The organism is Serratia sp. BNK-4, from assembly GCF_048685115.1.
In the GTDB taxonomy this organism is placed as follows: Bacteria; Pseudomonadota; Gammaproteobacteria; order Enterobacterales; family Enterobacteriaceae; genus Serratia; species Serratia bockelmannii.
The window spans coordinates 2,724,392-2,780,638 of sequence record NZ_JBLQTM010000001.1 but is presented as its reverse complement, the minus strand read 5'-3'; the positions used below and the strand labels follow the sequence as shown (position 1 = coordinate 2,780,638).

General features: G+C 59.5%; 53 protein-coding genes (1 of these 53 running past the window's edge). 30 read left to right on the top strand and 23 right to left on the bottom strand.

Annotated features, from left to right (window positions below; all coding sequences use genetic code 11):
• The 4 genes from ACMGGW_RS13395 to flgL form a co-directional block, all read left to right on the top strand.
• Positions 1-1,087, top strand: the 3' portion of a protein-coding gene (locus ACMGGW_RS13395) for a flagellar basal body P-ring protein FlgI (protein WP_004934816.1). 14 nt of this gene lie to the left of the window's left edge; the window shows 1,087 of its 1,101 coding nt (coding positions 15-1,101); the start codon falls outside the window, past its left edge; it ends in the stop codon at positions 1,085-1,087.
• Positions 1,087-2,031, top strand: a complete 945-nt coding sequence (gene flgJ / locus ACMGGW_RS13390; protein ID WP_021504087.1) for a flagellar assembly peptidoglycan hydrolase FlgJ — start codon at positions 1,087-1,089, stop codon at positions 2,029-2,031. The genes ACMGGW_RS13395 and flgJ overlap by 1 nt, the downstream gene beginning before the upstream one ends.
• 285 nt (positions 2,032-2,316) lie before the next feature.
• On the top strand, positions 2,317-3,966 hold the full coding sequence (gene flgK, locus ACMGGW_RS13385) for a flagellar hook-associated protein FlgK (RefSeq protein ID WP_033643519.1): 1,650 nt from the start codon (positions 2,317-2,319) through the stop codon (positions 3,964-3,966).
• A 59-nt stretch (positions 3,967-4,025) separates the two neighbouring features.
• Positions 4,026-4,985, top strand: coding sequence for a flagellar hook-associated protein FlgL (gene flgL / locus ACMGGW_RS13380; protein WP_016927302.1), 960 nt, complete (start codon positions 4,026-4,028; stop codon positions 4,983-4,985).
• Positions 4,986-5,257: 272 nt separating this feature from the next.
• On the opposite strand, the gene sra is transcribed toward flgL, so the two are convergent.
• The 14 genes from sra to fliF form a co-directional block, all read right to left on the bottom strand.
• The gene (sra, locus tag ACMGGW_RS13375) at positions 5,258-5,392 is read right to left on the bottom strand and encodes a stationary-phase-induced ribosome-associated protein (protein WP_087763075.1); all 135 of its coding nucleotides are present in this window, start codon (positions 5,390-5,392) and stop codon (positions 5,258-5,260) included.
• 356 nt (positions 5,393-5,748) lie between these two features.
• Positions 5,749-6,531, bottom strand: a complete 783-nt coding sequence (gene fliR / locus ACMGGW_RS13370; RefSeq protein WP_043138626.1) for a flagellar biosynthetic protein FliR — start codon at positions 6,529-6,531, stop codon at positions 5,749-5,751.
• 2 nt (positions 6,532-6,533) lie between these two features.
• Positions 6,534-6,803: a flagellar biosynthesis protein FliQ gene (gene fliQ / locus ACMGGW_RS13365; RefSeq protein ID WP_004934803.1), complete on the bottom strand. Its 270-nt coding sequence runs from the start codon at positions 6,801-6,803 to the stop codon at positions 6,534-6,536.
• Positions 6,804-6,824: 21 nt separating this feature from the next.
• The gene (fliP, locus tag ACMGGW_RS13360) at positions 6,825-7,586 is read right to left on the bottom strand and encodes a flagellar type III secretion system pore protein FliP (RefSeq protein WP_025303257.1); all 762 of its coding nucleotides are present in this window, start codon (positions 7,584-7,586) and stop codon (positions 6,825-6,827) included.
• A complete protein-coding gene (fliO, locus tag ACMGGW_RS13355; RefSeq protein ID WP_025303256.1) occupies positions 7,583-7,987 on the bottom strand; it encodes a flagellar biosynthetic protein FliO in 405 nt (134 codons plus the stop codon). The genes fliP and fliO overlap by 4 nt, the downstream gene beginning before the upstream one ends.
• Positions 7,987-8,403: a flagellar motor switch protein FliN gene (gene fliN / locus ACMGGW_RS13350; protein ID WP_038876868.1), complete on the bottom strand. Its 417-nt coding sequence runs from the start codon at positions 8,401-8,403 to the stop codon at positions 7,987-7,989. Before fliN ends, fliO begins: the two co-directional genes overlap by 1 nt.
• On the bottom strand, positions 8,396-9,400 hold the full coding sequence (gene fliM / locus ACMGGW_RS13345; protein ID WP_025303254.1) for a flagellar motor switch protein FliM: 1,005 nt from the start codon (positions 9,398-9,400) through the stop codon (positions 8,396-8,398). The genes fliN and fliM overlap by 8 nt, the downstream gene beginning before the upstream one ends.
• Before the next feature lie 5 nt (positions 9,401-9,405).
• A complete protein-coding gene (gene fliL / locus ACMGGW_RS13340; protein ID WP_025303253.1) occupies positions 9,406-9,891 on the bottom strand; it encodes a flagellar basal body-associated protein FliL in 486 nt (161 codons plus the stop codon).
• Positions 9,892-10,056: 165 nt separating this feature from the next.
• Complete coding sequence (locus tag ACMGGW_RS13335; protein ID WP_043138619.1) at positions 10,057-11,286, bottom strand: flagellar hook-length control protein FliK; 1,230 nt, start codon at positions 11,284-11,286, stop codon at positions 10,057-10,059.
• A complete protein-coding gene (gene fliJ, locus ACMGGW_RS13330; RefSeq protein ID WP_043138615.1) occupies positions 11,283-11,729 on the bottom strand; it encodes a flagellar export protein FliJ in 447 nt (148 codons plus the stop codon). Before fliJ ends, ACMGGW_RS13335 begins: the two co-directional genes overlap by 4 nt.
• Before the next feature lie 21 nt (positions 11,730-11,750).
• Entirely contained in the window at positions 11,751-13,112 is a 1,362-nt protein-coding gene (gene fliI, locus ACMGGW_RS13325; protein WP_004934781.1) for a flagellar protein export ATPase FliI, read from the bottom strand.
• Positions 13,112-13,816, bottom strand: a complete 705-nt coding sequence (gene fliH / locus ACMGGW_RS13320; RefSeq protein WP_025303250.1) for a flagellar assembly protein FliH — start codon at positions 13,814-13,816, stop codon at positions 13,112-13,114. The genes fliI and fliH overlap by 1 nt, the downstream gene beginning before the upstream one ends.
• Positions 13,809-14,801, bottom strand: coding sequence for a flagellar motor switch protein FliG (gene fliG, locus ACMGGW_RS13315; protein ID WP_025303249.1), 993 nt, complete (start codon positions 14,799-14,801; stop codon positions 13,809-13,811). The genes fliH and fliG overlap by 8 nt, the downstream gene beginning before the upstream one ends.
• Positions 14,798-16,498: a flagellar basal-body MS-ring/collar protein FliF gene (gene fliF / locus ACMGGW_RS13310; RefSeq protein ID WP_025303248.1), complete on the bottom strand. Its 1,701-nt coding sequence runs from the start codon at positions 16,496-16,498 to the stop codon at positions 14,798-14,800. Before fliF ends, fliG begins: the two co-directional genes overlap by 4 nt.
• A 315-nt stretch (positions 16,499-16,813) precedes the next feature.
• Between fliF and fliE the strand changes: the two genes are divergently transcribed.
• Positions 16,814-17,128, top strand: coding sequence for a flagellar hook-basal body complex protein FliE (fliE, locus tag ACMGGW_RS13305; protein WP_025159836.1), 315 nt, complete (start codon positions 16,814-16,816; stop codon positions 17,126-17,128).
• A gap of 80 nt (positions 17,129-17,208) precedes the next feature.
• A complete protein-coding gene (locus ACMGGW_RS13300; RefSeq protein ID WP_197832283.1) occupies positions 17,209-17,409 on the top strand; it encodes a hypothetical protein in 201 nt (66 codons plus the stop codon).
• Between the two features lie 173 nt (positions 17,410-17,582).
• On the opposite strand, the gene ACMGGW_RS13295 is transcribed toward ACMGGW_RS13300, so the two are convergent.
• A complete protein-coding gene (locus ACMGGW_RS13295) occupies positions 17,583-18,182 on the bottom strand; it encodes an FMN-dependent NADH-azoreductase (RefSeq protein WP_197770702.1) in 600 nt (199 codons plus the stop codon).
• A gap of 128 nt (positions 18,183-18,310) precedes the next feature.
• On the opposite strand from ACMGGW_RS13295, the gene ACMGGW_RS13290 reads away from it, so the two are divergent.
• Positions 18,311-19,240 carry a LysR family transcriptional regulator gene (locus tag ACMGGW_RS13290; protein WP_025303245.1) on the top strand — a complete coding sequence of 310 codons (930 nt, stop codon included), beginning with the start codon at positions 18,311-18,313 and terminating at the stop codon, positions 19,238-19,240.
• Positions 19,241-19,719: 479 nt separating this feature from the next.
• Here ACMGGW_RS13290 and ACMGGW_RS13285 read toward each other — a convergent pair whose 3' ends face one another.
• From ACMGGW_RS13285 to fliD, 4 genes are all read right to left on the bottom strand, one after another.
• Complete coding sequence (locus tag ACMGGW_RS13285) at positions 19,720-20,580, bottom strand: helix-turn-helix transcriptional regulator (protein WP_025303244.1); 861 nt, start codon at positions 20,578-20,580, stop codon at positions 19,720-19,722.
• Positions 20,581-20,888: 308 nt separating this feature from the next.
• The gene (gene fliT, locus ACMGGW_RS13280; RefSeq protein ID WP_004934765.1) at positions 20,889-21,257 is read right to left on the bottom strand and encodes a flagella biosynthesis regulatory protein FliT; all 369 of its coding nucleotides are present in this window, start codon (positions 21,255-21,257) and stop codon (positions 20,889-20,891) included.
• The gene (fliS, locus tag ACMGGW_RS13275; protein ID WP_025303243.1) at positions 21,257-21,667 is read right to left on the bottom strand and encodes a flagellar export chaperone FliS; all 411 of its coding nucleotides are present in this window, start codon (positions 21,665-21,667) and stop codon (positions 21,257-21,259) included. Before fliS ends, fliT begins: the two co-directional genes overlap by 1 nt.
• Before the next feature lie 26 nt (positions 21,668-21,693).
• Positions 21,694-23,094: a flagellar filament capping protein FliD gene (gene fliD / locus ACMGGW_RS13270; RefSeq protein ID WP_142590279.1), complete on the bottom strand. Its 1,401-nt coding sequence runs from the start codon at positions 23,092-23,094 to the stop codon at positions 21,694-21,696.
• Positions 23,095-23,375: 281 nt separating this feature from the next.
• Here fliD and ACMGGW_RS13265 point away from each other — a divergent pair, with 281 nt between their 5' ends.
• The 7 genes from ACMGGW_RS13265 (at position 23,376) to tcyN (ending at position 29,334) form a co-directional block, all read left to right on the top strand.
• Positions 23,376-24,413 carry a flagellin FliC gene (locus tag ACMGGW_RS13265; protein ID WP_025303241.1) on the top strand — a complete coding sequence of 346 codons (1,038 nt, stop codon included), beginning with the start codon at positions 23,376-23,378 and terminating at the stop codon, positions 24,411-24,413.
• A 182-nt stretch (positions 24,414-24,595) separates the two neighbouring features.
• Positions 24,596-25,318: an RNA polymerase sigma factor FliA gene (locus ACMGGW_RS13260; RefSeq protein WP_197832282.1), complete on the top strand. Its 723-nt coding sequence runs from the start codon at positions 24,596-24,598 to the stop codon at positions 25,316-25,318.
• Between the two features lie 55 nt (positions 25,319-25,373).
• Complete coding sequence (fliZ, locus tag ACMGGW_RS13255) at positions 25,374-25,883, top strand: flagella biosynthesis regulatory protein FliZ (RefSeq protein ID WP_197832281.1); 510 nt, start codon at positions 25,374-25,376, stop codon at positions 25,881-25,883.
• Positions 25,884-26,007: 124 nt separating this feature from the next.
• A complete protein-coding gene (locus ACMGGW_RS13250) occupies positions 26,008-27,000 on the top strand; it encodes a D-cysteine desulfhydrase (protein WP_025303239.1) in 993 nt (330 codons plus the stop codon).
• A gap of 115 nt (positions 27,001-27,115) precedes the next feature.
• Positions 27,116-27,916: a cystine ABC transporter substrate-binding protein gene (gene tcyJ, locus ACMGGW_RS13245; RefSeq protein WP_025303238.1), complete on the top strand. Its 801-nt coding sequence runs from the start codon at positions 27,116-27,118 to the stop codon at positions 27,914-27,916.
• Positions 27,916-28,578, top strand: coding sequence for a cystine ABC transporter permease (gene tcyL / locus ACMGGW_RS13240; RefSeq protein ID WP_025303237.1), 663 nt, complete (start codon positions 27,916-27,918; stop codon positions 28,576-28,578). The genes tcyJ and tcyL overlap by 1 nt, the downstream gene beginning before the upstream one ends.
• Positions 28,579-28,581: 3 nt before the next feature.
• Positions 28,582-29,334 (top strand): L-cystine ABC transporter ATP-binding protein TcyN, encoded by a 753-nt coding sequence (gene tcyN / locus ACMGGW_RS13235; RefSeq protein WP_025303236.1) that lies wholly within the window; start codon positions 28,582-28,584, stop codon positions 29,332-29,334.
• A gap of 325 nt (positions 29,335-29,659) precedes the next feature.
• On the opposite strand, the gene putA is transcribed toward tcyN, so the two are convergent.
• On the bottom strand, positions 29,660-33,631 hold the full coding sequence (gene putA, locus ACMGGW_RS13230) for a trifunctional transcriptional regulator/proline dehydrogenase/L-glutamate gamma-semialdehyde dehydrogenase (RefSeq protein WP_197812481.1): 3,972 nt from the start codon (positions 33,629-33,631) through the stop codon (positions 29,660-29,662).
• 571 nt (positions 33,632-34,202) lie between these two features.
• Between putA and putP the strand changes: the two genes are divergently transcribed.
• The 6 genes from putP (at position 34,203) to lpxO (ending at position 41,887) form a co-directional block, all read left to right on the top strand.
• Positions 34,203-35,687, top strand: a complete 1,485-nt coding sequence (gene putP / locus ACMGGW_RS13225) for a sodium/proline symporter PutP (RefSeq protein WP_025303234.1) — start codon at positions 34,203-34,205, stop codon at positions 35,685-35,687.
• A gap of 245 nt (positions 35,688-35,932) precedes the next feature.
• On the top strand, positions 35,933-36,778 hold the full coding sequence (gene efeU, locus ACMGGW_RS13220; protein ID WP_049204115.1) for an iron uptake transporter permease EfeU: 846 nt from the start codon (positions 35,933-35,935) through the stop codon (positions 36,776-36,778).
• Between the two features lie 20 nt (positions 36,779-36,798).
• Complete coding sequence (efeO, locus tag ACMGGW_RS13215; RefSeq protein WP_043138585.1) at positions 36,799-37,935, top strand: iron uptake system protein EfeO; 1,137 nt, start codon at positions 36,799-36,801, stop codon at positions 37,933-37,935.
• Between the two features lie 11 nt (positions 37,936-37,946).
• The gene (gene efeB / locus ACMGGW_RS13210) at positions 37,947-39,245 is read left to right on the top strand and encodes an iron uptake transporter deferrochelatase/peroxidase subunit (protein ID WP_089181026.1); all 1,299 of its coding nucleotides are present in this window, start codon (positions 37,947-37,949) and stop codon (positions 39,243-39,245) included.
• Between the two features lie 716 nt (positions 39,246-39,961).
• Positions 39,962-40,750: a phosphate starvation-inducible protein PhoH gene (gene phoH / locus ACMGGW_RS13205; RefSeq protein WP_015378226.1), complete on the top strand. Its 789-nt coding sequence runs from the start codon at positions 39,962-39,964 to the stop codon at positions 40,748-40,750.
• A gap of 234 nt (positions 40,751-40,984) precedes the next feature.
• On the top strand, positions 40,985-41,887 hold the full coding sequence (gene lpxO, locus ACMGGW_RS13200) for a lipid A hydroxylase LpxO (protein ID WP_025303230.1): 903 nt from the start codon (positions 40,985-40,987) through the stop codon (positions 41,885-41,887).
• A 36-nt stretch (positions 41,888-41,923) separates the two neighbouring features.
• On the opposite strand, the gene chaA is transcribed toward lpxO, so the two are convergent.
• Positions 41,924-43,027 carry a sodium-potassium/proton antiporter ChaA gene (chaA, locus tag ACMGGW_RS13195; protein WP_025303229.1) on the bottom strand — a complete coding sequence of 368 codons (1,104 nt, stop codon included), beginning with the start codon at positions 43,025-43,027 and terminating at the stop codon, positions 41,924-41,926.
• A gap of 294 nt (positions 43,028-43,321) precedes the next feature.
• Positions 43,322-44,140: a siderophore-interacting protein gene (locus ACMGGW_RS13190; protein ID WP_025303228.1), complete on the bottom strand. Its 819-nt coding sequence runs from the start codon at positions 44,138-44,140 to the stop codon at positions 43,322-43,324.
• 130 nt (positions 44,141-44,270) lie between these two features.
• Here ACMGGW_RS13190 and chaB point away from each other — a divergent pair, with 130 nt between their 5' ends.
• The 10 genes from chaB (at position 44,271) to ACMGGW_RS13140 (ending at position 55,414) form a co-directional block, all read left to right on the top strand.
• Positions 44,271-44,498 (top strand): putative cation transport regulator ChaB, encoded by a 228-nt coding sequence (gene chaB / locus ACMGGW_RS13185; protein ID WP_025303227.1) that lies wholly within the window; start codon positions 44,271-44,273, stop codon positions 44,496-44,498.
• 251 nt (positions 44,499-44,749) lie between these two features.
• Positions 44,750-45,445, top strand: coding sequence for a gamma-glutamylcyclotransferase (locus tag ACMGGW_RS13180; RefSeq protein WP_043138579.1), 696 nt, complete (start codon positions 44,750-44,752; stop codon positions 45,443-45,445).
• Positions 45,446-45,746: 301 nt separating this feature from the next.
• Positions 45,747-46,700, top strand: coding sequence for an HTH-type transcriptional regulator Cbl (gene cbl, locus ACMGGW_RS13175; protein WP_025303225.1), 954 nt, complete (start codon positions 45,747-45,749; stop codon positions 46,698-46,700).
• Between the two features lie 175 nt (positions 46,701-46,875).
• Complete coding sequence (locus ACMGGW_RS13170; RefSeq protein ID WP_049295813.1) at positions 46,876-48,444, top strand: ABC transporter substrate-binding protein; 1,569 nt, start codon at positions 46,876-46,878, stop codon at positions 48,442-48,444.
• The gene (locus tag ACMGGW_RS13165) at positions 48,444-49,499 is read left to right on the top strand and encodes an ABC transporter permease (RefSeq protein ID WP_049204111.1); all 1,056 of its coding nucleotides are present in this window, start codon (positions 48,444-48,446) and stop codon (positions 49,497-49,499) included. The genes ACMGGW_RS13170 and ACMGGW_RS13165 overlap by 1 nt, the downstream gene beginning before the upstream one ends.
• The gene (locus tag ACMGGW_RS13160) at positions 49,496-50,365 is read left to right on the top strand and encodes an ABC transporter permease (protein WP_016927339.1); all 870 of its coding nucleotides are present in this window, start codon (positions 49,496-49,498) and stop codon (positions 50,363-50,365) included. Before ACMGGW_RS13165 ends, ACMGGW_RS13160 begins: the two co-directional genes overlap by 4 nt.
• Positions 50,355-51,197, top strand: coding sequence for an ABC transporter ATP-binding protein (locus ACMGGW_RS13155; protein ID WP_025303222.1), 843 nt, complete (start codon positions 50,355-50,357; stop codon positions 51,195-51,197). The genes ACMGGW_RS13160 and ACMGGW_RS13155 overlap by 11 nt, the downstream gene beginning before the upstream one ends.
• The gene (locus ACMGGW_RS13150) at positions 51,194-51,865 is read left to right on the top strand and encodes an ABC transporter ATP-binding protein (protein ID WP_043138574.1); all 672 of its coding nucleotides are present in this window, start codon (positions 51,194-51,196) and stop codon (positions 51,863-51,865) included. Before ACMGGW_RS13155 ends, ACMGGW_RS13150 begins: the two co-directional genes overlap by 4 nt.
• A 132-nt stretch (positions 51,866-51,997) precedes the next feature.
• Positions 51,998-53,572: an ABC transporter substrate-binding protein gene (locus ACMGGW_RS13145; protein WP_089181023.1), complete on the top strand. Its 1,575-nt coding sequence runs from the start codon at positions 51,998-52,000 to the stop codon at positions 53,570-53,572.
• A gap of 231 nt (positions 53,573-53,803) precedes the next feature.
• Complete coding sequence (locus ACMGGW_RS13140; protein ID WP_025303219.1) at positions 53,804-55,414, top strand: hypothetical protein; 1,611 nt, start codon at positions 53,804-53,806, stop codon at positions 55,412-55,414.
• Here the strand turns inward: ACMGGW_RS13140 and ACMGGW_RS13135 are convergent.
• Entirely contained in the window at positions 55,411-56,079 is a 669-nt protein-coding gene (locus ACMGGW_RS13135) for a prepilin peptidase (protein ID WP_197832280.1), read from the bottom strand. The two genes, ACMGGW_RS13140 and ACMGGW_RS13135, sit on opposite strands and share 4 nt — an antisense overlap.
• Between the last annotated feature and the right edge of the window lie 168 nt (positions 56,080-56,247).

The following is a 56,247-nucleotide window of genomic DNA, read 5'->3' as shown; positions in this document are numbered from 1 at the left end:
GTTTATCGCGCTGTGCGTCGGGCTGGTGTGCTTGCCGGCGGCGGCGGAGCGCATCCGCGATCTGGTGACGGTGCAGGGCGTGCGAGACAACGCCCTGATCGGCTACGGCCTGGTGGTGGGGCTGGACGGTTCCGGCGACCAGACCATGCAGACGCCGTTCACCACCCAAAGCCTGAGCAACATGCTGTCGCAGCTGGGCATCACCGTGCCGCCGGGCACTAACATGCAGCTGAAAAACGTGGCGGCGGTGATGGTGACCGCCAAACTGCCGCCGTTCTCGCGCGCCGGGCAGAACATCGACGTGGTGGTTTCATCGATGGGCAACGCCAAGAGCCTGCGCGGCGGCACCTTGCTGATGACGCCGCTCAAAGGCGTGGATAACCAGGTCTATGCGCTGGCGCAGGGCAACGTGCTGGTCGGCGGCGCGGGCGCGGCGGCCGGCGGCAGCAGCGTGCAGGTCAACCAGCTGGCGGGCGGGCGCATCAGCAACGGCGCCACCATTGAGCGCGAGCTGCCGACCACCTTCGGCAGCGGCGGCGTACTCAACCTGCAGCTGAACGACGAAGACTTCACGCTGGCGCAGCAGATCAGCGACGCCATCAACCGCCAACGCGGCGGCGGCACCGCGACGCCGCTCGACGCCCGCACGATCCAGGTGCTGGTGCCGCAGGGCAACAGCTCTCAGGTGCGTTTCCTGGCGGAGATTCAAAACATCACCGTCAACGTCGGCGCGATGGACGCCAAAGTGATCATCAACTCGCGCACCGGGTCGGTGGTGATGAACCGCGATGTGATCCTCGATTCCTGCGCCGTCGCCCAGGGCAACCTGTCGGTGGTGGTCGATCGGCAGAACACCGTCAGCCAACCGACGACGCCGTTCGGCGGCGGCCAGACGGTGGTGACGCCAAACACCCAGATCTCGGTGCAACAGCAGGGCGGATCGCTGCAGAAGGTGAACGCCAGCGCCAACCTGAACAACGTCATTCGCGCGCTGAACGCGTTGGGCGCCACGCCGATCGATCTGATGTCGATCCTGCAGGCGATGCAGAGCGCCGGCTGCCTGCGCGCCAAGCTGGAAATCATCTGATGGCCGGCGATCTGATGGCAATGTCGGGTGCGGCCTATGACGCCCAGGCGCTGAACGGTCTGAAGCGCGATGCGGCGGCCGACCCGCAGGGCAACCTCAAGCAGGTGGCCCAGCAGGTAGAAGGCATGTTCGTGCAGATGATGCTGAAAAGCATGCGATCCGCCTTGCCGCAGGACGGGGTATTGAGCAGCGATCAAACGCGGCTCTATACCTCGATGTATGACCAGCAAATCGCCCAGCAGATGTCGCAAAAAGGGCTGGGGCTGGCCGACATGATGGTCAAGCAGATGAGCAACGCCAACGCGGTGCCGAGTGAAACGGCGGGCCTGTCGCCGATGGCGCTGGACAACGAGGTGCTGCAAACGCTGCCGAACCAGGCGCTGGAGCAGATGGTGCGCCGCGCGATGCCGAAAGCCCCGCCGGCCGCCGCGCCACTGTCGCTCAACAACGGCAACTTCGTCGCTCGTCTGTCGATCCCGGCGAAGGTCGCCAGCCAGCAGAGCGGCATTCCGCATCAGCTGATCGTCGCGCAGGCGGCGCTGGAGTCCGGCTGGGGGCAGCGCGAGATCCCGACCTCAGACGGCACGCCGAGCTACAACCTGTTCGGCATCAAGGCCGGCGGCAGCTGGAACGGGCCGGTGACGGAGATCACCACCACCGAGTTCGAACAGGGCGCGGCGAAGAAGGTGAAGGCGAAGTTCCGCGTCTACGGTTCGTATGTCGAAGCGATTGCCGACTACGTCAAACTGCTGACCAACAACCCGCGCTATGCCGACGTGGCCGCCGCGCGCAGCCCGGAGCAGGCGGCGCATGCGCTGCAACGCGCCGGCTACGCCACCGATCCGCAGTACGCCAGCAAACTGGTCAGCGTGATTCAGCAGATGAAGAACGCGGGGGAACAGGCGGTGAAAGCCTATACCCACGATCTGAAAGATTTGTTCTAAATCCCCGTCATTCTTGACGCCGCAGCGGCGTTGACTGCACAAGCTCGCCCCGGTCACTTGGCTTAACCAAGCGCCCGGGGACGCCCTTGCTTGTCGCCTTGCTGCGACGCCAATTATTTAGGGGATAGGCGGTAACGAAGGCTAGCTGGATGCTGACCGCGTTGCCGCTTTTTTTCCTCAAGTTCTTCTCATTTTGGCCGATAACCGAAACAGGCTGAGCGAACAGGCTCAGCAGCTCAATTAAGAACCCTGTGGGCCACCGGCGCCGCAGCATAAGGAATTCCGATGTCCAATAGCTTAATCAATACCGCGATGAGCGGGCTGAATGCGGCTCAGGTGGCGCTCAGTACCGTCAGCAACAACATCTCCAACTACAACGTGGCGGGCTACAACCGCCAGACCGCGATCCTGGCGCAGAACGGCGGCATGGCCACCATGAGCGGCTTTATCGGCAACGGCGTGACCGTCACCAGCGTTAACCGCGAGTACAACCAGTTCATCACCAACCAGCTGCGCGGCGCACAAAGCGCGTTCGGGGCGCAGAACGCCTATTACGAGAAGATTTCGCAGATCGACAATCTGTTGGCGAGCAAGACCAACCCGCTGTCGACCAACATGCAGGATTTCTTCACCAACCTGCAGAACCTGGTGAGCAACGCCGGTGATGATGCCGCGCGCCAAACGGTGCTGGGCAAGGCCAACGGCCTGGTGAACCAGTTCAACAACACCGACAAATTTCTGCGCGACATGGACAACGGCGTCAATCAGCAGATCAGCGATACGGCGCAGCAGATCAACAGCTACGGCCAGCAGATCGCCAAGCTGAACGACGAGATCACCCGTTTGCGCGGCAGCGCCGGCGGCGAGCCAAATGCGTTGCTGGATCAGCGCGATCAGCTGGTCACCGAATTGAACCAACTGGTGGGCGTACAGGTCACGCAACAGGACGGCGACGCCTATACCGTCTCCTTCGCCAACGGCTTGACGCTGGTGCAGGGCAGCAATACGTATCAGGTGGAAGCCGTGCCTTCCAGCAGCGATCCTTCCCGTCTGACTATCGGCTATAACCGCGGCAACGGCGCCAGCGAAGTGCCAGAAGGCCAGATCACCAGCGGCACGCTGAGCGGCGTGCTGAAATTCCGCAGCGAAACGCTGGACGGCGTGCGCAATCAGCTGGGCCAGTTGGCGCTGGCGATGGCGGACAGCTTTAACCAACAGCATCGCGCCGGCTTCGATCTGAACGGTGACGCAGGCGGCGACTTCTTCAGCTTCAGCGGCGGACGGGTGGTGGATAACACCCGCAACACCGGCGACGCGTCGCTGTCGGTTTCTTACACCGATACCGGCAAGGTGAAGGCTAACGATTATCGCGTTGAGTTCGACGGCAGCAACTGGCAGGTCAGCCGCCTGCCGGACAATGTGAAAGTCAACGCCACGCCGGGCACCAGCGCCGACGGCAAACCGACGCTGAACTTCGACGGGTTGGAAGTGAGCATCGACGGCAATGCGCAGGCCAAAGACAGCTTCACCGTGAAGCCGGTCAGCGACGTGGCGGGCAACCTGAAAGTGGCCATCACCGATTCGTCCAAGATCGCCGCCGCCGGTAAAGACGACAGCGGCCGCGGCGATAACGAGAACGCCAAGAAGCTGCTGGATCTGCAAACCAAAAACCTGGTGGACGGCAAAGCGACCCTGAGCGGCGCTTACGCCGGCATCGTCAGCGGCGTCGGCAACCAGACCGCTGCCGCCAAGGCCATCGCTACCTCGCAGGCCAAGATCGTCACGCAGCTGGGTGCGCAACAGCAGTCGATGTCCGGCGTCAACCTTGACGAAGAGTACGGTGAACTGCTGCGTTTCCAGCAGTACTACATGGCCAACGCGCAGGTGATTCAGACCGCCAGCTCGCTGTTCGACGCGCTGCTGAATATTCGTTGATTTCATTGTTAATCGGCGCCGATAACGGCGCCGGTCGCTCAGAGTAAGGAACCCACAGCATGCGCATGAGCACCAGCATGATGTACCAACAGAACATGAACGGCATCACGGGCAACCAGTCGCTGTTCATGAAGGCGGCCGAGCAGCTTTCCTCGGGCAAGCGGGTGATCAACCCGTCCGACGATCCGCTGGCGGCGTCGCGCGCGGTGATGTTGTCGCAGTCGCAGGCGGAAAACAGCCAGTACACGCTGGCGCGCACCTTCGCTCGTCAGAACGTGTCGATGGAAGAAACGGTATTGGCCGGCGCGACCTCCACCATCGCGGATATGAAGGCGCTGATCGTCAACGCCGGCGGCACCGAAAGCGATAACGATCGCCAGTCGCTGGCCACCCAACTGCAGGGGCTGAAAGATCAGCTGCTGAACCAGGCCAACAGCACCGACGGCAACGGCCGCTATATGTTCGGCGGATATGTGAACGACAAGGCGCCGTTCGTCGATAACGGCGGCACCGTCAGTTATCAGGGCGGGGACAAGACGGTTCAGCAGAAAGTGGACGCCAACCGCACCATGACCATCGGCCATACCGGCAACGCGGTGTTCATGTCGTTGACCAGCAATCCGAAGCCCGAGCCGGACGGCAGCGCGCCGGTCAGCAACGTATTCGAGAGCATCGATATTGCGCTGAACGCGTTGAAAACCCCGCTGCAGGGCGCCGACGAGGCCACCAAGCAGCAGGTGAACGATGCCTTGGCGAAAGCCAACCGCGGTCTGGACAACTCCTACAACAACGTGTTGAGCGTGCGCGCCGAGCTGGGCAGTCAGCTGCAGGAAATGGATCAGCTGGACAGCATCGGTAAAGAGCGTGACATGACCAACCAGATCCAGATGAGCGCGTTGACGGATGCCGATCTGGCCGAGTCTATCTCGTCTTATTTCATGCAGCAGGCAGCACTGCAGGCGTCGTATAAAACCTTCAGCGATATGCAGGGCATGTCGCTGTTCCAGATGAATCGTTAAGAGCAATACCCCGTTGCCTGACCGCGACGGGTTTCCCTTTAGTGCGCTTAGAAAATGCCTTCTCCGCCTCGCGGGGAGGGAGGCTTCTTGAAACCGGGTGCACTCGTTTGGCGCGTCGCTCGTTCTCCCACTACTGACTGAGTGACGCGCCTTTTTTTCATCAGGAAAGAAATAATACGATTGTCACCCCTGTTTAATGCGCAATGGCATTATTGAAATCAGCGGTGGAAGAATCGCGATGGATATTATTTCCCTGACGATAAATAGCGCTACTATTTCTTTTTCTTCTCCACTTTCCATTTTCCGCCGTCGGCCGTCTCGGTAAACGAAACTCTAAACTTGTTGCTTTTCCAGTGGGTCAGACCGAATAACCGGCGTGCTTTGCGGTTGCTTTTCGCTTTAATCATTTTCTCGCTCCTGTGGTTAGCAAAGGTCGATGCTGCGCCCTGCAGCCGGTAGGCGCCGGACGCATTTATTCAGGGTGTAAGTTATCTGTCGCGCATTTTACCCTGCGTGACTGCGTTATTTTTTATTTCCAATTGGGAGCCAGCGTTTTTATCGCCGCTGATGGCTAGCGTGGTACAAGCGATATTTCTGTTGCCGGGTCTATTCTAGGTCGGGGTTTTATTTATTCAAGCCGCCGGAGACATTTGAACCTTAATCCGGATAAAAGGCGTTTCTCAGGCTTTTGTCCCAAGAAAGCGTTTTTATTGCCATTTTGTCTCAGGCAGATAAGGGGGAAAGGGAGGGGCGTTGCAGGGGCTTAGAAGGTCATGCCGCCGATTACCGCCGCCAGTCGATCGAAGATTTCACCGAACAGATGTTCACAGAACGGCGCCAGCATCGGCATCATCATACCCAGCGTCATGATGCCGAAGGTCATGGTGACCGGGAAACCGATCACGAAGACCGACAGCTGCGGGGTCATGCGATTGAGCAGGCCGAGCGCCATGTTCAGCGTCAACAGCAGGCAGATCAGCGGCAGCGCCAGCATCATGCCGTTGATGAAAATCAGCGAGCCAACCTGGGTCAACACCAGGAAGCCGTTGCCGTTCAGCGGCTGCGTTTGGATAGGCAGGGTATGGAAGCTGTCCGCCAGCAGTGAAATCAGCCACAGATGGCCGTCGAAGCTGAGGAACAGCAGCATCGCCAGCAGGTTAAGCAGGCGCGCCAGCACCGGCATGTTCGGGCCGCCGCTGGGATCGAAGAAGGTGGCGAACGACAGGCCCATCTGCATGCCGATCACTTCGCCCGCCAGGCGCACCGCCGCGAAGGCGAACTGCATGGTCAATCCCAGCGCCACGCCGATCAGAATCTGTTGAACCGCCAGCCACAGGCCGGCGGCGGAGAAGATCGGGATATTGCTGGCGGGCAGCGTCGGCGCGATCAGAATGACGATCAGCCCGCCAAGGCCGATTTTGACCTTTTTGCTGATTTGTTTTTCGCTGAATATCGGCGCGGTGCTGATCAGCGCCAGAATGCGCAGCAGCGGCCAAAAGTAGTGGCTGAGCCAGACGGTGAGCTGGGCGCTGTCGAAGGTGAGCACGGTCAGCCGATCAGGGTGGGCAGGTTGCTGAACAGAGTGCGCATGTAGTCCAGCAACAGATTCAACATCCAGGGACCGGCGATGATGATGGTGGCCACCACCGCCAGAATTTTAGGGATGAACGACAGCGTCATTTCGTTGATCTGGGTGGCGGCCTGCAGCAGGCTGACGACCAGGCCGCTGATCAGCGCCGCCAGCAGCAGCGGGGCGGCCAGCGCCAGCGCGACTTTCATCGCTTCGGTGCCGAGCGCCATAACCGATTCAGGTGTCATCTCGCGTTCTCCGGTCAGGGGTTACGAATAGAAGCTCTGCGCCAGCGAGCCGAGCAGCAGCTGCCAGCCATCGACCAGCACGAACAGCATCAGCTTGAACGGCAGCGAGATGGTGGCGGGCGGCACCATCATCATCCCCAGCGCCATCAGCACGCTGGCGACCACCAGGTCGATAATCAGGAACGGAATGAACACCGTAAAGCCGATCTGGAAGGCGGTTTTCAGTTCGCTGGTGACGTAGGCGGGCAGCAGGATGCGCATCGGCACCGCCTCCGGGCCGGCCAGCGGCGGCTGATTGGCCAATCTGGCGTACAGCGCGAGATCGGTTTCGCGCGTTTGGCGCAGCATGAATTCGCGCAGCGGCTGCGCGCCTTTATCCAGCGCGACTTCCAGCCCGATTTTGTCCTGGCTGAACGGCAGGTAGGCGTCCTGATAAACCTTGTCGAACACCGGCGACATGATGAAGAAGGTCAGGAACAACGCCAGCCCCAGCATCACCTGGTTCGGCGGCGCCGAAGGCGTGCCCAGCGCGTTGCGCAGCAGGCCGAGCACGATGATGATGCGGGTGAAGCTGGTCATCATCAGCAGCATGGCCGGCAGGAAGGTCAGCGAGGTCAACAGCACCAGCGTCTGCACCGGCAGCGACCAGCTTTGGCCGCCGTTGGCCAGCGGCTGACTGATCAGCCCCGGCAGTTGTGCCAAAGCCGCCGGGCTGATGAACAGCAGGGCGGCAGGGAGCCAAACCGCCGGACGGCGGACGAGGGTATGAAGAGTCGAGGTCATGCCGATTTTTCCGGGCGTTTCAGAACTTTTTGCATCAGTTGGCGGAAGTCCGCCGGCGTCGCCACGTCGGCCGCGCCCTCGTCTTTCGGCGGGGCGGGCAGGGTGTGCAGCGGGGTGATCTGCTGGGCGGTGACGCCCAGCACCAGCAAGGTGTCATCGACTTCCACCACCACCACGCGCTCGCGCTGCCCGACCTGGCAACTGGCGCGCAGGTTGAGCAGTTTGTTGTTGCGCGCCTGCGGGGCGAAACCCAGCCGACGGAACAGCCAACCGGCCAGCAGGATCAGCAGCAGAATGCCGCCGAGCGCGCTGCTGACCTGCATCAACACCGAACCGGCCGGCAGGGCCGGCGCGGCGGGGGATTGGCTGCTTTGAACGGTTACGGGCGCCGCAACGGTCATCAGCGGCTCAGTCGACGCATGCGTTCGGACGGGGTGATAATGTCGGTGATGCGCACGCCGAACTTGTCGGCCACCACCACCACTTCACCTTGTGCGATCAGGTAACCGTTGATCAGGATGTCCAGCGGCTCGCCGGCCAGGCCGTCCAGCGCCACCACCGAGCCTTGCGACAGGCGCAGCAGCTCTTTGATGGTCATCTTGGTGCGCCCCAGTTCCACGGTCAGCTTGACCGGAATATCCAGGATCAGGTCGATATCCTGCAGGCTGCCGAGCGCATCCTGAGCTTCCAGCGACTTGAACACCCCTTCGGTGCTCGCGCCGGATTTCTCTGTCGACTGCTGCTCGTTAAACGCATCAGCCCACAGATCGTCTACGGATTCCTTTCCTTCGCCAGACGGTTGCTTAGGATCACTCATTGGGCTGTTCCTCACTCAGAGCATTCAAAATAGGGTTAATCAAATGTTCAACACGCAGGGCATATTGCCCGTTTAACGTGCCGTATTGGCTGGTCAGAACCGGTACGCCGTCCACATGGGCGATCAGGCGTTCCGGCTTGTCTATCGGTAATACATCGCCCGGTTGCAGCTTCAGGACTTTCGACAGCCGCATCGGGATATCGACGAAGTTGGCGATCAGCTCCAGTTCGGAGTGCTGCACCTGCTTCACCAGCGTTTCGCGCCAGTGGCTGTCTTCCTGCCGCGAATTTTCCAGCGGCGGGTTGGTCAACAGCTCGCGCAGCGGTTCGATCATCGCGAACGGAATGCAGATGTTGAACTCGCCGGTCAGCGCGCCGATCTCCACCTGGAACGGCGTGGTGACCACGATGTCGTTCGGCGAGGTGGTGATGTTGGTGAACTTCACCTGCATTTCGGCGCGCACGTATTCCACGTCGATCTTGTAAATGGCGCTCCAGGCGTCGCCATAGGCGTCCAGCGCCAGGCGCAGCATGCGTTTGATCACCCGCTGTTCGGTCGGGGTGAATTCGCGGCCTTCGACTTTGGTCGGGAAGCGGCCGTCGCCGCCGAACAGGTTGTCGACGGCGATGAACACCAGACTCGGCGCGAACACGAACAGGGCAGTGCCGCGCAGCGGATTCAGATGCACCAGGTTCAGGTTGGTCGGCACCGGCAGGTTGCGGGCGAACTCGTGATACGGCTGGATTTTGATCGGGCCGACGGTAATGTCCGGGCTGCGGCGCAGCAGGTTGAACAACCCCATGCGGAACTGCCGGGCAAAACGTTCGTTGATGATTTCCAGCGCGTGCAGACGCTCGCGCACCACGCGGCGCTGGGTGTTCGGATCGTAAGGCTTGACCTCGCTCTCTTTGCCGACTATCGCTTCGGGTTCATCACCCGCGCTGTCGCCGTTGAGCAAGGCGTCGATCTCTGCCTGTGAAAGAATGCTATCGCCCATAGTGATTACCGCAGTATGAAGGCGGTGAACAGCACGTCGCTGACCACCTGCTTCGGTTGTCCCTTAACCAGCGGCGGGCTGAGCACGTCCTTAATCTGCGCCACCAGCTGTTGCTTCCCTTGTTCATTGGCCAGCTGGCCCGCTTCCTGACGGGAGAGCAGCATCAGCAAGCGGCTGCGCACTTCCGGCAGAAAATCGTTCAGCTGACGGCGGGTACTTTCGTCCGGCAGACGCAGCGTGAGTCCGATATACAGCACGCGATCCGGGTTGTTGTCCGGCGTCACCAGGTTGACGGTAAAGGTGTCGAGCGGCATGAACACCGGCGCGGCCGGCGGTTGCTGTTTGACGGCGGCCGGTTCGGCGCCGTTTTTATGCTGTTGCAGCAGCCACCAGCTGTAGCCCGCGGCGCCACAGGCGACGACGCTGATCAATACCAGCAGGATGACCAGAAGGGAGCGTTTCGGTGCTGCCGGAAGGGTGTTCTGAGACATAGCCAAATCTAATTCCTGTTGTTCCACCCGCAGCCTGCGAGGCGGCGGGCATGGCGCGCGGCAAAGCCGCACGCATGACATGTAAAGGTATTATCGCGTCTATCACGGCGTGCAATAGCCTGAATAGACGCGCAAATGGGTGCCAGCTTGGGCGTTTGCGGCGGCTCAGGCGAAAATATCGACGCCGTTGACCGCACTGGCCATGCGCTGCAGCGCCACCGGCGCGCTGACGCCGTCGGCGGCCGCAGCCTCACCGCCAGCATGTTCAGCATAGCTGGAACGCCCCTGGCCGTTGGACGCCTGCTGCTGCCCCTGTTGCCATTGCGGGGTGGACTCGCCGCCCACGCTGCTTTGCCCCAGGTTGATGCCGCTCTCCGCCAGCGCGTGACGCAGCTGCGGCATCGCTGCTTCCACCGCCGCGCGCACCTGACCGTGGGCGGAGGCAATGTGCAATTGCGCCTGCTGATCGTCCAGTTTCAGCGTGATCTGCAAGGCGCCCAGCTCCTGCGGGTGCAGGCGCAGCTCGGCACTTTGCTGGCCGTTGCGGTGGAACATCAGCACCTGTTGGTTCAACGCCTGCTGCCATTCCGGGCTGCCCAGCTGCGCGTTGAGCTGCGGCGTAGGCGGTGCGGTCACCAGTGCGCTGGCCGGTGCGGCCGTTTGCGTTGGGCTGGCGGCGGCCAGGGCGACGGCATGGTTGAGCGTCGGTTGCTGCTGCGCATCGCTCGCCGGCAGCGGCTGTGCGGTACTTGCGCGCTCACCGCTGGTCGGTTGCGGGAGCGCCGCCTTGGCATTATCGTCGCCGGTGGCCGGCGTTTTCGCGCCTATCAGCGACGGAGCAGGGGATGCCGATGAACGCGCGGCGGTTTTATCACCGGCCGCCGCAATGTTCAGCAGGCCATTGCCGGGCTGCAGTGCAGTCGCCTCGTCAGCGTTTTCCACCGGCAGCGAACGTTGGCCTTCGGTCGGTTGCGCCTGGGCGACGAGCGCGGCCGGCAGCATGGCGTACAGCGCCTGCAGCGTTGCGGCATCCAGCTCTTTGGCGGCGGCGATCGGTGGTTGCGCCGGTTTGTCGCCGGCGGTGGGTGCCTCGGCTTCGGCGCCTTCAGGTGAAAGCGCATCGGCTGGGGTGGCCGGGTTCTGCAGCAGGCCGCCGCGCTCGCCGAAGGTGGCTAGCAGTTGATTGAGCTGGTTGCGGCTCAGGGCCGGGGCGCGTTCCTCGTCCGCGCTCAGCGCGACCGGCGGCTGTTTGCCATCGGCGGCGGGCGCGAAACGTGCGCCGAGCAGCTGGGCGAAGGCCGATGACAACTGGCTCTCATCCAGCGCCGACGTCAGTTCGGCCAGGCCGCCGGCGTCGCCGGGTAAGGCCAGGCCGGGCAGGGCGTTCAGATTCATGGGTTGATATTCCTTTGTGCACTGCGTTGAGCGAACTCATCCATCAGTTTTTGATCCCGTTTGTTCTCCTGCTGCTGCTCCGCATTTAAGGCGCGGGTATGCAGGGTCTCGAAAGCGTTCAGCCGCTGTTGTTTGTCTTGCCATTGCTTCACCGCATGATCCACTTTCTGCCCCCACTGCAGCAGCTGCTGGCGGTGCTGGTCGATGGCCTGTTCCAGCGTGCCGATAAACTGCTGGTAGTTTTGCCAGCTAGAGCTGTCCATGCCGTCGCAAAGCGTATGATTCAGCTTCTGGCGGTATTCGTCCTGATAGTTGAGCAGCATCGACAGCTGTTGCTCTGCCGCCTGCTGCGCCTGCCGTACCTGGCCCAGCTGTTGCGCGGCCTGTTCCACCGCATCCTGCGCCAGATCTCGCAGGGTAATCAGGGGAGATTGTGATTTCATCGCTGTGCGCCTCTGGTGACGTTAAACAATCAACTGCTGCAGCTGTTGACAGGCTTCATCGTAGCCGCTGCGTTCAAAGATGCCCTGTTGCAGGTACGCTTCCATCTGCGGGTACAGCGTCATCGCTTTGTCCAGCAACGGATCGCTGCCGGCCGCGTAGGCGCCGACGCTGATCAGATCGCGGTTGCGCTGATAGCTGGCCAGCATCTGCTTGAAGGTGCGTACCCGGCGATAATGCTCTTCGTCGATCAGCGACGTCATGGCGCGGCTGATTGACGCTTCGATGTCGATAGCCGGGTAATGGCCGGCTTCCGCCAGGCGCCGGGACAGCACCACGTGGCCGTCGAGGATGGCGCGCGCCGAGTCGGCGATCGGGTCTTGCTGATCGTCCCCTTCGGTCAATACGGTGTAGAAGGCGGTAATGGAACCGCCGCCGCTGATGCCGTTACCCGCGCGTTCCACCAGCGCAGGCAGTTTGGCGAAGACCGAAGGCGGATAGCCTTTGGTCGCCGGCGGTTCGCCGATGGCCAGGGCGATCTCACGCTGCGCCATGGCGTAGCGGGTAAGGGAGTCCATGATCAGCAACACGTGCTGCCCGCGATCGCGGAAATCTTCGGCGATGCGGGTGGCGTAGGCCGCCCCCTGCATGCGCAGCAACGGCGATACGTCCGCCGGCGCAGCGATCACCACCGAGCGCGCCCGGCCTTCGGCACCGAGAATGTTCTCGATAAAGTCTTTGACCTCGCGGCCGCGCTCGCCGATCAGGCCAACGACGATCACATCCGCCTGGGTATAACGGGCCATCATGCCGAGCAACACGCTCTTGCCGACGCCGGAGCCGGCGAACAGGCCCATGCGCTGGCCGCGACCGACGGTCAGCAGACCGTTGATGGTGCGCACCCCCACGTCCAGCACCTGCTCGATCGGCGTGCGCTGCAAGGGGTTGAACGGCGCGGTGATCAGCGGCGCGCGGTAACCGGTTTCCGGTGAAGGCAGGCCGTCGAGCGGTTTGGCGCTGCCGTCCAGCACCCGTCCCAACAGGGCTGGGCCGAGCGGCAGCTGTTTGCCGGCGCTTTGGCCTTCCGGCGCGATGCGGGCGTAAACCCGCGCGCCCGGCACGATGCCTTCGACTTCTTCCAGCGGCATCAGGAACAGCCGCTGGCCGTTGAAGCCGACCACTTCGCTTTCCACTTCCTGCACTTCACCGGCGTCGTGCCGTTCGATGAGGCAGGTCGCGCCGAGCGGCAGCTGCAGGCCGGTAGCCTCCAGCACCAGCCCGGTCGCGCGGGTCAGGCGGCCGTAGCGGCGCACCGTCGGCGCGCGGGCGATGCGTTTTTCCAGCGTATCCAGAGAACTCAGCCAGCGGCCGAGACGCGCGGTCATCAGACTTCTCCCGGTGCCGCCAGGCGGCACAGTTCATGCCAGCGCGTCGCCAGGCTGGCGTCGAGATCGCCTTCCTCTGCGCTGACTTTGCAGCCGCCCGGATGCAGTTCGCCGTCCGCCAACAGGCGCCAGCCGTGCAGGCTGAGGGTAACCCCCAACTGTTGCTCGACGCGGGGGTAGTCGTCCGGGTGGACCCGCAGCTGCGGCTTGCCGTTGAACATCGGCTCCTGCTGGATCAGCTGTTGGATCTGCGCGAGCAGGGCGGTGCCGTCGCACACCGGCGGCTGGCCCAGCACCTGTTTGGCGGCGGTCAACGCCAGCTGCATCAACCGTGAAGCGATCACGCTGTCGAGCGCGTCCAGCGTGTGCTGGAATTCGGTAACCAACTGCTGCCAGTGGGCGGTCAGCGGCTGTTGCTGCTGCTGCGCTTCCAGCAGCCCTTGCTGACGGCCTTCTTCCAGACCGGACTGAAAACCGGCTTCATAGCCTTTTTGCTGGCCGTCGGCATAGCCCAACTGCTGGCCCTGTTGCTCAGCCTGCAGCCGCAGCGTCGCCAGCTGCTGTTGCAATTCGGCCTGCGCGTCCGGCGACGGATCGCTTTGTTCGAGATCCGGCAGCGGCGGCAGGTCGAACGCCGGTTTCTGTTCGCCCAAATCGTTGAGCGACCAGGGCTGCCAGGGCAGGGTGTTAATGCGATCAGACATAGGTGTCCTCGCCGCCGCCAATGATCATTTCGCCGGTTTCCGCCAGGCGTCTTACCACCAACAGGATGGCTTTCTGCTCGTTCTCCACCTGCGACATGCGCACCGGCCCACGGTTGGCCAGATCGTCGCGCAGGATGTCGGCGGCGCGTTGCGACATGTTCTTGAGGAACTTCTCGCGCAGCGGTTGTTCGGCGCCTTTCAACGCGATCAGCAGCGACTCGCCTTCCACTTCCTGCAGCAGGCGCTGGATGCTGCGATCGTCGACTTCCACCAGGTTTTCGAACAGGAACATCTCGTCGATGATCTTCTGCGCCAGCTCGCCGTCGTATTCGCGCATCGCGTCGATGACCGCTTCTTCCTGCTGGGTTTTCATCAGGTTGATGATCTCGGCGGCGGTGCGCACCCCGCCCATTTTGCTGCGCTTGAGGTTCTGGCCGTCGAGCAGGTTGTTCAGCACTTCGGTCAGCTCCGCCAACGCCGCCGGCTGCACGCCGCCGAAGGTGGCGATACGCAGCATCACGTCGTTGCGCAGACGTTCGTCGAACAGGGCCAGGATATCCGCCGCCTGGCCGCGTTTGAGGTGCACCAGAATAGTGGCGATGATCTGCGGGTGTTCGTCGCGGATCAGATCGGCAGCGCTCTGCGGCTCCATAAAGTTGAGCGTTTCCATGCCGGTGGTGGTCTCGCGCGATTCGAGAATGTCTTCCAGCAGGCTGGCGGCGCGCTCTTCGCCCAGGGCCTTGACCAGCACCGAGCGCAGATAGTCGCTGGCGTTGACGCTCAGCGCCGCGTATTGCTCGGCGTCGTCTTCAAACTCGGTCAGTACTTCGCCGAGCTGTTTGTGCGAAACCTGGCTCATGCCGGCCATGGTGCCGCTCAGCAGCTGTACTTCGCGCGAGGAGAGGTGCTTGAACACCTCCGCCGCGCGATCTTCACCCAGCGTCATCAGCAAGATGGCGCTTTTGTCGGTTCCGGTCAGGCTCATATCTCGTTACTCATCCATTGGCGGATTACCAGAGCGACCACGCGTGGGTCTTTATCAGCCAGATCGCGGATCCGCTGGCTCTGGACTTCTGCGCTGACGCGCTGCTGCGATTTACGACGCTGCGCCAGCTCCTCGTTGCTCGGTTTGCCGCTGTCGGCCGGTTTGGCGGCAGGGGCATTGGCGGCGGCGATGGCGGCCTGTTGCGCCGCCTGGCGCTGTTGCAGCTGTGGCCGCACCAGTTTGCGCCACAGCAGCCAGGCCACCAGCAGCACCAGCAGATAGCGGCCCGCGTCGATCAGGCGATCGATAAACGACTGGCTTTGCCAGAACGGCAGTTCGCCACCGGTCACCTGACTGTCGGTAAACGGCGTGTTGACCACGTTCAGGGTATCGCCACGGCTGCTGGAGTAGCCCATCGCTTCACGCACCAGCGCTTCGATCTGCGCCAACTGCTCTTTGCTCATTGGCTGCGGTTTGCCGTCTTTATCTACGCCGAGGTAGTTGACTACCACGGCGACCGACAGGCGCTGCACGGTGCCGGCCTTTTGCTGGGTGTGGCGAATGGTGCGGTCGAGTTCGTAGTTGGTAGTCGCGTCGCGACGGGTGTTTTGCGGTACGCCGTTGGCCGCCGCGCTGCGGGTGGTTGCGGCGTTTTGCGCGGTGGCATTGGCATTGTTGCCTGCGGCGTTGGCCGGCTTGACGGTCTCAATCGGCGCGGTGGCCGGTGCGCTTGGCTGATTGGACAGCGCGCCTGGCACGCCGCCCACCTGTGGCCCGCCGATCTGCTCGCTCAGGCTGGTTTGCTGAGAGCGAATAGCGGCTTTGTCAGGCTGTTGGTTAGGTTGGTACTGTTCATCGGTTTGCTCGCGCGTGGCGAAGTCGATCTGCGCCGTGACCTGCGCGCGCACGTTGGCGCTGCCGACCACCGGGGCGAGGATCGCCTCGATGCGGCGCTGGAAGCCGTTTTCCACTTCGTTGGCGTATTTCAGCTGCGAGGCGTTGAGATCGCGCCCGGTGCCGTCGGACTGCGTCAGCAGGCGGCCAGCCTGGTCGACCACGGTCACGTTGCCCGGCGGCAGGCCGGCGACGCTGCTCGACACCATATAAACGATGGCGTTGATCTGGCCGTCGTCCAGCGCACGGCCGGGTTGCAGGGTCAGCGTCACCGACGCGGAAGGGGATTTCTGTTCGCGTACGAACAGCGAAGGTTTCGGCAACGCCAGGTGAACGCGGGCGTTTTGCACCGGCCCCAGCGACTCGATGGTGCGCGACAGCTCGCCTTCAAGGGCGCGCTGATAGTTGATCTGCTCGCTGAACTGGCTGATGCCGAATTTTTCCTGATCCAGCAGTTCGAAACCGACGGCGCCGCCTTTCGGCAGCCCTTGCTGCGCGAGGCGCAGACGGGTTTCATGCACTTTTTCCGCCGGGATCAGCAGCGCTGCGCCATTTTCGGCAAAGCGATAAGGGATATTCATCTGCGTCAGCTGGGTGACGATGGCGCCGCCGTCGCGGTCGTTCAGATTGCTGTACAGCACGCGGTAGTCGGGGCTTTTCACCCACAACAGCAGCGCGACGACGATCGCGATCGCGGCGGAAGCGGCGACCAGCAACGGAATTTTCGGGTTGGCGCGCAGACGATTCCAGATGGCTTGCAGGCCGTTGTCGCGGCTTTCGCCGGCGGTTATCGAAGCACTCATTTTAGGTCTCGTCCTTCAATGGCGCTCACGATCCCGTATGGGCCGCTGAGCAGCTCCCTGCCAGGCTGATGAACGGTATGGTTAGCGTTGTGTGACAAAACAGACTCCCTGATACACATATCTTCTAAATAGCGGCGCTCCCATTTCTGGGCAGGCCATTATTCGCCTTATCAGACGATTCCGATTGCCCGATAAACCGGGTTTTTTGCAGTTAATTAACCGCTTTAGGTCTCAAAACGCTGTGCTAGGGTGTGCATCATTGGAGAAGTGCAGGGTGAAAACGTCACCCGGCGAGACGAGATGATTGAGGATCAGATGGCGATTCAGGGCATTGAAGGGGTACTGCAGCAGATGCAGACCATGGCGGTTCAGGCCGGCAAGATGGGGCAGAATGCGGCGCCGCAGGGCGTCAGCTTCGCCAGCGAACTGACCGCGGCGCTCGGCAAGATCAGCGAGACCCAGCAAACGGCGCGCAAACAGGCGCAGGATTTCGAACTGGGCGTGCCGGGCATCAGCCTGAACGATGTGATGGTCGATCTGCAGAAATCGTCGGTGTCTTTACAGCTGGGCGTACAGGTGCGCAACAAGCTGGTGGCGGCCTACCAGGATATTATGAATATGCCGGTGTGATGAACGTGCCGATCATTTTTCAGTGAAATTTGGGTCGGCGCTGTTACCCTATAGCGACGGTCATTTATCGGGATAGGATGATGTACAAATCGCTGTATCTTGCTCTGGGTATCATGGCGTTGTCTGGATGCGCCGGGCAAAACGATGACTATTCATCGGCACAAAAAAATGCGGCTCATCAGGACGCCGGCAAAGAATGGAAAGCGTTTGTCGCGCCACTGTCGGTGAAAACGCAGTCGCCCGGCGAGCGAGAAATGAAACGCGTTGCCCGGCAATACTGAAGTCACGACTTCAGCCAATAGGCAAAAAAAACCAGCTATCGAAATAGCTGGCTGAAGGTGCGATAAAACATTTATGTATGTGATGTAGGAGCGTCGACGCCCGCTCGAAATGGTGCCGACGTGGTTATCATATTTGTTATGTTATAACAAATCAATGCTGCTGTGCGTTTGCTTCAGCCTGCCAATTCTGCGATCCGCTCGCGGGCGTTCGCCAACCCCTGAGCGAGGCCGTGCGGTTTCATATCCAGCCCTTCGGCATAGATAAACTGCACGTCGCCGATCCCCATCAGCCCCATCACCGAGCGCAGGTACGGCGTCACGGCGTCAGTCGGCTGGCCGGCGTGTATGCCGCCGCGTGAACTGAATACCAGCGCATTGACGCCTTCTACCAGCCCCACTGGGTAAGTGGCGGTATAGTTGAACGTCACCCGGGCGCGGGCCACCAGATCGAACCAGTTTTTCAGCTGGGTTGGAACGTTGAGGTTATACATCGGCGCGCCGATCAGCAGCAGATCGCTCCCTTTCAGTTCGGCAATCAGCCGGTCGGAGAGCGCTACCGTCGCTTTGGCGCGTGGGCTGATGTTTTCTGCGCCTCGCAGCGCATCGAACAGCTCGCCGTCCAATGCCGGCAGATCCAAGGCCGCCAAATCGTGTTCGACGATCTGATCTTCATATCCTTTGGCCCGACGCGCCGCCAGATAGTGGTCAATCAGGTTATTGGTCTGCGAGTCGTTTCCCATAATGCTGGATTTGAGTACCAGTATTTTTTTCATGCTGTTGTCCTCTGACGGTAATCTGTGGTTTTCACCGGGACTCCGGAATGACTGCAGGTTACCATTGCCTGATGCTCACCAGTGGTGATAGGTTTTCACTTAATTGATTCCAATTTGGAAGCAGTAAAATGAAAAGCGATCTCAGCGCACTGCCGGCGTTTGTTGCCGTAGCGGAAGGCGGCAGTTTTGCCGCCGCCGCAGAAAAACTGCATCTGACACGTTCTGCGGTCAGCAAAATCGTGTCGCGTCTGGAGGCGCGGCTCGGCGTGATGTTGTTTATGCGCACGACGCGCAGCCTGAGCCTGACGGATGAAGGGGCGTTGTACTACGAGCACTGCCGGCAGGCGTTGGCGAACGTTCAGGCGGCGGAAAACCAGTTGGACAGTGGCAAGATGCAGGTCCGAGGCCGGCTCAGGATCTCGATGCCGGTGTTGTTCGGCCATCTGTGCATTGCACCCTTGATGACGGCACTGGCGAATGAGCATCCCTTACTGACGCTGGAAATTTCGTTCAACGACCGCAGGATCGATCTGATCGATGAGGGGTTCGATCTGGCGGTTCGCATCGGCGAACTGGCGGACAGCGGCAGTTTGGTTGCCCGGCGCTTGGGCGAACACGGCATGCTGCTGTGCGCCTCGCCCGACTACCTGCGGCGCAGTGGTGAACCGAGCACGCTGGACGCGTTAAGCCAACACCAGGCGGTGGGGTATCTGCACGCCGGCGCCGTGTTGCCCTGGCAACTTCGCGGCGAAAACGGTGAGCTGCAGTCGTTCAGGCCACCGGCCAAGATGATGATGGATGACATGCAGGGGATCGTCGATGCCGTTTCCGCCGGAGCCGGTATTGCCTGGCTGCCGGAGTGGCTGGTACGCGAGCGGCTGATGGCAGGGACGCTGGTGGAAATCATGCGCGGTGGATCCAGCCTCAGTTTTCCGGTGAATGCCGTGTGGCCCTATATGCCTTACCAGCCGCTCAAGGTGCGGCTGGCGGTGGAAAAACTGGTGGCGGAGCTACCGGGGAAATTGGCGCTTGTGGCACCACCGGTATTGCCGTGCTAATGGCCGGTGTCGCAACCGACAAGGAATGGGCGCTAATCTACCGAATAGAGGGGCGAAAACGGTGCTGTCAGGCTTATTGAATACGCAGGTGACCGTTTATTATAGCCTGATTAGTAGGGTTATTATTCGAGGCAGGTCAATGAGCACGAAAAGCGAATCCAGATGGCGTCTGATCAGTATTTTAATGCTGACGGTACTTGCCGTATTAATTGGCGTTCTGGTTAAACTGGACTGAAGTCTGACCAGGCGATAAAAAGCCTGGCCGTTTTATTGTGCGGCAAGTAAACGCATCATGTCTTCTTCATACAACAATACCAACAGCCACAGCCCCAACAACGTGATTGCTAGAGAAAATAATCGCTTTTCATTACGCATCATTTATTTCGCTCTTCGGCGGATGAACGTTGCGTAGCGTATCTCGGCGGTGTGACAATCGTTAGGGATCTGTGTCAAATAAAGCCATTTTGTTACGCGTCTATTTAGGTTTCTCCGGCGACCAGCGACTCAATGCCTTGAGAGCCGGGTTCCATAATCCTTTGATGACCGCGAATAGCGGTAGGGGCGAAACCGAAACGTTTGCGAAAACGTTCGGCGAAACGTGATGCGCTTTCATAGCCGACATGTTGCGCAATGGCGGAGATCGGCCAGTCGGTCGACTGCAGCAGGGCCAGCGCGCTACTCATGCGCACGTCGATCATCAGATTACGCAATGCGGTATTTTCCATCGACAGTTTGCGGCGCAGCATCACTTCACTCATCGACAGGCTTTCCGCCACTTTGGCCGCCGTCCAAATGCTGTGCGGATCGGTTGCCAGGCAGCGACGCACGCGTTGGGTGAGGTCTTTGGCTTCGTTGTGGATGAAGCGAATGCCGAACTGGGCCAGCCACAGCAGAATTTCCAGCATTTTGTGCCGCACGATGATGGTGGGAAACCGCTGCCGGAGCGCCAGCGCCAGGCTGGTCGTCTCAAAACTGTGCTTCAGGGCGCAGGGCAGGTTGCGCAGCGCCAGGACGGCATCGAACGGCATTGGCGTCGGCGCTTCCTCAGCCGGAGGCTGAATCGTGAGCAGCCGTGGATCGCAGGTCAGCAACTGGCAGCTGAAAACACCTTCTGCGGATGGGCCATTAATAATATCCACCGTTTGCCCCCCGTCGATAATCAACAGCTCGCCGGCATGAGCCACCACCTCGTGTTGTTGCCAGCGTACGCGCTTATGGCCTTGTTGTATCAGATACAGATGTGGTTGCTCAAAATAGACTGAAGGGAATAATAATTCAGTATGCTGAATGATGTGCGCTGAGGCGCCAATTCCTGGACAGAGATTAATTGTACGTTCCATCGATATTCATTTCGCAGCCATTATCTGAGAATATCTTTACGCTTTGATCCGCGTTGGAGCAACATTTTTCCATGGGCCGTGAAACACAGCGGCGTGTTTTATCTATCAAAAATCAATTTCCTGCTGAACAGAAAACGTCCGTGTCGGGATAATGTTTATCCATTAAAGTGAGAGCCAGGCTCGAAGCGCGCATTTTACCAATTACCCATAAACTGAATAATTCAAATGCCATAGATTAATATCCTAACGTAACCCGAGAGTAATAGCGCATAGTGCTATTTAATCCATTTTCGTCAGTATTGTCGATCTTATCGGACCTGTGGTTCCCCCAGCAACAGCGCACGATCATGAAACTGGCCGTAGGTATTGTTGACCACGTTCTGGCGCGTGGACTGTTCGATCAGCATCTTCAGCTCATCCATCCGCTGCTGTAACAGACGTTTGAGCTCGGTTTCGTTGTCGAGGATCTGTTGCAGCTTATTGCGCAGCATCTCCTGCAAGGCCATTGACGGGCCGGCTTGCCCGGTGAAGGCGGCGGTTTTTTCCACCGCCGTCACGTAAGCGAATTCGAGCTCGACGAGCTCCTCCCAGCGCCCGGTTTGCGCCAGCGCGATCATCTGGCTGCTCAGGCTATAAATTTGTTGATAAGCGGCTAACAGCTGCTGTTGACGTTCCATTACATGGCGTCCTGCGAAGGTTGGTAGTTAGGGCCAATCTGGCGCCAGGCGTCGGCGATGTTTTCCAGCAGTTTGACCACTTCGGCGATCGCCGCTTCGTCGTTGTGCAGGTTGGCCTGCATCAGCCGACGCTTCATATAGTCGTACAACGCCGCCAGGTTTTCGGCGATCTCGCCGCCCTGCTGAGGGTCGAGGCCGCTTTTCAGACCGTTGTCGATGATATTGATGGCTTTGGACAGCGCCATACCTTTGCCGGCGATATCGCCCTGGTTCATCAGGATGCGTGCGCGAAGCAGGGCGCTGAGCGCCCCGTCGAACAACATCACGATTAACTGGTGCGGGCTGGCGCTCATGGCGCCGCTTTCCAGACTGACCTGCGCATAGGCCTGAGTGCCGCTACGGTTATACATGCTGTTTTCTTTACCTTGTTAAAGGGTTACTTGAACTGTTGAGCCAAATAGTTACTGGTGCCGTTCATTTTCGACATCATGGTATCCAGCTGAACGAACTGTTGTTTATAACGATCGATGGTGTTCTGAATGCTGGCGGTGACCGTGGTGATCTGGCTGTTCAGGCGATCGAGGTTGGTGTTGATGCTTTTGGTCGAGTTCTCGATGATGCCGCCGGATTTGATGTAGCTTTGGATCTGGTTGTGGATCTCGGTGGCCATGCCGGTGTCTTTGCCGTTGCCGACGAAGAAGTTGCTGACCTGATCCGGCTTCTCATCCATCGCTTTCTTCAGCTTGGCGCTGTCGATTTCCAACTTGCCGGTTTTGGTGTTGGTGGAAATGCCGAGGTTGCCCAGGCCTTTCAACTCCGGGTTGTCCTGGGCTGCACTCAGGGCGCTTTTGATCGACGACTGAACGCCGCGCAGGGTGTTGTCGCCCAGCAGCGGACCGTTGCTGGGGTTTGGCGCTTCGCCGGTTTTCACCGGGGTGAACTTGGACAACGCGTTGAAGGTATCCAGCAATGAGTTATAGCTGTCGACCCACTCTTTGATTTTGTCGGTGGTGCCGGCGGTGTTGGTGCTGATCACCAGGTGCTGCGGTTCATCGGTTTTGGTTTTGGTTTTCAAATCGATGGTGACGCCCTGCAGGGCATCGCTGATCGAGTTGGTGCTGCGTTTGATGGCCGTGCCGTTCACCATCAGCTCCGCATCCTGCGGCGCGACCGTCTGCTTCATGGCGGTGGAGGTGCCACGCGTGGCGTTGTAGTTCAGGATATCGCCCAGCTTATCGTCGTTATCGACCTGGAGGGAAATCTTGTTGTTTTCACCGGTGGTGGAGGAGCTGATCGCCAACTGGTAGTCGTTGTCGCCGACGCGCATGATGCTGGCGGTGACGCCGGCCTTGGCGCCGTTGATGGCGTCGCGCAGCTCAACCAGCGAAGTTTGATCGTCGCTGAGCGGGATTTTGGTTTCTTTCGGCGGGTTGCCGGCGGTGATGGTCAGCGAGCGGTCGGTGGCGCCTTCGGTACCTAATTTAGCGCCTTGGTCGCTGACTTTCGCCTGAGTGGTCAGAGTTTGCGCCTGCGCCAGGTTCTTGACTTCCACCACGTAGTTGCCCGGCACCGCCTTGGCGTTGGTGGTGATTTTAAAGGCGTCGTGTTCGGTGGCGGTAGTCGCCTTGAAGAAATCCTCCTTCGCCATCTCTTTGCTGAGGTTGTCGAATTTTTCCAGCGCGCCTTTCAACGTGCCGTAACCGGTCAACTGGGCGTTATAGCTGGATTGCTTGGTGGTGTAAGGGGTCAGACGCTGTTGTTCCGCTTTGGTCAGCTTATCCAGCAAGCCGTTGAGGTCGAGTCCTGAGCCGAGACCTAATGAACTGATCGTTGCCATGAGTAATTCTCCTTGATGATGACTTTATTCGCTTTACGCGTTATCGGCCCAGTGATGAAAAAGTTTACCGATAAAAGCAAAAAACCGATGGCGCAATAGAGGAGGGAAAAACCGCGTTATTTCTGCCATTGCCGCAGACGCAAAAAATTTTAAAAAATTGCTAAAGGTTGTTAGGGGAGGGCCGATACCTGAGGGGACGGTGGTTGACGCCGTGGGCAAACAAGCCCGAACCTTTTAACCGTGTTGCGAAGAACGCAACTGACTCGTAAGGAAAGCAAACAATGGCACAAGTAATCAACACTAACAGCCTGTCGCTGATGGCGCAGAACAACCTGAACAAATCTCAGTCTTCTCTGGGCACTGCGATTGAGCGTCTGTCTTCCGGTCTGCGTATCAACAGCGCGAAAGACGATGCTGCGGGTCAGGCGATCTCCAACCGTTTCACCGCGAACATCAAAGGCCTGACTCAGGCTTCTCGCAACGCCAACGACGGTATCTCTCTGGCGCAGACCACTGAAGGCGCACTGAACGAAGTTAACGACAACCTGCAGAACATCCGTCGTCTGACCGTACAGGCGCAGAACGGTTCCAACTCCACCAGCGACCTGAACTCTATCCAGGACGAAATCACTCAGCGCCTGAAAGAGATCAACCGTATCTCCGAACAAACTGACTTCAACGGCGTGAAAGTGCTGAGCAGCGATCAGAAACTGACCATTCAGGTTGGCGCTAACGACGGTGAAACCATCGATATCGACCTGAAAAAAATCGACGCTAAGCAACTGGGCCTGGAAAAATTTGATGTAACTGCAAAACCAGTAGCTATCGCTGACGGCGCTACAATCAATAACGGTACTAAAGACATCACTTACGATTCTAAAACATCGGGTCTGAAAGATGGCGAAGCTTTAGTAACTGCCAAAGATAAAGACGGCAAGGAAGCTTTCTATGTCCAAACCACCGCTTCAGATGGTGCTAAAACTTATAAAGCCGCAACCATCGCTGATGATGGTAAAGTGACTGCTGGTGCAGATGCCGATCTGAAACAAACGCCACTGGACACTCTGGACAAAGCGCTGGCACAGGTTGACGGCCTGCGTTCTTCTCTGGGTGCGGTACAGAACCGTTTCGATTCTGTTATCAACAACCTGAACAGCACCGTGAACAACCTGTCCGCTTCTCAGTCCCGTATCCAGGATGCTGACTACGCGACCGAAGTGTCCAACATGAGCCGTGCCAACATCCTGCAACAGGCTGGCACCTCTGTTCTGGCACAGGCTAACCAGTCTACTCAGAACGTTCTGTCCCTGCTGCGTTAATCGTCTCTCCCGATTAACTGTCGCAAAGAAACCCCGCTTAGGCGGGGTTTTTTTATGCTCGCGCACCGCGCGGTTATTACATGGCGCAAATAAAGCCTGTTTTGTGCGACTGTTCAGCCGATTGGCATTTCGCCCCCTACGCATAATAGCGCTGACTCTCTTATCCGCAGGTTTAAGACATAGTGAGCGATCTGTATACCGCCGAAGGCGTGATGGACAAAAATTCTCTCTGGCTGCGCTACGTGCCGTTAGTGCGCCACGAGGCGTTGCGCCTGCAGGTTAGGCTGCCCGCCAGCGTGGAGCTTGACGACCTGCTGCAGGCCGGGGGAATCGGGCTATTGAACGCCGTTGAGCGTTATGACGCCCTACAGGGAACCGCCTTTACCACCTATGCGGTGCAGCGCATTCGCGGCGCGATGCTCGACGAGCTGCGCAGCCGCGACTGGGTGCCGCGCAGCGTGCGGCGCCATGCGCGCGAGGTCGCGCAGGTGATGCGGCAACTGGAACAGCGTTACGGCCGCCCGGCGAGCGAGACGGAAGTGGCGCAGACGCTGAATATCTCGCTGGATGAGTACCGTCAAATTCTGTTGGACACCAATAACAGCCAGCTTTTCTCCTACGACGAATGGCGCGAGGAGCATGGCGAAAACGCGGAACCGGTGCTGGAAGGGCATGAAGAGGCCAACCCGCTGCATCACCTGTTGGAAGGCAGCCTGCGCCAGCGGGTGATCGACGCCATCGAGGCGTTGCCGGAGCGCGAAAAAATGGTGCTGACGCTGTATTACCAGGAAGAGTTGAATCTCAAAGAGATCGGCGCCGTGCTGGACGTCGGGGAATCCCGCGTCAGCCAACTGCACAGTCAGGCGATCAAACGGCTGCGTGCGCGGCTGGCGAACGATACCTGACGGCGGCCCGCCGCCCCTCAACTTGATGACCCATGCGACAACCGGACTGCCCCTTATGCAAGGAATACTGTTAAAGAAACGGCCGCTTAGCCGTTACCTGAAAGACTACAAGCACAGCCAGACCCATTGCTCCCAGTGCGGCAAACTGTTGGACCGCATGGCGCTGGTGTTTCGCGGCAAGATTATCAATAAAGAAGCCATCGCGCGCATGGATCAGCCGATCGACGATGCGGTCTGGCAAAACGTGCAGCACGAGCTGACCGCGCTGTGCCGCTTTTGCAGCGAGATCTCCTGTAACAGCCACCCGAGCTATTTCGACATCATGGCGTTCAAGCAGTATCTGTTCGAACAGACCGAGATGAGCCACAGCACCATCCGCGAGTATGTGGTGCGGCTGCGCCGGCTGGACGAAATGCTGGTGGCGCGCAACTATCCGGCGGATAAATTCGCCAGCAGCGCCAGCCATCAGCGCATTATCGACGATCTGCCTACCGCGGCGCACAACAACTACCGCATTGCGCTGCGCAAATACGATCAGTATCTCGCCTGGCAGCGCAGCTACTGAGATTTTCCCCGGCCGCTGGGCCGGGGTCTGCGGATCCCCCCGTGATAAAGGATGATTATTCAGTTCACATCTGCTAAATCTATCGGTTATCAGATGTTGATATTCGATTCCCTGGGGGGAAGTAGTGAACCTGCAACAACAACTGGCGCAATTTCCGCGTCTGGATCTGGTTGGCACCGCCACACCGCTCGAAAAGCTGTCCCGTCTCTCCGATTACCTCGGCCGCGAAATCTACCTTAAACGTGACGATGTCACTCCTATGGCCATGGGCGGCAACAAGCTGAGAAAGCTCGAGTTTCTGGCCGCCGATGCGCTGAGGCAAGGCGCCGATACGCTGGTCACCGCCGGCGCCATTCAATCCAACCACGTGCGCCAGACGGCGGCGGTGGCGGCGAAGCTGGGCCTGCACTGCGTCGCGCTGCTGGAAAACCCTATCGACACCCGCGCGGAAAACTATCTGACCAACGGCAACCGCCTGTTGCTCGGCCTGTTCAACGCCGAGGTGGTGATGTGCGAAGCGCTGCACGATCCGCAGCAACAGCTGGCTGAACTGGCGACGCGCCTTGAGGCGCAGGGGTTCCGGCCTTACGTGGTGCCGGTGGGCGGTTCCAATGCGCTGGGCGCGCTGGGATATGTGCAGTGCGCATTGGAAATCGCCGAACAGAGCCAACGCAGCAACGTGGCGTTCAGTTCTGTGGTGGTGGCGTCCGGCAGCGCCGGCACTCACGCCGGGCTGGCGGTGGGGTTGCAACAGCTGCTGCCGGAAACCGAGTTGATCGGCGTGACGGTCTCGCGCACCGTGATCGATCAACTGCCGAAGGTGGAGCAGATCCAGAAAGCCCTGGCTTGTTCGCTGAATATCGACGAGCTGGCGCCGATCGCGCTGTGGGACGATTATTTCGCGCCGCAGTACGGCATGCCGAACGAAGAGGGCATGGCGGCGGTTCAGCTGCTGGCGCAGCAAGAGGGCGTGTTGCTGGATCCGGTATACACCGGCAAAGCGATGGCCGGTTTGATCGACGGCATCGCCCAGCGGCGCTTCCGCGATGAGGGCCCTATTCTGTTCGTTCACACCGGTGGTGCGCCGGCGCTGTTCGCCTACCATCCGCAGGTGTAAAAACCGCTTGTTATTCCATTTTGAACTATATTTATAAAGTTATATTCCTTTATGCGGGCGGTCGCACTGTTAAAGTGCTGATATCAAAAAAGATAAATAACACACAGGGGTGTTTATGATGTTTGCGAAAGTTCGTCGTCAATGGTTGTTGGGCGTGGTGGGTATTGCGTTGGCCGCCGGTGTGACGACTCAAACCTACGCCGCTGATAACCTGCTGCAGCAGGTGAAACAGCGCGGCACGCTGATCGTCGGGCTGGAAGGCACCTATCCGCCGTTCAGCTTCCAGGGTGAAGACGGCAAGTTGACCGGTTTTGAAGTGGATTTCGCCAACGCGCTGGCGGAACATCTGGGCGTGAAAGCCAAGCTGAACCCGACCAAGTGGGACGGCATGCTGGCGTCGTTGGACTCGAAACGTATCGATGTGGTTATCAACCAGGTGACGCTCTCCGATGAGCGCAAGAAGAAATATGACTTCTCCACTCCGTATACCGTTTCCGGTATTCAGGCGCTGGTGAAAAAGGGCAACGAAGGCACCATCACCAAGCCGGAAGACCTGAAGGGCAAGAAGGTCGGCGTTGGCCTGGGCACCAACTATGAGCAATGGCTGCGCGAGAACGTGCAGGGCGTAGACGTGCGCACCTACGACGACGATCCGACCAAGTATCAGGATCTGCGCGTTGGCCGCATCAACGCCATTCTGGTGGATCGCCTGGCGGCGCTGGATCTGGTGAAGAAAACCGGCGATACGCTGGCGGTAGCCGGCCCGGCGTTCTCTCGCCAGGAATCCGGCGTGGCGCTGCGCAAGAACAACCCAGAGCTGCTGGCCGCGATTGACCAGGCGATCGCCGAGATGCAAAAAGACGGCACGCTGGCGAAGATCTCCGAGAAATGGTTTGGCGCGGACGTAACTAAATAATGCACGAAAGTATTCAACTGGCGCTGGATTCAGCGCCATTTTTATTGAAGGGCGCAATACTGACGCTTCAGCTCAGCCTGGGCGGTATGGCGCTAGGCTTGTTGCTCGGTTTTCTGCTGGCGCTGATGCGCCTTTCGCCGCTGTGGCCGCTGTCGTGGCTGTCGCGTATTTACGTGTCGCTGTTCCGCGGCACGCCGTTGATTGCCCAGCTGTTTATGATCTATTACGGTCTGCCGCAGTTCGGCATCGAATTCGACCCTTTCCCGGCGGCGCTGATTGGCCTGTCGCTCAATACCGCCGCCTACACCTCGGAAACGCTGCGCGCGGCGATTTCGTCGATCGATAAAGGGCAGTGGGAAGCCGCCGCCAGCATCGGCATGACCCGTTGGCAAACCCTGCGCCGGGTGATCCTGCCGCAGGCGGCGCGCACCGCCTTGCCGCCGCTGGGCAACAGCTTTATCGGCCTGGTGAAGGACACCTCGCTGGCCGCCACCATTCAGGTGCCGGAACTGTTCCGCCAGGCGCAGCTGATCACCTCGCGCACGCTGGAAGTGTTCACCATGTACCTGGCGGCATCGCTGATTTACTGGGTGATGGCGACCCTGCTTTCCGCACTGCAAAACCGTCTGGAAGCCCACGTTAATCGCCAGGATCAGGAGTAACGCATGAGTGCCATTGAAGTTAAGCAATTGACCAAGCAGTTCAAGGGTCAGACGGTGCTGCATGGGATCGATCTGGCGGTGGACGCCGGTGAAGTGGTGGCGATCATCGGGCCGAGCGGTTCGGGGAAAACCACCTTGTTGCGCTGCATCAATCTGCTGGAGGAGCCGGATTCCGGCACTATTCGCGTCGGCGATATTCAGATCGACGGCAGCAAGCCGCTGAGCAAACAGAAAAATCAGGTGCGCGCGCTGCGTCAGCAGGTCGGTTTCGTGTTCCAGAACTTCAACCTGTTTCCGCACCGTTCGGTGCTGGAAAACATCATCGAAGGGCCGGTTATCGTTAAAGGCGAGGCGAAAGCCAGCGCTGAACAGCGCGCCCGCGCATTGCTGGCCAAAGTGGGCCTGAGCGGCAAAGAGGCGGCTTATCCGCGTCGGCTGTCCGGCGGGCAGCAGCAGCGGGTGGCGATCGCGCGCGCGCTGGCGATGCAGCCGGAGGTGATTTTGTTCGACGAGCCGACGTCGGCGCTCGATCCCGAGCTGGTGGGGGAAGTGCTCAATACCATGCGCTCACTGGCGGAAGAGAAACGCACCATGGTGATCGTCACCCATGAGATGAGCTTCGCCCGCGACGTGGCCGACCGGGTTATCTTTATGGATCACGGCCGCATTGTTGAACAGGGCCCGGCCAAAGCGCTGTTCGCCAATCCGCAGCATCAGCGCACCCAGCAATTCCTTGACAAGTTCCGGAATCAATAAGGCGTCGGGGGCGTTTCCCCCGACCGCATTCACTCCGCTTTCAACCATTCGTTTCGCGCGGCGGCGGCGAGAAATCCGCTGCGACTGCCGTATTCCGAATATTGCCGATCCCGAAAGTCAATGCGTCTCGTAGCGCTCTGACGCGGCTTTCAAACAGAATAATCCGTCTATGTTGTTATCGTCCAAGAGCGACGCCCCACCCTGTAAGGATAATAAGGCGCTAACGGCTGATCCGCCTGCGGGCAATAAAAAACCCTGCACGAGTGCAGGGTTTGCGTAGCGGTGAGCCAATCAGGCGGCCATGCATGGCCGCCTTGGCGATGCGTTAACCGATGGTCATCAGGCTGGCGTTACCGCCGGCGGCGGCGGTGTTGACGCTCAGCGAACGTTCGATCAGCAGGCGTTCCAACAGGATGTTGGTTTCACCGTGGGCGAAGCCCTGCACCGAAACGATGGCGCCGCCGCGCTGCGCGATCTGCTCGCACAGGGTGCGCAGCTGGTCGGCATCGCCGTGGTAGATGGCGGCGTCGAACTCGACCTTATCCTGCTGCCAGTCTTTGCTGAAGGCGATGCGCGCCTGCACATCGTTCGGCAAGCGGCGGAACAGATTGCGCTGCAGTTCCGCTTCCGGCCACAGCACGCAGCTGCCAACCGCCAGCACGGCGGCCAGTTGGGTCAGCGCGTCGGTTTCGTTATCCGCCAGGCACAGCACGCGTTCACGCGGCAACAGGGCATAGGTATTGCGCTCGCCGGTTGGGCCCGGCAGCGGGCGTACGGTGCCGCCCTGGCCCAGTTCCGCATAGCGCTGCGCCAATGCCGCCAGTTCGCCGTGTTGGCTGGTGACCGCCCATTTCTCCAGCGATTGCAGCGCACCCAGCAGCTGCGGCCGTGCGGTGGCTTCCATCGGGCGCTCTTCGTCCTGACGGTGCAGCGTACGTTGCAGCGCGTCGTCCGGGCGGTTGGCCAGCAGACGGTACAGGTACAGCGGACCGCCGGCTTTCGGGCCGGTGCCTGACAGGCCTTCGCCGCCGAACGGCTGCACGCCGACCACTGCGCCGACCATGTTGCGGTTGACGTACAGGTTGCCGACCTTGGCACGTTCGGTCACCCGGGCGATGGTTTCATCGATACGGGTGTGAATGCCCAGCGTCAGGCCATAACCGGCGGCGTTGATCTGATCGACCAGCGCGTCCAGATTGTTGCGCTGGAAGCGCACCACGTGCAACACCGGGCCGAAGATCTCTTTCTGCAGCTCGTCGAAGCTGTCGAGCTCGATCAGCGTCGGCTTGATGAAGGTGCCGCGCGCCCACTCTTTCTCATCCTGCGCGCTGCCTTTGGCGGCCTGGTACACCTTGCGGCCTTTGGCACGCATCGCTTGGATGTGGCGTTCGATGCCGGTTTTGGCTTCGGCGTCGATCACCGGGCCCACGTCGGTCGACAGGCGCTCCGGATTGCCCATGCGGCATTCGGCCATCGCGCCGCGCAGCATTTGCAGCGTGTGCTCGGCCACGTCTTCCTGAATGCACAGGATTCGCAGCGCGGAGCAGCGTTGGCCGGCGCTGTCGAAGGCGGAGGCCACTACGTCAGTCACCACCTGTTCGGTCAGGGCGGAGGAGTCGACGATCATGGCGTTCAGGCCGCCGGTTTCGGCGATCAGCGGCGTCGGACGGCCTTGAGGATCCAGACGGCCGGCGATGCTGCGCTGCAGAATGCCGGCGACGTCGGTGGAGCCGGTAAACATCACGCCGCGGACGCGGGCGTCGTTAACCAGCGTCGAGCCGACGGTTTCACCCTGGCCCGGCAGCAGCTGCAGCACGCCTTGCGGAATGCCGGCTTCCAGCAGGATACGCACCGCCTGCGCGGCCACCAGCGGCGTTTGCTCGGCCGGTTTGGCCAGCACGCTGTTGCCCGCCGCCAGCGCGGCGGCGATTTGGCCGGTGAAGATCGCCAGCGGGAAGTTCCACGGGCTGATGCAGACCACCGGGCCCAGCGGGCGGTGGCTGTCGTTGGCGAAGTCGTCGCGCACCTGGCCGGCGTAGTAGTGCAGGAAGTCGACCGCTTCGCGCACTTCGGCGATGGCGTTGTTGAAGGTTTTACCCGCTTCACGCACCAGAATGCCCAGCAGGCTTTGCAGCTGGCTTTCCATCAGTTCGGCGGCGCGTTCGAGGATCGCGGCGCGCTCCGTCGGCGGCGTAGCGAACCAGATTGGGCCGGCGGCCGCGGCGGCGTCGAGCGCACGGCTGACTTCGCCTTCGGTGGCTTCACGCACGTAGCCGACCACATCGCCTGGCTCTGCCGGGTTGATCACCGGCTGCTCGACGCCCTGATCCAACTCGGCATCGATGATAGGTTCCGCGCGCCATGGATGGCTGGCGCTGGTGAGCAGGGCGCTGGACAGCGAAGCCAAACGCTGTTCGTTGGACAGATCCAGGCCGCTGGAGTTGGTACGTTTCTCGCCATACAGCTCGCGCGGCAGCGGAATGCGCGGATGCGGCAGACCAATCTGGCCTTCGCTGGCCGCCAGCGCTTCCACGGCGCTGACCGGATCGGCCACCAGCTCGTCGAGCGGCAGGGTGGCGTCGGCGATGCGGTTGACGAACGAGGTGTTGGCGCCGTTTTCCAGCAGGCGGCGCACCAGGTAAGCCAGCAGCGTTTCATGGGTGCCGACCGGTGCATAGATGCGGCAAGGGCGGTTCAGTTTGCCGTCGGCCACTTTGCCCACTACCTGTTCGTACAACGGTTCACCCATGCCGTGCAGGCATTGGAACTCATACTGGCCAGGGTAGTAGTTATTGCCGGCCAGGTGATAAATGGCGCTCAGCGTATGGGCGTTGTGGGTCGCGAACTGCGGATAAATCAGGTTCGGCACCGACAGCAGCTTGCGGGCGCAGGCCAGGTAGGATACGTCGGTGTACACCTTGCGGGTGTAAACCGGATAACCTTCCAGGCCATCCATTTGGGCGCGTTTGATTTCGCTGTCCCAGTAAGCGCCTTTCACCAGACGGATCATCAGGCGACGGCGGCTGCGCTGTGCCATGTCGATCACCGCGTCGATGGCGAACGGGCAACGTTTTTGGTAGGCCTGGATCACGAAGCCGATGCCGTTCCAGCCGGCCAACTGCGGCTCGAAGCACAGTTTCTCCAGCAGATCGAGCGAGATTTCCAGGCGGTCGGCCTCTTCGGCGTCGATGTTGATGCCGATATCATACTGGCGTGCCTGCAGGGTCAGCGACAGCAGGCGCGGGTAAAGCTCTTCCATCACGCGTTCGTACTGCGCGCGGCTGTAGCGCGGGTGCAGGGCGGACAATTTGATGGAGATGCCGGGACCTTCATAGATGCCGCGGCCGTTGGAGGCTTTGCCGATGGCGTGGATCGCCTGCTGGTAGGAAACCAGGTAGGCCTGGGCGTCGGCCTCGGTCAGGGCGGCTTCGCCCAGCATGTCGTAGGAGTAGCGGAAACCTTTTTCTTCCAGCTTGCGCGCGTTGGCCAGCGCCTCGGCGATGGTTTCGCCGGTCACGAACTGTTCGCCCATCAGGCGCATCGCCATGTCCACGCCTTTGCGGATCAGCGGCTCGCCGCTCTTGCCGATAATGCGGTTCAGCGAGCGGGACAGATTGGCTTCGTTATGGGTCGACACCAGCTTGCCGGTGAACAGCAGGCCCCAGGTGGCGGCGTTGACGAACAGCGACGGGCTGCGCCCGAGGTGCGAATGCCAGTTGCCGTTGCTGATCTTGTCGCGGATCAGGGCATCGCGGGTCGGTTTGTCCGGAATGCGCAGCAGCGCTTCCGCCAGGCACATCAGCGCTACGCCTTCCTGCGAGGAGAGGGAGAACTCTTGCAGCAGGCCTTGCACCATGCCGGCGCGGCCGTTTGCACTTTTTTGGTTACGCAACTTCTCGGCGATGCCGTAGGCCATTTTGTGAGTAGCCTGAGCAAGATCGGCAGGTAATCGCGCCTGTTCGAGCAACATCGGCACCGCTTCGGTCTCCGGGCGACGATAGGCGGCGGTGATGGCGGCGCGGGTCACCGATTGCGGCAGAATTTGTTCGGCGAAATCGAGGAATGGCTGGTGTGACTCTTCCTGCGCTTGCGGCATAATGTCGTCCGCTTCAGGCTGGCCCACAGCGGCCAGCGCTGGAATTTCAGGAATATCGGTACCGCTCTCGAGACGCTCGAGGTAATTAAAGATGGCCTGCTTGATGAGCCAGTGCGGCGTGCGATCGATGCGCTGCGCGGCGCTCTTGATCCGGTCGCGTGTTGCCTCGTCGAGTTTCACGCCCATTGTGGTAGTGCCCATGCCTATCCAACTCCTGTGTTTAGAACCTATCCCATCAGGCTAGACAAACAGCAGGCTGGAAAGCCTGTTGGGATAGGTTCGTGTGATGTGTGGTGTCAAGAATGCAGACAATATCCTGCATGTTGCAACTTTGTGCAACCTTGTTAAATCAGGCGGATGAACGAAGTGTGAGTTTCATCGATTTTTTAACACAGGCAGTTGGCACGAATGTTGCGTTATTGAGCGAACGCGGCGGGGTTTATTACGCCGTAGGCGCTTTACCTTGCGGTATATGAGGGTAATAGCAGGGTGCAACTCATTTTGTTTGTCGTGAGTGCAACCTTTGAGCCCGGTAAATGTGACGCAGGGTAAACTTTGTGTAACTTTGTTGTTAAATATCTTGTTGGTTGATGAAAGGCTCATCTAGGATAACCGACGGTCAACAATTACGGGCAGAAACTATTTTACCTGCACTTGCTCGCAGGCTGCGCCACGTTCCGGCGCGGCGGCCAGTGAAATGCATTGCGCGTGGGTTTACCGGCGCCGGCTTGGCCGGAGCGAAACGCGAATAATAATGAAAGTGGAGAATTAAATGACAATGAGCACACCTATGCTGGTGACCTTCCTGGTGTACATTTTCGGGATGGTGCTGATCGGCCTGCTTGCCTACCGGGCAACCAACAACTTTGATGACTATATTCTCGGCGGTCGCAGTTTGGGCAGCGTGGTGACCGCGCTGTCCGCCGGCGCTTCCGACATGAGCGGCTGGTTGCTGATGGGCCTGCCGGGCGCCATCTTCCTCTCCGGCATCTCCGAAAGCTGGATCGCCATCGGCCTGACCATTGGCGCTTACCTGAACTGGAAGCTGGTGGCAGGAAGGCTGCGCGTACATACCGAAGCCAACAACAACGCCCTGACGCTGCCGGACTATTTCACCAGCCGCTTTGAAGACAACAGCAAGTTGCTGCGGGTGATCTCGGCCATCGTCATCCTGGTGTTCTTCACCATTTACTGCGCCTCCGGCATCGTGGCCGGCGCGCGCCTGTTCGAAAGCACCTTCGGCATGAGCTACGAAACCGCCCTGTGGGCCGGCGCCGCGGCGACCATCCTCTATACCTTCATCGGCGGTTTCCTGGCGGTGAGCTGGACCGACACCGTGCAGGCCAGCCTGATGATTTTCGCGCTGATCCTGACCCCGGTGATCGTGATCTTCGCCGTTGGCGGCATCGATACCTCGATGCTGGTGATCCAGGCACAGAACCCGGCCAACCTTGACATGCTGAAGGGGCTGAACTTCGTCGCCATCCTGTCGCTGCTGGGTTGGGGCCTGGGCTACTTCGGCCAGCCGCATATCCTGGCGCGTTTCATGGCGGCGGATTCTCACCGCACCATCCGCAGCGCGCGTCGCATCAGCATGACCTGGATGATCCTGTGCCTGGCCGGCACCATCGCCGTCGGTTTCTTCGGCATTGCTTACTTCGCCAATAACCCGGATCAAGCCGGTAACGTGTCGCAGAACGGCGAACGCGTGTTCATTGAACTGGCGATGTTGTTGTTCAACCCATGGGTGGCGGGCGTGCTGCTGTCGGCGATTCTGGCGGCGGTCATGAGTACCCTGAGCTGCCAGCTGCTGGTGTGCTCTAGTGCGATCACTGAAGACCTGTACAAGGCATTTCTGCGCAAAGGCGCCAGCCAGCGTGAGCTGGTATGGGTCGGCCGCGTGATGGTGCTGGTGGTGGCGTTGATCGCCATCGCGCTGGCGGCCAACCCGGAAAACCGCGTACTGGGCCTGGTGAGCTATGCCTGGGCCGGTTTCGGCGCCGCCTTTGGCCCGGTGGTGCTGATTTCGGTGATGTGGTCGCGCATGACCCGCAACGGCGCGCTGGCCGGGATGCTGGTCGGTGCGGTGACGGTGATCGTCTGGAAACAGTATGAATGGCTGGGCCTGTATGAAATCATCCCGGGCTTTATTCTGGGCTGTTTCGCCATCGTGGTTGTGAGCCTGATGGGCCGCCAACCTTCCGCCACCATGACCGAACGTTTCGATCAGGCGGAAGCCGAGTACAAAACGGTATAAAGCCGTTCGATGTCAGTCAGCAAGGGGCGCGCAGAGCGCCCCTTCTTTTTGCCTGTTCGCCACTGTCACTCAGCTGTAACACCTGGCGACATTTGATTAGAAAAAATCACGCTTGCGCCTCTTGTATTTCTTCTTGGCAGAATGATAATCACTCTCGTTGGTTTTTACGTTTCTTTACAGAGTTGCCGCCGCTCATTTTGAGTCAGTTTTCTCTGCCGCCGCGGTCTTTTCAGGGGTGTTTATTTATGTTTGTTCCCTTTCTTATCATGTTCCGCGAGGGGCTGGAGGCCGCGCTGATCGTCAGCCTGATCGCCAGCTACCTGAAACGCACGCAGCGCAGCCAATGGCTCGGTGCGGTGTGGATCGGCGTGATTGTCGCCGCGGCGCTGTGTCTGGCGCTCGGCATCTTCATCAATGAGACCACCGGCGAGTTCCCGCAAAAACAGCAGGAGCTGTTTGAAGGTATCGTGGCGGTGGTGGCGGTGCTGATCCTCACCTATATGGTGTTCTGGATGCGTAAGGTATCCAAATCGGTCAAGGTGCATCTGGAAGGGGCGATCGATCAGGCGCTTAACGCCGGTAAAGGGCAGGGTTGGGCGTTGGTGGCGATGGTGTTCTTCGCCGTAGCGCGTGAAGGGCTGGAGTCGGTGTTCTTCCTGTTGGCGGCGTTTCAGCAAGACGTGGGTGCCGCGGCGCCGATCGGTGCGGTGCTCGGCCTGGTGGCCGCCATCGTGCTGGGCATGATGATTTACTGGGGCGGGGTGAAGCTGCACCTGGCCAAATTCTTCAAATGGACCAGCCTGTTCATTCTGTTCGTCGCCGCCGGCCTGGCCGCCGGGGCGATCCGCGCCTTCCACGAAGCCGGTCTGTGGAACCATTTCCAGGACATCGCCTTCGATTTCAGCGGCACCCTGTCGACCCATTCGCTGTTCGGCACTCTGCTGGAAGGCATTCTCGGCTATCAGGAAGCCCCAACGGTCAGCGAAGTGGCGGTCTACTTCCTGTATCTGATCCCGGCGCTGATTTTCTTTTTCCTGCCGCAGCGCTCGGAGCCGGCAGCGGCCCCGGCGCAACGTAAAATCAATCATTAATGTTTAATAGGGAATCTCGTATGTCTACTCCGTTATTTCGCCGTAAGGCGTTGCACGCAGCATTACTGGCTATCCCGGCGTTTGCGCTGAGCATCGACGCCTTGGCGGCGGACGTGCCGCAGGTCAAGGTCACGGTCAACGACAAGCAGTGCGAACCAATGCAGCTGACGGTGCCGGCCGGCAAGACGCAGTTTGTGGTGCACAACACCAGCCAGAAAAACGTCGAATGGGAAATCCTGAAAGGGGTGATGGTGGTGGAAGAGCGCGAGAACATCGCGCCGGGTTTCACCCAGAAAATGACCGCCACGCTGGAAGCGGGCGAATATGACATGACCTGCGGGCTGCTGAGCAATCCGAAAGGCAAACTGATTGTCACTGCGGCGGCCAACGGCGCTACCGACGGCAAGCCGAGCGCGCTGGATCTGGTTGGCCCGATCGCCGAATACAAAGTCTACGTCACCAAAGAAGTCGATGGGCTGGTGAAACAGACCAAGCTGTTCACCGACGCGGTGAAGGCCGGTAACGTGGAGCAAGCGCGCAAGCTGTACGCGCCGACCCGCCAGCACTATGAGCGCATCGAGCCGATCGCCGAGCTGTTCTCCGATCTGGACGGCAGCATCGACGCCCGCGAAGACGACTACGAGAAGAAATCGGCGGACCCTAACTTCACCGGTTTCCACCGTCTGGAGAAGGCGCTGTTTGCCGACAACTCAACCAAAGACATGGGCGCCTACGCCGATCGCCTGTACCACGACACCGTCGAGCTGCAAAAGCGCGTGAGTGAACTGACCTTCCCGCCGAGCAAAGTGGTGGGCGGCGCAGCCGGGCTGATCGAAGAGGTGGCAGCCAGCAAGATCAGCGGTGAAGAAGACCGCTACAGCCGCACCGACCTGTGGGACTTCCAGGCCAACGTCGACGGCGCACAGAAGATAGTCAACCTGCTGCGTCCTTTGCTGGTCAAGGCCAATAAGCCGCTGCTGGACAAGATCGACGCCAACTTCAAAACCGTGGACACCATCTTGGCGAAGTACCAAACCAAAGACGGCTATGAGTCCTATGAGAAGCTGACCGATGCCGATCGCAATGCGTTGAAAGGGCCGATCACCACGCTGGCGGAAGATCTTTCCCAACTGCGCGGCGTGTTGGGTCTGGACTGAGGCATAAGGTTATGAGCAACAAGGCAGGCCCGAATAACGGGCCTCATCCGCACTCTCAGGGGGCGGCATCGCCTTCGCGGCGCCGTTTGCTGCAAGGGCTGGGGCTGGGCGCACTGGCACTGGGCGGCACCCGTCTGGTGCAGGCGGCGGACAAAGCGGCGGAGCCGTTGGCGACGCCGCAGGATGAGCGCTGGCAGAAGCAGCCGTTTTATGGCCGCCATCAGGCCGGGGTGCTGACGCCGCAACAGGCGGCGATGATGCTGGTGGCGTTCGATGTGCTGGCGACCGACAAAGCGGGGCTGGAGCGCCTGTTCCGGCTACTGACCGATCGCATCGCCTTCCTGACTCACGGCGGCAAGGCGCCGGAGGTGGACGCCAAACTACCACCGCTCGATTCCGGCATCATGGGGCCGGAGATTTACCCGGACAACCTGACCATCACCGTCTCGGTCGGCGCATCGCTGTTCGACGAACGCTTTGGTCTGCAGGCGCACAAACCGCTGAAATTGCAGAAAATGACCCGCTTCCCCAACGATGCGTTGGACGCCGGGCTTTGCCACGGCGACCTGCTGCTGCAGATCTGCGCCAACACCAACGAAACCGCTCTCCACGCGCTGCGTGACATCATCAAGCACTCGCCGGATCTGCTCAGCGTGCGCTGGAAGCGGGAAGGGTTCATCTCCGCGCACGCGGCGCGCAGCAAAGGCAAAGAGACGCCGATTAACCTGTTGGGGTTCAAAGACGGCACCGCCAACCCGAAAACCGACGACAAACCGCTGATGGATAAGGTGGTGTGGGTCGGCGACAGCGTCGGCGAACCGGCGTGGACGGCGGGCGGCAGCTATCAGGCGGCGCGTATTATTCGTTTCCGCGTCGAGTTTTGGGATCGCACGCCGCTGCAGGAGCAGGAAACCATTTTCGGCCGCGAGAAGCACAGCGGTGCGCCGCTCGGCATGAAGCATGAACATGACGAGCCGAATTACGCGAACGATCCCGACGGTAAGGTGATCCCGATGGACGCGCACATTCGCTTGGCTAACCCACGCACGCCGGAAAGCCAAAGCAACCTGATGCTGCGGCGCGGCTACAGCTATTCCCTTGGCGTCTCCAATGCCGGGCAGTTGGAAATGGGGCTGCTGTTCGTCTGTTATCAGGCCGATCTGGAGAAAGGCTTCCTGACGGTGCAAAAAAGGCTGAACGGCGAAGCGTTGGAGGAATACATCAAGCCGATTGGCGGCGGATATTTCTTCGTGCTGCCGGGCGTGAAAGAGAACGGTGACTATCTGGCCAGCGGCCTGCTTAAGGCCTGAACCCGGAATGACGAGGCGGGATCGCCTGCCTCGTTTTACTTTGTTTTGCCTGCCGTAAGGAAGATTGAGCGTCGAAAGTCAATTCGACACCTGGCCTATGGATTAAAAAACACGCACCGCCGCGTTTTTTGGTTGTGCAAAATTTAATCAGGAAACCAAAGTGTCATTCGCGGTTTTTAATTGTAATTTGTTGAAATTTATATGTTAAAAATTTTTATGGAATGACGTGTCGCGCGTGATATAGTGTTTTAACGATAACTAAAAACAAAACATATAAAATTTTTTTACATTTTAGTAACGCGACAGGATTGAATGTCATTATACTGTAATCATCTGGCGGTAGTTTTCACACGGTGCACAGCTTGAAGCTGTAAATATCACTGCGGGGATCGCTAATGGTAAAGTCCTTGGTTGGGCTGGAAAGAAAAAATAACACATCTCCCCTGATTTCTCGTTGTAACGAGGGTTCTCTCTCCGACTCTCTTTTACCGGCAACTCCGCACTCTTATCGCTACCGAATCTCACCACTTTTTACTCCACGTTTATTGATGCAGTCCGCGTTGTCCCGTGAAAAAACGGCGCTTAAGCGTTGCCGTCAATTCACATTGTCCCTTGGCTCTCATTGGCTCGGAGGAGGCCAAAACCTAATACGTGTGTGAAACATAATCGCACGGCCTGGCCGTTGCGGTAGGTGAAACAAACTGTAAGGTGCCACTATGGGTAGACAGAAAGCAGTGATCAAAGCACGTCGTGAAGCGAAACGCGTTATTCGTCGTGACGCTCGTAGTCATCGCCAGCTGGAAGAAGAGTCTGTGACCTCGCTGGTGCAAATGGGGGGAGTCGAGTCTATCGGCATGGCGCGAGACAAGCGCGATAGCTCACCCATCGAGGCTAGAACCGAAGCTCAGGGTCATTACTTATCAGCCATAGAGAATAAGCAGCTGATCTTCGCCACCGGCGAAGCGGGCTGTGGCAAAACATTTATCAGCGCCGCCAAGGCGGCGGAGGCGCTGATCCATAAAGAGGTGGATCGGATTATCGTTACCCGTCCTGTTTTGCAGGCGGATGAAGACCTCGGTTTCTTGCCGGGGGATATCTCCGAGAAGTTCGCCCCTTATTTCCGCCCGGTGTATGACATTCTGGTACGTCGTTTAGGATCTTCCTTTATGCAGTACTGCCTGCGCCCGGAAATCGGCAAGGTAGAGATTGCACCGTTTGCGTACATGCGCGGACGCACCTTCGAAAATGCGGTCGTTATCCTGGATGAAGCCCAGAACGTGACCGCCAGCCAGATGAAAATGTTCCTGACCCGCCTGGGGGAAAACGTGACGGTTATCGTTAACGGCGACGTGACCCAGTGCGACCTGCCGCGCGGCGTGAAATCCGGCCTCAGCGATGCCCTGGAACGCTTCGAAGAGGACGAGATGATCGGCGTTATCCGCTTTGAAAAACAGGACTGCGTACGCTCCGCTTTGTGCCAGCGCACGCTCAACGCTTACAGTTAACCTATCCGCTAATGGAAAGGCCGCTTCGGCGGCCTTTTTTATCTCCGCAATTTCCTCTCTCGTTTAACCTTTGTGTAAATTATTGTGGTTTTCTGTATAGATTTTCGTTGAGTTAGCGTTAATGATTAATGGGTTCCAGATTGGCGCGCAATTTGCCTGTGCCGCCAAAAGGACATTATCTGGGGTGTGCGCCGCGCGGCGCATAGCGTGTGGGTTCCTTGATGCGATTCAAACATGAAATACATCATTCTGATTTTGCTTATTTTATGCGTCGTCTATGTGCATTACCGCGGACGGGTGCGCTACAACGTGTGGCGACAGCTGTCTGACCATTCTACCTTTACCGCACCGTTGAACGTTTTCATGTATCTGTTTTCCCGTGTGCCGACTACGCCGTATCTGAAGCCGGAGCAGTTCCCTGAACTGGCGGTACTGCGGGAGAACTGGGAAACCATCCGCGACGAAGGACAGAAGCTGATGGAGATCCAGCAGATCAAAGCGTCCGATCAATTCAACGATGCCGGTTTCAACTCGTTCTTCAAGACTGGTTGGAAACGCTTTTATCTTAAATGGTATGAAGACAGCCATCCTTCCGCCATGACCCTGTGCCCGCAGACCACGGAACTGCTGCGCAGCCTGCCTTCGGTCAAGGCGGCGATGTTCGCCGAACTGCCGGACGGCAGCCGGTTGCCGCGCCACCGCGATCCTTACGCCGGTTCGCTGCGTTATCACCTGGGGCTGATTACTCCCAACGATGACCGCTGCTTCATTGAGGTGGACGGCGAACGCTACAGCTGGCGCGACGGTGAAGGCGTGATGTTCGATGAAACCTATCTGCACTATGCGGAAAATCAGAGCGGGCAGAATCGTCTGATCCTGTTCTGCGACATCGAACGGCCGATGCGCTACCGCTGGGCACAGGCGGTTAACCACTGGCTGGGGCGCAATCTGATGAGCGCCGCCACCGCGCCGAACGAAGAGGGCGATCGTACCGGCGGCGTCAACAAGATGTTCAAATACATCTATGCGATACGCCGGGTGGGGAAACGCTTGAAGGCCTGGAACCGCACCGGTTATTACATCATCAAGTGGATTTTGTTCGGGGGGATCGCCGCGGCGATATTCTTCTCGGTATAACGAAGGCAGGGGCGCACAGAGTGCGCCCCTTTTTGATCAGGCGAAGATAGTCATCATGTAGGCGGCGAACAGCGCCAGGTGGGCGGTGCCGTTCAGCACGTTGGTGCGTCCGGTCGAGAACGACAGCTGGCACAGCAGCAGCACCGTCAGCATCACCACGATATGCGGCGTTTGCAGGCCGAAGATCAGCGTCTGCCCGGTCAGGGTGGCGATGATGGTCACCGCCGGCACGGTCAGGGAGATGGTCGCCAGCACCGAACCGAAGAACAGGTTCATGGCGCGTTGCACCTGATTGTTCAACACGGCGCGCAGCGCGCCCAGACCTTCCGGCGACAGGATCAACAGCGCCACCAGGAAACCGGTGAACTGCGCCGGTGCATTCATCTTGGTCAGCAGGCCTTCCAGCGGATTGGCGTTGAACTTGGTGACGGCGATCACTGCGATCAGGTGCACGATGAGCCAGGCGGCGTGCCAGGCGCTGCTGTGCGAAGAGGGCTTGCCGTGATGCGGATCGCCATCGTCGTCTTCATGCTCGTACACGAACAGGCTCTGATGGGTTTTGGTCTGGATCACCAGGAACACGCCATACATGGCGGCGGATATCAACGCCACCAGCAGCGCTTGCCCGGTGCTGAAGTTGCCGCCAGGCAGCGCGCTCGGGAACACCAGCACGATCACCGCCAACGGGAAAATCGCCATCAGATACTGTTTGATGCCGCCGAGGTTGACGTACTGGGTGGCGAACTTGCGCCCGCCGAGGAGCAGCGCGAAACCGACCAGGCCGGCGGAAACGATCATAATGATGGAATACAGCGTGTCGCGCATCAGCGCCGGTGCGGCGTCGCCGGTGGCCATCAGCGCGGAAATCAGGCTGACCTCGAGGATCACCACCGACAGGCTGAGGATCAGCGAGCCGTAGGGTTCGCCCAATCGGTGGGCCAGCACGTCGGCGTGGCGCACCACGCTGAAGGCGCTGCTGAGGATCCCCACCAGCGCGAGAATATTGATGCCGACGATTAGCGGAAAGTTATCGGTGCTACCCCATAGATTTAGCACTACCAACGCGGCGATAGGGAAGATCAGAGAGTATTCGGTGTGGCGAGATTTGGTGGATCGGCCAGGATCGTGTTGCGACTTCATGAGGGTGGCACTCCTTCTCAAACAGCGTAGCCCGTCAGCGCCGGTTGCCGTGATACGGCAACTCTGCGTTTCCAGTAGGTATTTTATATTAGGATACACCCACGGCGCCGGTGTGATGTTGTTTTTATCTGAGAAAGCAATTGCTTGCTTTATGTGATCAGGGTAGCAAAAAAACCGCACGGGGTGCGGTTTTATTTACTTACTTTTACGCAATAACGCCAAGTTTTAACGTTAGATTTGAGAAAAGTCACGTTTACTTGTTTAGTACTCGGTTAATCAAGGAAAATGAGACGATCAGTCGTCAATATTATCCATGATTTCATGCCGTTTATTGTGGTAACCCTCTTCATTTAGCCCCTCACGCCAGTAAGGCACAGCATAAAGACGATTACGATCGCATTGACGTTCACGGCGTAGGTAGCGGCGCAGCTCTACCACCAGGCGATCTTCACCGGCGAGCCAGAAGTGGGTATCGCTCTGCGGCACGGATTGCGCGCGGAACCGAGCGACCAATTCGTCGGTTTTCTCTGTGCCGCCGACAACCCAATTCACCTCAACGCCGGCAGGCTTTTTCAGGTCAATGACGTCAGCGTTGCTGTCGACGCGGACGAAAGCGCGTCCGGCGCTGTGCGGCGGCAGGTTTTCCAACAGCGCGGCCAGCGCAGGCAGTGAGGAGGGATCGCCCGCCAGGGAGTAGAAATCGGCGGCCGGCAGCATCGGTTTGGGGCCGCCTGGGTTGCTGATGCCGATTTTATCGCCGGCTTTCGCCTGGCGCGCAAAGTCGACCGCCGGGCCCTGATGGTCATGAATGGCGAACTCGATGTCCACTTCCGCCAGTTCCGGGCGCACGGCGCGGATGGAATAGGTGCGCACGATCGGGCGTACGGCATCTGCGGCCCAACGCGGGCCGTTTTCGGTCAGCGTCGGCAGGTCCGGCTGCGTCTGGCCGGCGAGCGGCAAAAAGACTTTGATGTGTGCAGCGGCGGCATTGGCCGGGTAGTAACGCAGATCGGGGGCGGTAAAGGTAATGCGGCGCAGGTGCGGCGTAATGTCCTGTACGCGGCTGACGGCGATCAGGTAGGGGGCGCGTGAGCGAGGGGCTTCGGTAGTCACGGGGATCTCCTTATAGTTCGTTTGGCGGTGAGTATAACATGTCGTTTGATAATGAGAATTGTTTGCTAATTGAGACGAAACCGCATGTGGGCTAGGCTTAAGGTTCACTCATCCTGAAAGGGGAGGCCATATGCCCTACCACAGCACGAACGACTTGCCGGACAATGTGAAGCATGTGCTGCCGGAACATGCGCAGGCGATCTATAAAGAAGCGTTCAACAGCGCCTGGCAACAATACCGCGATCCCGATGACCGGCGCGGTGACGACAGCCGTGAAGAGACGGCGCATAAGGTGGCTTGGGCGGCGGTCAAGCAAAGCTATCGTAAGGGCGATGACGAACGTTGGCATAAAAAGTAACGAATTATCACGCAGCAAAAATCGCGCAGACATTATGTGGAGCCCGGCAATTAATATTATTGCTGCTCAGTACAAATACTTTTTCACTTTAACGCCGCTTTGTAACTTGATTGCACGTCAGGAAAAGAATAAGGTCATTCTTATAAGGCGCGGTGATTGAATTAATAAAAATCCGCAGCCGAAAATAAAACATCAAAGGTTCAGCAGTGGCGAGGGAAGGCGAGAAATCGTATTCCCGGGAGGTAATATCAGTGTTAACGCGAGATTTTCTGCAAAAAGCGGATTGCAAAACTGCATTCGGCGCTATTGAGGAGTCGTTGTTGCTGACGCCTGAACAGCGTGCAGCCTCGTTGGATTGCACCTTATCGCGCCGGCCGGGTCACAGCCCCGTATGGATATTCGGTTACGGTTCGCTGATGTGGAACCCGGTTTTCGAATCGGAAGAAGTGCGGCCGGCCAAGCTGCAGGGTTGGCACCGGGCGTTCTGTATGCGCTTGACCGCCGGGCGCGGCACGCTGCATCAGCCGGGGCGCATGCTGGCGTTGAAGGCCGGCGGCCACACTACGGGCCTGGCCTTTCGCTTGCCGGAAAGCAAACTGCGTGAAGAGTTGGAGCTGCTTTGGAAGCGCGAAATGGTGACCGATTGCTACGTGCCGACCTGGTGCGAGCTGCAGTTGGATGGCGGCGAGAAGGTTACTGCGTTGGTATTCGTGATGAACCCGCAGCATCCGCTGTTTGAAGAAGACACCAGCTACCAGGTGATCGCGCCATTGATCGCCAGCGCCAGCGGCCCGCTGGGCACCAACGCGCAATATCTGTTTGCGCTGGATAACGAGTTGAAGCACCACGGCATGCAGGATGATTGCATCGGCGATCTGGTGCGCTGCGTGCAGCAATGGCTGCAGCAGAACCGCACCGGCGGCATCGGCAGTGAGGCCACCGCCTGAGGCTGCTGCGGGAATGCGAACGGTGAGGGGCTCAGCATGCTGAGCCCTTTTTTTATATCTAATGCCTATATTTAATAACTTTAATTTGCACAGTGATTGAAGGCATGTTTTTATTGTGGTTATCTATCCCTTTATTTTTAAAGTCATTCGCTGTTTTTTGTCAGTTTCCCATCCCCTATGCGAAGCAGAATGATCGACTTAGTATTAAATTGCATAAGTAAAGGTTATTTCTTATTTGTTCAGCCCCGCGGGACTCCGTATCAATATGGCTAACGCTACTGGAAGAAACAGGGAGACGGGGATGAACTTTCAACAATTAAAAATTATTCGTGAATCGGCGCGCTGCAACTACAACCTGACCGAGGTCGCCAATACGTTATTTACCTCGCAGTCCGGCGTCAGTCGGCATATTCGCGAGCTGGAAGAAGAGCTGGGCATCGAAATATTCATTCGCCGGGGCAAACGGCTGCTGGGCATGACCGAGCCCGGCAAAGAGCTGCTGGTGGTGGCGGAGCGCATTCTCAACGACGCCAATAACATCCGTCGCCTGGCGGATGTCTTCAGCAGTAACGACTCGGGCCAGCTGCATATCGCGACGACGCACACCCAGGCGCGCTATAGCCTGCCGGGGGTGATCAAAGAGTTTCGCGCGCTTTATCCGCGGGTGCGGGTGGTGCTCAATCAGGGCAGCCCTGAAGAGATCGTCTCGATGTTGGCCGCCGGCGAAGCCGATATCGGCATTGCCAGCGAACGGCTGATGAGCGACGAATCGCTGGCGTCGTTCCCATATTACCGCTGGCATCACACCATTCTGGTGCCGGAAGGGCACGAGTTGACGCGTCAGCCGCAGGTGACGCTGGAGATGCTCAGCACTTTGCCGCTGATCACTTACCGGCAGGGCATTACCGGGCGCGCGAAGCTGGATGCGGCGTTCAAAGCGGCGGGCCTGACCCCGGACATCGCGCTCAGCGCACAAGACTCCGACGTGATTAAAACCTATGTCGAACTGGGATTGGGCGTGGGCGTGCTGGCGGACATGTCGTATGAAAAAGAGCGCGATCGCGGGTTGGTCAGCCTCAATGCCGAGCATTTGTTTGAACCCAATACGGTATGGCTGGGCCTGAAACGCAGCCAGCTGCAGCGCAACTATGCCTGGCGCTTTATCCAACTGTGCAACCCGACGCTGTCGCTGACCGAAATCAAAGACAAGGTCTTCTCGTCGCAGCTGGACGCGGTGATTGATTACCAGATTTAACCGATAAGCGGCAGGCAATTCCTGCCGCGCATTCTGCATTGCCCGCCTAATAATCAAAACCCCATCTATATACATAAAAAGAATATCTATAGTGATTTAAGTACCTTCAGCTGCCGATCGCGCTCGCATACACTCGCAAAATTATTATAAATTCCATCCGCTTGGAGAGTTTCAGATGAAAGCGCTCGTTCCTTCTTTGCTGTTTTTGGCCGTGGCGGCCAGCGTTAACGCACAGGCGGCGACGCCGGCCAACACGTTGGTGATCGCACAGTCTATCGATGACGTGGTCAGCTTTGACCCGGCCCAGGGATTTGAGTTAACCACGGTGCAGTCGTTCAACAGCCTGTATCAACGTTTGATCCAGTCCGATCCGCACAACCCCATCGATCTCAAGCCGACTCTGGCCAGCAGCTGGCAGGCCGGCGCCGATAACCGCAGCCTGACTTTCAGCCTGCGCTCGGACGCTAAATTCGCCAGCGGTAACCCGCTGCGGCCGGAGGACGTGATCTTTTCGCTTTCACGGGTGGTGAAATTGAATCTGGAGCCGTCGTTTATCCTAACGCAGCTGGGCTGGAACGCGAAGAACGTGGATCAACACCTGACCAAGGTGGATGACCATACGGTAAAAATCAGCTGGAGTGAAAACGTCAGCCCGGCCTTCGTGCTCAGCCTGCTGTCGGCGCCGGTATCCTCGATTGTCGACGCCAAAGAGGCGCTGGCGCACCAGCAGGGCGACGATCTGGGGCACCAATGGTTGAACAGCCACTCCGCCGGCAGCGGCCCTTACAAAATTCGCACCTATGTGCCGCACGAAGTGGTGGTGCTGGACGCGAACCCCGGCTCGCCGGAAGGGGCGCCGACGTTGAAAACCATCCTGATCAAAAACGTGCCCGATCCGGCCGCGCGCCGTTTGCTGATTGAGCAGGGCGATGCCGATATCGCCCGCAACCTGGGGGCGGACCAAATGGCGGCCCTGAAGGGCAAGCCGGGCGTCAAACCGTTGGCCATTCCTTACGCCTCGCTTTATTACCTGCAGTTCAACGCCAAGGCGTCGCCGGCGCTCGGCAACCCGGCATTTTGGGAGGCGGCGCGCTGGCTGTTCGATTACCAAGGCATCGCCGACGATCTGCTGAAAGGGCAGTTCCAGAGCCATCAGGCATTCCTGCCGGACGGTTATCTGGGCGCGCTCAAGGATCAGCCGTACAGCTTCAATCCACAGAAAGCCAAAGAAATACTGGCCAAAGCGGGGCTGAGCAACGTCAGTTTCCGTCTGGACGTCAACAACCAGCCGCCGTATCTGGATATCGCTCAGGCGCTGCAGGCCAGTTTTGCTCAGGGCGGCGTGAAGGTCGAACTGGTGCCGGGCATCAGCTCGCAGGTCTCCACTAAGGTGAAAACGCTTAACTACGATGCGACGCTGACCTCCTGGGGACCGGATTACTTCGATCCTAACACCAACGCGGCCGCCTTTGCCTACAACCCGGAGGACGGCAGCAAGACGCTGGCCTGGCGAGCCAACTGGCAGATCCCGGCGCTGAGCAAGTTGACGCTGGCCGCCACTGCAGAAAACGACACCGCCAAACGGGTGGCCGACTACCAGCAACTGCAGAAAGAGGTGCAGCAAAGCTCGCCGTTTGTCATCGGCCTGCAGGCGCGCAGCCTGATCGCAGTGCGTGACAACCTTAAGGGCTATGTGCAGGGCATCAACCCTGACATGGTGTTCTACAGCAAGGTCAGCAAGTAATGGCTGCTGACCTGTCCGCCAGCGCCGGGGCGGCCCGGCGGTATTGGCGCAGGGGCGGGCGGCTGCTCGGCGGCGCGCTGTCGCTGGCGTTAACGCTGCTCGGTCTGCTGCTGTTCACCTTCATGCTGTCGCACCTGGCGCCGATCGATCCGGCGCTGCAGGTGGCGGGCGATCACGCCAGCGAAGCCACCTATGCGCAGGTGCGGCACGAGCTGGGGCTGGATCAGCCTCTGCCGGTGCAATTTTGGCGCTATCTGGTGCACCTGGCGCATGGCGATCTGGGCATTTCGCGCATCACCGCCCAGCCGGTGTTGAGCGATCTGCTGCGTACCTTCCCGGCGACGGTGGAACTGGCCACCTGCGCCATTATCCTCGGCGCTCTCGGCGGCATTACGCTGGCGTTTCTGGCGGTGCTCAAACCAGGCAGTTGGCTGGATAACGCGGCGCGCTTGCTGTCGCTGATCGGTTATTCGGTGCCGATTTTCTGGTTGAGCCTGCTCGGGCTACTGCTGTTCTACGCCACGCTGCACTGGTCGGCGGGGCCGGGGCGGCTGGATGACATTTACTTGTACAGCATGGAGCCGCGTACGGGTTTCGTGTTGATTGACAGCTGGCTGTCCGGCGATCGCGAAATGTTCTACAACGCCATCAGCCACCTGTGGCTGCCGGTGGTGGCGCTGGCGCTGCTGTCGATGGCGGGTATCACCCGGCTGCTGCGCGCGGCGATGCTGGAAGAATGCAACAAGGAATACGTGACGCTGGCGCGCTCCAAGGGCGCCGGCCGCCTGCGCATTCTGCTGCGTCATGTGTTCCCCAACGTGCTGGGCACGCTGATCACCGTACTGTCTCTCTCCTACGCCAGCCTGCTCGAGGGCGCGGTATTGACCGAAACGGTGTTCGCCTGGCCCGGCGTCGGGCGTTACCTGACCTCGGCGCTGTTTGCCGCCGACACGCCGGCGATCCTCGGCGCCACGCTGCTGATCGGCACCTGTTTCGTGCTGTTGAATGCGCTGGCTGACGCCTTGACCTATTTAGTGGATCCGCGAACCCGATGAGCCAATATCTCTCTGAACACGAACCGCAAAGCGAGCCGGCCGTCGGTTACCGCCGCGGTCGGCGCCTGACCACGCTGACGCTGGGCGCGGCGCTGGTGGCGATCCTGATCGTCACCGCGCTGCTGGCTCCGTGGCTGGCGCCTTTCGACCCCAATCTGCAGCATATCGAGCTGCGGTTACTGCCGCCTTCCGCCGCACATTGGCTGGGCACCGACGGCTTCGGCCGCGACTTGCTCTCCCGCGTGATTTACGGCGCACGGCCGACGTTGATCCTGGTGTCGTTGATTCTGGTGTTGACCATTCCCATTGGTCTGCTGGTCGGCATTTGCGCCGGTTATCTCGGCGGCTGGGTAGAGCGTATTTTGATGCGTCTGACCGACATTTTCCTGTCGTTGCCGAGCCTGGTGATCGCGCTGGCGTTCGTGGCGGTCATGGGGCCGGGGCTGATGAACGGCGCGCTGGCGTTGGCATTGACCAGCTGGCCGGCCTTTGCCCGCCAAGCGCGGGCCGAAACCCTGGCGCTGCGCCGCAGCGACTACCTGGCGGCAGCGCGTATGCAGGGCATCAACGGGCTGCGGCTGATGGTCGGCCACATTTTGCCTTTATGCCTGCCGAGCGCGGTGGTGCGCGCGGCGTTGAGTCTGGGCGGCATCATCTTGTCCGCCGCCGGTCTGGGGTTCCTCGGCATGGGCGTCGCGCCGCCGACCGCCGAATGGGGATCGATGGTGGCCGAAGGCAGTAAAGTGATTTTCGACCAATGGTGGGTCGCCGCCGCACCGGGCGGGGCGATCCTGTTCGCCAGCCTGGCGTTTAACCTGCTGGGCGATGGCCTGCGCGACAAAATGGATCCTCGTCATGGGCACTGATAACACCTTATTGACCGTTGAACGTTTGGCGATCGGCGTGCCGGGGCCGCAGCCGGTGGCGCTGGTGAAGAATATTTCGTTCAGCATGGGGCGGGAGCGACTGGCGCTGGTCGGTGAGTCCGGCTCCGGCAAATCGTTGACCGCGCGTGCGCTGATGGGGCTATTGCCGCCGCCGTTGCAGCTGCAGGCGCAGCGCCTGACGTTGGGCGATGAAGACTTGACGCGCCTGAGCGAACGCCAGTGGAGCCGCCTGCGCGGCGACCGGGTGGCGATGGTGATGCAAGATCCCAAACATGCGCTGAATCCCAATCAGCCGATCGGCCGTCAGGTGGAGGAACCGCTGGTGCTGCATGCCAAGCTAAGCCGCGCCGAGCGGCGTGAAAAAGTGCTGGATATGTTGGCGGCGGTGGGGTTGCCCGATCCGGCGGCGCTGTGTGGCCGTTATCCGCATCAGCTCTCCGGCGGGATGGGGCAGCGGGTGATGCTGGCCATTGCGTTGATCAACGATCCGCAGCTGTTGATTGCCGATGAACCCACGTCGGCGCTGGATCACCAGATGCGCGATCAGGTGCTGCAACTGATAGACAATCTGGTGGCGCAACGCAACATGGGGCTGATCCTGATCAGCCACGATTTGCAGCAGGTGGCGCACCACTGCGAGCGGGTGCTGGTGATGTACAAAGGCGAGCTGTTGGATCAACTGCCGGCAGCAGAGCTGGCGCAGGCCACGCACCCTTATACTCGCACGCTGTGGGCGTGTCGGCCGAGCCGCGAGACGCGCGGCAAACCGCTGCCGGTACTGGACCGCGCGCTGTTGGAGACGTTGAAATGAGCGTAATTGCACTGGAGAACCTCAGCGTCAGTCACCGTCAGGGCTATGAACAGCGCACCGTGGTGCACGACGTTAACCTGCGCATCGAACCGGGCGAGTGTTTCGGCCTGGTGGGGCCTTCCGGCTGCGGCAAGTCCTCGTTGCTGTGGGTGCTGGCCGGGCTGAACGACAGCTGGCGCGGCGGTTTTGAACTGCTCGGGCGGCAGCTACAACCGGGGCAGGCATTTACCGGCGAACTGCGGCGCGAGGTGCAGATGGTGTTTCAAGATCCCTATGCTTCGCTACACCCTAAACACCGGCTGTTGCGTACGCTGTCGGAACCGCTAAAACTGCTGCAGGAAAGCGACATCGAACGCAAAATCGGCGCGGGCTTTCGCCAGGTGGGGTTGGATCCGCGCCTGCTGGATCGCTATCCGCATCAGCTATCGGGCGGGCAGCGGCAGCGCGTGGCGATCGTGCGCGCATTGCTGCTGCGGCCGAAGCTGTTGCTGCTGGATGAGCCGACCTCGGCGCTGGACATGTCGGTGCAGGCGGAAATCCTTAACCTGCTTAACGAGCTGAAACAGGCGGGCGATCTGACTATGGTGCTGGTCAGCCACGATGCGGACGTGATTGACCACATGTGCGATCGTTCGGTGGCAATGGCGCACGGCCGCATCATCGTTTAACCCTATGCCCGCCAACGTGGCGGGCATATCCATCTTGGTAATAAATAAAGCAATTTATCGTCGTTCTTCTGTTAATTCTTACCCTCTACACTCGTCAAACAGCGCAACCGCGTGATTGTGGAGAGTGTATCGATGAAACGGTTAATCCCAACCTTGTTGTATGGCGCGCTGGCGGCCGCTTTCGGTGCGCAGGCCGCCACCCCGCAGGATACCTTGGTGGTGGTCAGTTCGCTGGAGGGCATTATCAGCCTCGATCCGGCGGAGAGCTTTGAAACCGTCAGCTCGGCCAATCTGGTCAACCTCTATCAGCGCCTGGTGGCGCCGGATCGCGCCGCGCCGCAAAAGCTGGCGCCGGACGCCGCAGGCAGTTGGCAGGCGGGCGCCGATGGCCACAGCCTGACCTTTACCCTGAAACCGCAGCAACGTTTTGCTTCCGGCAATCCGCTGCGGCCTGAAGACGTGATTTTCTCGCTGGTGCGTGCGGTAAAGCTGAACAAGGCGCCGTCGTTTATTCTCGGTGAGTTTGGCTGGACGCCGGATAACGTTGAGCAGCAGCTGAAGAAGGTGGGGGATAACCAGGTGCAACTCACTTGGCCCGCCAACATCGGCAGCGAGCTGGCGCTGCGGCTGCTGACGGCGAACGTGGCTTCGATCGTGGATGAGAAGCTGCTGAACGAGCACGCGCAGCAGGGGGACTACGGTAACGCCTGGCTGCGCAGCCATTCCGCCGGCGGCGGCCCGTATCGGGTAAATAACTATGTGCCGCATGAGGCGCTGCTGTTTGGCCGCAACGATTACGCGCCGTCGCCGGCAAGGTTGAAAACGGTGCTATTCAAGAACGTCAGCGACGCCGGCACCCGCCGTTTGCTGTTGCTGAAGGGGGATGCCGACGTGGCCTACGATCTGGGCGCCGACCAGTTCGACTCGCTGCGCAACGCGCCGGGCGTGCGCATCGAACAGGCCGATGCGCCCCGGATCTATTACCTCGGTTTCAACACCGGCAGCAAAGACAATCCGGCGCTGGGCAATCCGGCGTTGTGGCAGGCCGCGCGCTGGCTGGTGGATTATCAGAGCATCGCCGAGCAGCTGCTGAAAGGGCAATATCGCGTGCATCAGGCCTTCTTGCCGCAGGGATTGGACGGCGCGCTCGACGATCGGCCATTTAAGCTCGACGTAGACAAAGCCAAACAGATCCTGCGCGATGCCGGCATCGCTGAAGGTACGCGCATCGATCTTATCGTCATCAACCAACCGCCGTATACCGACATCGCGCAGGCGCTGCAGGCCAGTTTTGCGCAGGCCGGACTGCGGTTGGATATCCATCCGGTGGTGGAAAGCGATCTGTGGGGCAAGATGCGCGGCCGCGATTTTCAGGCGATCTTCACCTACTGGGGCGCCGACTACCTGGATCCGAACACCAACGCCAGTGCCTTTGCTTACAACGTGTCAGGCGGGCCGAAAACCTTGGCCTGGCGCACCCAGTGGGACATTCCCGCCATCAGCGCGGAAACGCGTGCCGCGGCTGCGGAAGGGAATAGCGCCGCGCGCAGCGCACGCTACGTCACGTTGCAACGGGAATTACAGGCCAGTTCGCCCTATGTGGTGGCGCTGCAGGGGCAAACGCTGGTGGCATTGCGGGACAATGTCGAAGGTGCCCGGCTGGATATCGCCAACAGCATGTTGTATCTGGATCGGGTCAGTAAGTGACGGCAACGCCGTGCGCCTGGCCGAGCTTTCTGTCGCGCCATAGGCCGACAGCGCGTGAAATCGCTTGCTGTTGCCACCACGAATCGTGAAATGTTGTGTCAGGGTGAAATAAAATGAAATTTCATAACGTGCTCATATGACGGTGGTAGATTGGCTTCGAAAGGCGGCGTTGTTTACGCCTTTCACCGCGGTCGTCCGCAATGATGCGGACACATCACGTCAGGAGAGATTATGGACAATAACGAAAAGGCTTCAGCAGCGCGCGCAGCAACCTTGCTTGCCACCGGTGAGGTGGTTACGCCGGAACAGTTTTATCAGGACAGCGACGGAAGCAACTGGGGGCCGGCGATCAACAAAGCGGCGGCGGCGGCGCTGCAAGCCGGCGGTACGTTGTCCCTGGGGAAGCGGGTGTATACGGTCGCCGGACACGTACTCATTCAGACGACAACGGACATCTACGGCGGCATCGGTTTACGGGTGGTCGGATTGGGGCGGGCGACCAAAATTGTCAAGACGGCAGACAGCAGTTACACCAACGAACAGGGCGAAACGAAGAAAGCGGTGATCGTGGTAAAAGGCTTCGCCAATCTGACGCTGCACGGCTTGACGTTGCGGGATGATACCGGCGTAGACGACACCCACGGCGTGTGGTTCAGCGACCGCAATATGACGAAGTTTGATATTCGCGACATTTACACCAAGGTCGGCGGTTATTCGCTATTTGTCTCGGGCGACATGTTCATCAACTGGCTGGTGAACGTGCAGATGGAGGCAAACGCCAATCGCCCGGGCGATGGGGTGCTGTGGATGGACAAGTCTGGCACCACCAATTTTATAGACGGCCTCTACGCCGCTCGCGCGAAGGGTACGGCGTTCAGAATTTCAGGGTTTTACTCTACTATCGGCTCGTTGGCTGCGGATGACTGCATCGGCGATATCTACTCTTTCAAAGATTTTAACGGCACGATCAATTCGTTGGGTTGCGAGAACCGCAACACGCAGCGCGCCGCCAATGTCAGCGTGCTGTCCACCAACTTTGCCCAAGGCACGATAGGCAATATCAATATCCAGGACGCGCAGAATGTGGAGAGCGGGGGCGTGTTGTGCCGATTCATCAACGAATCTCGTTGGGATATCGGTCAGTTGACTCTTTACAGCGGTTCTAAGACGCCTTTCCCGGTGGCGATCGCCGCCTGCAGCAACAATACCGAGGTAACCTTCAGTAACGTATACAACGGCGGCGTCCCGGTGGCCGGCAAAAGCACCGTCGATGTGACGTCGTTTTTAAGCGGGGTTGAAGCGATGTACAGTCTGGGCGAGCGGGGTATTGCCCCTTCCGCCTCCAGCAACCATTTGCCGCGCAATATATCGAAACAGCCATCGTGGACTTTTTTAGGCACCCTGACTGCGCCGGATCGGCAACCTACAACGCGCATTACTCTTCAACAGGGCGTAAGCACCAAGGTGCTGGCGTGCGATTTATATATCACGTTCGATCTGACCTCGCAGGCGACCGCCTTTGTCGTCAATAAAGGCAGCTATAGCGCGAAAGGCGCCTTTATGTTGCGTCGCACTGGGCCGTTGAGCTGCGAAATATATTACCGTGTCGAGAAAGATTTCGGCTTTGGCAGTTATCAGGTGCAGACTACACGCGGCAGCTACTGGCGGCCGGACGGCGTTTCGTTGAGCACGCCGCCCTCCGATGCGTTGGAAATCCGCAGCGATGAGGTGTTATCCACGACCAGACTCGCGGTGATCCAACCACTGGCCAATCCGACAACGGCCAGCACGGCGGAAGTGGCCGGATTGCTCAATCGGCTGATCGAGACACTGAAGAATTAACCGAATAACGCCGGCGCGTTCTGGCCGGCGTCCATCAAGAGCAGCAACCAGCCGGCGGCCGCCAAGGCGATGCCGAAAGGCTGCGGCGTTCGCCAGGCGCGACGGTTGCGTCGGCCGCGCGCCAATGCCATGCCTAATCCGAACATTGCCGCCAGGCAGACCAGCAGCGGCAATATTGTCCAACCGAGCCAGGCGCCCAGCGCGGCCAACAGTTTGAAATCGCCCTGTCCGATGCCGTTACGCCGCCGCACCTGCCGATAAAGCGCGTTGAGCAGCCACAATGCCCCGTAACCGGCCACGGCGCCGAGAACCGCGTCGTCAAGCGTTGCCCAGCGAGCGTCAAGATTGCACAGCAGCCCGCCCCACAGCAGCGGCTGGGTTAGCCGGTCCGGCAGCCACCGGTGACGCCCGTCTAGCCAGGCCAGGGCGATCAGCAGTGCCGCGGCCGGCGGTAACCACAGCCGGTGTGCTGCCGGCAGGTCGAAGGGCAACGCCGTCAACGCCAAACCCAGGGCCGTTAGCAGCAGTCTGCGGCGGCGCAATCTCGGCGGGCTGGCGCGCACGGCCGCCGTTCGCTCCAAGCGGGTGATGAGCGCGAAGGCGACCAGACCCGCCGACAGCAGCGCGGTGAAAAACAGCGCGTGCCACAGTGAGGAAATAAACATCAAGGCTCCGCCAGTCGTGAAACAGATGTTTAAAATAACGGCAAAATGCATATTTCATCGGGGTGAAATGCGGTGGATTGTGAGGAATGCGCAGTCGTACGCATCGCCACTTTACGTATTGCAGAGTGATACAATGCCTTGCGCGGTGGCGCTCAGCAGTGGTGTGCT

What these genes read in the sequence shown, in the direction of transcription:
- flgJ (WP_021504087.1), top strand. Translation starts at nt 1,087, where the DNA reads ATGGCCGGCGATCTGATGGCAATGTCGGGTGCGGCCTATGACGCCCAG.
- flgK (WP_033643519.1), top strand. Translation starts at nt 2,317, where the DNA reads ATGTCCAATAGCTTAATCAATACCGCGATGAGCGGGCTGAATGCGGCT.
- flgL (WP_016927302.1), top strand. Translation starts at nt 4,026, where the DNA reads ATGCGCATGAGCACCAGCATGATGTACCAACAGAACATGAACGGCATC.
- sra (WP_087763075.1), bottom strand. Translation starts at nt 5,392, where the DNA reads ATGATTAAAGCGAAAAGCAACCGCAAAGCACGCCGGTTATTCGGTCTG.
- fliQ (WP_004934803.1), bottom strand. Translation starts at nt 6,803, where the DNA reads ATGACACCTGAATCGGTTATGGCGCTCGGCACCGAAGCGATGAAAGTC.
- fliP (WP_025303257.1), bottom strand. Translation starts at nt 7,586, where the DNA reads ATGACCTCGACTCTTCATACCCTCGTCCGCCGTCCGGCGGTTTGGCTC.
- fliO (WP_025303256.1), bottom strand. Translation starts at nt 7,987, where the DNA reads ATGACCGTTGCGGCGCCCGTAACCGTTCAAAGCAGCCAATCCCCCGCC.
- fliN (WP_038876868.1), bottom strand. Translation starts at nt 8,403, where the DNA reads ATGAGTGATCCTAAGCAACCGTCTGGCGAAGGAAAGGAATCCGTAGAC.
- fliM (WP_025303254.1), bottom strand. Translation starts at nt 9,400, where the DNA reads ATGGGCGATAGCATTCTTTCACAGGCAGAGATCGACGCCTTGCTCAAC.
- fliL (WP_025303253.1), bottom strand. Translation starts at nt 9,891, where the DNA reads ATGTCTCAGAACACCCTTCCGGCAGCACCGAAACGCTCCCTTCTGGTC.
- ACMGGW_RS13335 (WP_043138619.1), bottom strand. Translation starts at nt 11,286, where the DNA reads ATGAATCTGAACGCCCTGCCCGGCCTGGCCTTACCCGGCGACGCCGGC.
- fliJ (WP_043138615.1), bottom strand. Translation starts at nt 11,729, where the DNA reads ATGAAATCACAATCTCCCCTGATTACCCTGCGAGATCTGGCGCAGGAT.
- fliI (WP_004934781.1), bottom strand. Translation starts at nt 13,112, where the DNA reads ATGACCGCGCGTCTCGGCCGCTGGCTGAGTTCTCTGGATACGCTGGAA.
- fliH (WP_025303250.1), bottom strand. Translation starts at nt 13,816, where the DNA reads ATGTCTGATCGCATTAACACCCTGCCCTGGCAGCCCTGGTCGCTCAAC.
- fliG (WP_025303249.1), bottom strand. Translation starts at nt 14,801, where the DNA reads ATGAGCCTGACCGGAACCGACAAAAGCGCCATCTTGCTGATGACGCTG.
- fliF (WP_025303248.1), bottom strand. Translation starts at nt 16,498, where the DNA reads ATGAGTGCTTCGATAACCGCCGGCGAAAGCCGCGACAACGGCCTGCAA.
- fliE (WP_025159836.1), top strand. Translation starts at nt 16,814, where the DNA reads ATGGCGATTCAGGGCATTGAAGGGGTACTGCAGCAGATGCAGACCATG.
- ACMGGW_RS13300 (WP_197832283.1), top strand. Translation starts at nt 17,209, where the DNA reads ATGTACAAATCGCTGTATCTTGCTCTGGGTATCATGGCGTTGTCTGGA.
- ACMGGW_RS13295 (WP_197770702.1), bottom strand. Translation starts at nt 18,182, where the DNA reads ATGAAAAAAATACTGGTACTCAAATCCAGCATTATGGGAAACGACTCG.
- ACMGGW_RS13290 (WP_025303245.1), top strand. Translation starts at nt 18,311, where the DNA reads ATGAAAAGCGATCTCAGCGCACTGCCGGCGTTTGTTGCCGTAGCGGAA.
- ACMGGW_RS13285 (WP_025303244.1), bottom strand. Translation starts at nt 20,580, where the DNA reads ATGGAACGTACAATTAATCTCTGTCCAGGAATTGGCGCCTCAGCGCAC.
- fliT (WP_004934765.1), bottom strand. Translation starts at nt 21,257, where the DNA reads ATGGAACGTCAACAGCAGCTGTTAGCCGCTTATCAACAAATTTATAGC.
- fliS (WP_025303243.1), bottom strand. Translation starts at nt 21,667, where the DNA reads ATGTATAACCGTAGCGGCACTCAGGCCTATGCGCAGGTCAGTCTGGAA.
- fliD (WP_142590279.1), bottom strand. Translation starts at nt 23,094, where the DNA reads ATGGCAACGATCAGTTCATTAGGTCTCGGCTCAGGACTCGACCTCAAC.
- ACMGGW_RS13265 (WP_025303241.1), top strand. Translation starts at nt 23,376, where the DNA reads ATGGCACAAGTAATCAACACTAACAGCCTGTCGCTGATGGCGCAGAAC.
- fliZ (WP_197832281.1), top strand. Translation starts at nt 25,374, where the DNA reads ATGCAAGGAATACTGTTAAAGAAACGGCCGCTTAGCCGTTACCTGAAA.
- tcyJ (WP_025303238.1), top strand. Translation starts at nt 27,116, where the DNA reads ATGATGTTTGCGAAAGTTCGTCGTCAATGGTTGTTGGGCGTGGTGGGT.
- tcyL (WP_025303237.1), top strand. Translation starts at nt 27,916, where the DNA reads ATGCACGAAAGTATTCAACTGGCGCTGGATTCAGCGCCATTTTTATTG.
- tcyN (WP_025303236.1), top strand. Translation starts at nt 28,582, where the DNA reads ATGAGTGCCATTGAAGTTAAGCAATTGACCAAGCAGTTCAAGGGTCAG.
- putA (WP_197812481.1), bottom strand. Translation starts at nt 33,631, where the DNA reads ATGGGCACTACCACAATGGGCGTGAAACTCGACGAGGCAACACGCGAC.
- putP (WP_025303234.1), top strand. Translation starts at nt 34,203, where the DNA reads ATGACAATGAGCACACCTATGCTGGTGACCTTCCTGGTGTACATTTTC.
- efeU (WP_049204115.1), top strand. Translation starts at nt 35,933, where the DNA reads ATGTTTGTTCCCTTTCTTATCATGTTCCGCGAGGGGCTGGAGGCCGCG.
- efeO (WP_043138585.1), top strand. Translation starts at nt 36,799, where the DNA reads ATGTCTACTCCGTTATTTCGCCGTAAGGCGTTGCACGCAGCATTACTG.
- efeB (WP_089181026.1), top strand. Translation starts at nt 37,947, where the DNA reads ATGAGCAACAAGGCAGGCCCGAATAACGGGCCTCATCCGCACTCTCAG.
- phoH (WP_015378226.1), top strand. Translation starts at nt 39,962, where the DNA reads ATGGGTAGACAGAAAGCAGTGATCAAAGCACGTCGTGAAGCGAAACGC.
- lpxO (WP_025303230.1), top strand. Translation starts at nt 40,985, where the DNA reads ATGAAATACATCATTCTGATTTTGCTTATTTTATGCGTCGTCTATGTG.
- chaA (WP_025303229.1), bottom strand. Translation starts at nt 43,027, where the DNA reads ATGAAGTCGCAACACGATCCTGGCCGATCCACCAAATCTCGCCACACC.
- chaB (WP_025303227.1), top strand. Translation starts at nt 44,271, where the DNA reads ATGCCCTACCACAGCACGAACGACTTGCCGGACAATGTGAAGCATGTG.
- cbl (WP_025303225.1), top strand. Translation starts at nt 45,747, where the DNA reads ATGAACTTTCAACAATTAAAAATTATTCGTGAATCGGCGCGCTGCAAC.
- ACMGGW_RS13170 (WP_049295813.1), top strand. Translation starts at nt 46,876, where the DNA reads ATGAAAGCGCTCGTTCCTTCTTTGCTGTTTTTGGCCGTGGCGGCCAGC.
- ACMGGW_RS13165 (WP_049204111.1), top strand. Translation starts at nt 48,444, where the DNA reads ATGGCTGCTGACCTGTCCGCCAGCGCCGGGGCGGCCCGGCGGTATTGG.
- ACMGGW_RS13160 (WP_016927339.1), top strand. Translation starts at nt 49,496, where the DNA reads ATGAGCCAATATCTCTCTGAACACGAACCGCAAAGCGAGCCGGCCGTC.
- ACMGGW_RS13155 (WP_025303222.1), top strand. Translation starts at nt 50,355, where the DNA reads ATGGGCACTGATAACACCTTATTGACCGTTGAACGTTTGGCGATCGGC.
- ACMGGW_RS13150 (WP_043138574.1), top strand. Translation starts at nt 51,194, where the DNA reads ATGAGCGTAATTGCACTGGAGAACCTCAGCGTCAGTCACCGTCAGGGC.
- ACMGGW_RS13145 (WP_089181023.1), top strand. Translation starts at nt 51,998, where the DNA reads ATGAAACGGTTAATCCCAACCTTGTTGTATGGCGCGCTGGCGGCCGCT.
- ACMGGW_RS13140 (WP_025303219.1), top strand. Translation starts at nt 53,804, where the DNA reads ATGGACAATAACGAAAAGGCTTCAGCAGCGCGCGCAGCAACCTTGCTT.
- ACMGGW_RS13135 (WP_197832280.1), bottom strand. Translation starts at nt 56,079, where the DNA reads ATGTTTATTTCCTCACTGTGGCACGCGCTGTTTTTCACCGCGCTGCTG.